39 protein-coding genes (2 of these 39 cut by a window edge) are annotated in these 57671 nt (G+C 58.0%); 26 read left to right on the forward strand and 13 right to left on the reverse strand.

The genetic code is table 11. From position 1 onward, the window contains the following. The 8 genes from AS89_RS16475 to AS89_RS0100275 all read left to right on the forward strand — a co-directional run. On the forward strand, positions 1-456 hold the final stretch of the coding sequence (locus tag AS89_RS16475) for an MFS transporter (protein ID WP_010130195.1). Its footprint begins 1044 nt before the window's first position; the window shows 456 of its 1500 coding nt (coding positions 1045-1500); its start codon lies off the left edge, out of view; its stop codon occupies positions 454-456. A gap of 192 nt (positions 457-648) precedes the next feature. Then, positions 649-2631 (forward strand): alpha/beta hydrolase family protein, encoded by a 1983-nt coding sequence (locus tag AS89_RS16480; protein WP_010130197.1) that lies wholly within the window; start codon positions 649-651, stop codon positions 2629-2631. Positions 2632-2699: 68 nt separating this feature from the next. Next, positions 2700-4079 carry an alanine/glycine:cation symporter family protein gene (locus AS89_RS0100250; RefSeq protein ID WP_010130198.1) on the forward strand — a complete coding sequence of 460 codons (1380 nt, stop codon included), beginning with the start codon at positions 2700-2702 and terminating at the stop codon, positions 4077-4079. A gap of 256 nt (positions 4080-4335) precedes the next feature. Beyond that, on the forward strand, positions 4336-4941 hold the full coding sequence (locus tag AS89_RS16485; protein WP_010130199.1) for a bactofilin family protein: 606 nt from the start codon (positions 4336-4338) through the stop codon (positions 4939-4941). An 80-nt stretch (positions 4942-5021) separates the two neighbouring features. Then, positions 5022-6233 carry a hypothetical protein gene (locus AS89_RS0100260; RefSeq protein ID WP_010130200.1) on the forward strand — a complete coding sequence of 404 codons (1212 nt, stop codon included), beginning with the start codon at positions 5022-5024 and terminating at the stop codon, positions 6231-6233. 66 nt (positions 6234-6299) lie between these two features. Continuing rightward, complete coding sequence (locus tag AS89_RS0100265; RefSeq protein ID WP_010130201.1) at positions 6300-7658, forward strand: hypothetical protein; 1359 nt, start codon at positions 6300-6302, stop codon at positions 7656-7658. After that, on the forward strand, positions 7658-8380 hold the full coding sequence (locus AS89_RS0100270) for an OmpA family protein (RefSeq protein ID WP_010130202.1): 723 nt from the start codon (positions 7658-7660) through the stop codon (positions 8378-8380). Before AS89_RS0100265 ends, AS89_RS0100270 begins: the two co-directional genes overlap by 1 nt. After that, on the forward strand, positions 8380-9468 hold the full coding sequence (locus AS89_RS0100275) for a hypothetical protein (protein WP_010130203.1): 1089 nt from the start codon (positions 8380-8382) through the stop codon (positions 9466-9468). The genes AS89_RS0100270 and AS89_RS0100275 overlap by 1 nt, the downstream gene beginning before the upstream one ends. A 58-nt stretch (positions 9469-9526) precedes the next feature. On the opposite strand, the gene AS89_RS18885 is transcribed toward AS89_RS0100275, so the two are convergent. The 3 genes from AS89_RS18885 to malT form a co-directional block, all read right to left on the reverse strand. Then, positions 9527-10159, reverse strand: coding sequence for a L,D-transpeptidase (locus AS89_RS18885; protein ID WP_010130204.1), 633 nt, complete (start codon positions 10157-10159; stop codon positions 9527-9529). Positions 10160-10718: 559 nt separating this feature from the next. Next, positions 10719-12377 carry an alpha-amylase family glycosyl hydrolase gene (locus AS89_RS0100285; RefSeq protein ID WP_010130205.1) on the reverse strand — a complete coding sequence of 553 codons (1659 nt, stop codon included), beginning with the start codon at positions 12375-12377 and terminating at the stop codon, positions 10719-10721. A gap of 390 nt (positions 12378-12767) precedes the next feature. Next, positions 12768-15494: an HTH-type transcriptional regulator MalT gene (malT, locus tag AS89_RS0100290; RefSeq protein ID WP_033229658.1), complete on the reverse strand. Its 2727-nt coding sequence runs from the start codon at positions 15492-15494 to the stop codon at positions 12768-12770. A 566-nt stretch (positions 15495-16060) separates the two neighbouring features. Here malT and AS89_RS0100295 point away from each other — a divergent pair. The 9 genes from AS89_RS0100295 to AS89_RS0100335 all read left to right on the forward strand — a co-directional run bounded on the left by AS89_RS0100295 (position 16061) and on the right by AS89_RS0100335 (position 23744). Further along, positions 16061-16951, forward strand: a complete 891-nt coding sequence (locus AS89_RS0100295) for a hypothetical protein (protein WP_010130210.1) — start codon at positions 16061-16063, stop codon at positions 16949-16951. Positions 16952-17176: 225 nt separating this feature from the next. Next, positions 17177-17827, forward strand: a complete 651-nt coding sequence (locus AS89_RS0100300; RefSeq protein WP_010130211.1) for an MBL fold metallo-hydrolase — start codon at positions 17177-17179, stop codon at positions 17825-17827. Positions 17828-17887: 60 nt separating this feature from the next. Further along, a complete protein-coding gene (locus AS89_RS0100305; RefSeq protein ID WP_010130212.1) occupies positions 17888-18481 on the forward strand; it encodes a DUF2799 domain-containing protein in 594 nt (197 codons plus the stop codon). A 41-nt stretch (positions 18482-18522) separates the two neighbouring features. Next, positions 18523-18954 (forward strand): hotdog fold thioesterase, encoded by a 432-nt coding sequence (locus AS89_RS0100310; protein WP_010130213.1) that lies wholly within the window; start codon positions 18523-18525, stop codon positions 18952-18954. Positions 18955-18991: 37 nt separating this feature from the next. Then, positions 18992-19696, forward strand: coding sequence for a M48 family metallopeptidase (locus tag AS89_RS0100315; protein WP_010130214.1), 705 nt, complete (start codon positions 18992-18994; stop codon positions 19694-19696). A 110-nt stretch (positions 19697-19806) separates the two neighbouring features. Then, a complete protein-coding gene (locus AS89_RS0100320) occupies positions 19807-20175 on the forward strand; it encodes a DUF2750 domain-containing protein (protein ID WP_010130215.1) in 369 nt (122 codons plus the stop codon). 99 nt (positions 20176-20274) lie between these two features. Next, positions 20275-20661 (forward strand): VOC family protein, encoded by a 387-nt coding sequence (locus AS89_RS0100325; protein WP_010130216.1) that lies wholly within the window; start codon positions 20275-20277, stop codon positions 20659-20661. Between the two features lie 42 nt (positions 20662-20703). Then, positions 20704-21636 carry an SDR family oxidoreductase gene (locus AS89_RS0100330; protein WP_010130217.1) on the forward strand — a complete coding sequence of 311 codons (933 nt, stop codon included), beginning with the start codon at positions 20704-20706 and terminating at the stop codon, positions 21634-21636. Positions 21637-21821: 185 nt separating this feature from the next. After that, entirely contained in the window at positions 21822-23744 is a 1923-nt protein-coding gene (locus tag AS89_RS0100335; protein ID WP_010130218.1) for an SLC13 family permease, read from the forward strand. Between the two features lie 93 nt (positions 23745-23837). Here the strand turns inward: AS89_RS0100335 and AS89_RS0100340 are convergent, their stop codons facing one another. Continuing rightward, the gene (locus AS89_RS0100340; protein WP_237709606.1) at positions 23838-24284 is read right to left on the reverse strand and encodes a CBS domain-containing protein; all 447 of its coding nucleotides are present in this window, start codon (positions 24282-24284) and stop codon (positions 23838-23840) included. A gap of 766 nt (positions 24285-25050) precedes the next feature. On the opposite strand from AS89_RS0100340, the gene AS89_RS0100345 reads away from it, so the two are divergent. Continuing rightward, positions 25051-25527 (forward strand): hypothetical protein, encoded by a 477-nt coding sequence (locus tag AS89_RS0100345; protein ID WP_010130221.1) that lies wholly within the window; start codon positions 25051-25053, stop codon positions 25525-25527. Between the two features lie 244 nt (positions 25528-25771). Next, complete coding sequence (locus AS89_RS0100350; protein ID WP_010130222.1) at positions 25772-27820, forward strand: hypothetical protein; 2049 nt, start codon at positions 25772-25774, stop codon at positions 27818-27820. A 24-nt stretch (positions 27821-27844) separates the two neighbouring features. Here AS89_RS0100350 and AS89_RS0100355 read toward each other — a convergent pair whose 3' ends face one another. The 3 genes from AS89_RS0100355 to selD all read right to left on the reverse strand — a co-directional run bounded on the left by AS89_RS0100355 (position 27845) and on the right by selD (position 34039). Next, the gene (locus AS89_RS0100355) at positions 27845-29956 is read right to left on the reverse strand and encodes a TonB-dependent receptor (protein WP_010130223.1); all 2112 of its coding nucleotides are present in this window, start codon (positions 29954-29956) and stop codon (positions 27845-27847) included. A gap of 75 nt (positions 29957-30031) precedes the next feature. Continuing rightward, positions 30032-31366, reverse strand: a complete 1335-nt coding sequence (locus AS89_RS0100360; protein WP_010130225.1) for an NAD(P)/FAD-dependent oxidoreductase — start codon at positions 31364-31366, stop codon at positions 30032-30034. A gap of 288 nt (positions 31367-31654) precedes the next feature. Beyond that, positions 31655-34039, reverse strand: coding sequence for a selenide, water dikinase SelD (gene selD / locus AS89_RS0100365; protein ID WP_010130226.1), 2385 nt, complete (start codon positions 34037-34039; stop codon positions 31655-31657). Positions 34040-34391: 352 nt separating this feature from the next. On the opposite strand from selD, the gene AS89_RS0100375 reads away from it, so the two are divergent. Then, the gene (locus AS89_RS0100375; RefSeq protein WP_081475633.1) at positions 34392-40019 is read left to right on the forward strand and encodes a DUF748 domain-containing protein; all 5628 of its coding nucleotides are present in this window, start codon (positions 34392-34394) and stop codon (positions 40017-40019) included. 36 nt (positions 40020-40055) lie between these two features. On the opposite strand, the gene AS89_RS0100380 is transcribed toward AS89_RS0100375, so the two are convergent. Further along, positions 40056-41621, reverse strand: coding sequence for a cryptochrome/photolyase family protein (locus AS89_RS0100380; RefSeq protein ID WP_010130229.1), 1566 nt, complete (start codon positions 41619-41621; stop codon positions 40056-40058). Between the two features lie 304 nt (positions 41622-41925). On the opposite strand from AS89_RS0100380, the gene parC reads away from it, so the two are divergent. The 3 genes from parC (at position 41926) to AS89_RS16490 (ending at position 47606) form a co-directional block, all read left to right on the forward strand. After that, complete coding sequence (gene parC, locus AS89_RS0100385; protein ID WP_010130230.1) at positions 41926-44175, forward strand: DNA topoisomerase IV subunit A; 2250 nt, start codon at positions 41926-41928, stop codon at positions 44173-44175. Positions 44176-44467: 292 nt separating this feature from the next. Then, positions 44468-46252 carry an amidohydrolase gene (locus tag AS89_RS0100390; protein WP_158217326.1) on the forward strand — a complete coding sequence of 595 codons (1785 nt, stop codon included), beginning with the start codon at positions 44468-44470 and terminating at the stop codon, positions 46250-46252. Positions 46253-46325: 73 nt separating this feature from the next. Then, positions 46326-47606: a carbohydrate porin gene (locus tag AS89_RS16490; protein WP_010130232.1), complete on the forward strand. Its 1281-nt coding sequence runs from the start codon at positions 46326-46328 to the stop codon at positions 47604-47606. A 166-nt stretch (positions 47607-47772) separates the two neighbouring features. Here the strand turns inward: AS89_RS16490 and AS89_RS0100400 are convergent, their stop codons facing one another. The 3 genes from AS89_RS0100400 to AS89_RS0100410 form a co-directional block, all read right to left on the reverse strand. Next, complete coding sequence (locus AS89_RS0100400; RefSeq protein ID WP_010130233.1) at positions 47773-48198, reverse strand: DUF2147 domain-containing protein; 426 nt, start codon at positions 48196-48198, stop codon at positions 47773-47775. 152 nt (positions 48199-48350) lie between these two features. After that, on the reverse strand, positions 48351-49868 hold the full coding sequence (locus AS89_RS0100405; protein WP_237709607.1) for a protein adenylyltransferase SelO: 1518 nt from the start codon (positions 49866-49868) through the stop codon (positions 48351-48353). Further along, positions 49823-51322, reverse strand: coding sequence for a Ppx/GppA phosphatase family protein (locus tag AS89_RS0100410; protein ID WP_010130235.1), 1500 nt, complete (start codon positions 51320-51322; stop codon positions 49823-49825). Before AS89_RS0100410 ends, AS89_RS0100405 begins: the two co-directional genes overlap by 46 nt. 66 nt (positions 51323-51388) lie before the next feature. On the opposite strand from AS89_RS0100410, the gene ppk1 reads away from it, so the two are divergent. Then, on the forward strand, positions 51389-53545 hold the full coding sequence (ppk1, locus tag AS89_RS0100415; RefSeq protein ID WP_010130237.1) for a polyphosphate kinase 1: 2157 nt from the start codon (positions 51389-51391) through the stop codon (positions 53543-53545). Here the strand turns inward: ppk1 and AS89_RS0100420 are convergent. Beyond that, the gene (locus AS89_RS0100420; RefSeq protein WP_010130238.1) at positions 53542-54051 is read right to left on the reverse strand and encodes a hypothetical protein; all 510 of its coding nucleotides are present in this window, start codon (positions 54049-54051) and stop codon (positions 53542-53544) included. The genes ppk1 and AS89_RS0100420 overlap by 4 nt on opposite strands. Before the next feature lie 108 nt (positions 54052-54159). Next, a complete protein-coding gene (gene aceK / locus AS89_RS0100425) occupies positions 54160-55920 on the reverse strand; it encodes a bifunctional isocitrate dehydrogenase kinase/phosphatase (RefSeq protein ID WP_010130239.1) in 1761 nt (586 codons plus the stop codon). A gap of 67 nt (positions 55921-55987) precedes the next feature. On the opposite strand from aceK, the gene AS89_RS0100430 reads away from it, so the two are divergent. Together AS89_RS0100430 and msrP are read left to right on the forward strand one after the other, a co-directional pair. After that, on the forward strand, positions 55988-56596 hold the full coding sequence (locus AS89_RS0100430; RefSeq protein WP_010130240.1) for a MarC family protein: 609 nt from the start codon (positions 55988-55990) through the stop codon (positions 56594-56596). A 113-nt stretch (positions 56597-56709) separates the two neighbouring features. Beyond that, positions 56710-57671, forward strand: the 5' portion of a protein-coding gene (msrP, locus tag AS89_RS0100435) for a protein-methionine-sulfoxide reductase catalytic subunit MsrP (RefSeq protein WP_010130241.1). 49 nt of this gene lie beyond the right edge of the window; 962 of the gene's 1011 nt are visible here — the first part of the coding sequence; the start codon lies at positions 56710-56712; the stop codon falls past the right edge of the window.

The raw sequence follows: 57671 nt of genomic DNA on the forward strand, positions 1-57671 counted from the left end.
CCGACGTACGCGCTGTCCCTACTGTTGGGTGGCCTGGGTTACATGAGCTTTGTACTGTTCAAAGGTGGCGATGCCACTCAGGTGAACCTGCTGATTACCGAAGTAACCGTACCGAGCGGTGCCGTTGGCCTGATGCTGCCGATGATCGGTGTGGGTATCGCCTGGGCCGCCATCCTGGCCATGCCGTACGCAATCCTGTCTGACTCGCTGCCAGCAGCCAAGACCGGTGTGTACATGGGTATCTTCAACTTCACCATCGCCGCCCCGCAGATTCTGTCTGCTCTGGTTGCCGGCCCGATCCTGGCGACCGTGTTCGACAACCAGGCCATCTACATCATTATGCTGGCCGGTGTGTTTATGGTGTGCGGCGCCATCTCCGTGTTCTTCGTACGCGAGCACGAAGCTGAGCCGGACAACGGCCCCAAAGCGGACAACGGTGAGGCCGCTGCGGCCTGAGACAAAGATATCGATTGCTGATTTAAGCCCCTGTAAAGGGGCTTTTTTTTGCCTGTTCGTTTTGTAGCAGGAGCCGTATCTGGCGCTGTAATGGCGTGTAAGAGCACATTACTCAGGGTTTGCGGTATATTGTTTCGTTGACCTAAGTGTCTGCAAACAGATATTCGAAATAATAATTCAGGAAGAGTCCGGATGAGCTTTCTTCGCGCGCTGTGCACTCCGCTCGTTTCAGCCTGCTTTGGGCTGATTGTCGCTATCACCTTTTCGTTTCAAGCATATGGCAAAGCCAGTGAACTGACGGCAAAAGACTATGGTGCCTTACCGAAGGTAAGTATGTTGGCGGTATCCCCCAGCGGCGAAAAAATAGCATTCCGCATGACGGATGAGACTGGTGCAGACTTTGCGGTAGTGATGTCGCTAACCGAGGGTAAGCGGTTGGGTGCCGTGAATCTGTCCGCGACGACGCCGGATACCATATATTTTGCTAATGAGAATGAATTGATTCTCCAGGCCTCGGACGTGCGCAGGCTCTTTGGATTTCGAGGCAAACTCGATTTGAGTACCGCCTACGCCTTTGACTGGCGCTCGGGTGATGTGCGCCAGCTGCTGATTCCGGGCGACGTTGTTTATCGCGGCCAGTCCGGGCTGGGCCGAATCATTGGCCTGTCGCCGGACAATAAGTTCGCCTATATGCCCGCCTATGTTCCCAAAGACCACCACGACAATAACCCGCGCTACTCACTGGTGCGGGTTGAACTTGAGGATCCCCGGCGCCCGAAGGTGCATTTCAAGGGGCGCCATAGCTCCCGGGATTTCTTCCTTGATCAGAATGGTGAAGTCATCGCCCATGAGTTGTTTGACAATAAGCGCAATGTGCATCGGTTGCTGGCTCGCCAGAACGATGAGTGGGTGGACGTTTATCACAAGGAAACGGACATCCCTACCATCAGCTTTATGGGATTAACCCCCGACCGCGAGTCGGTTATTGCGATCAGTACCAGCAGCGAGAGTGGTCGGGATAATTTCTATGCCCTGTCCCTGAGCTCCGGTGAATTTACCGATTTGGGCTTTGGCCGTGCCGATGCGGATGTGGAGCGAACCTACCAAAGTCTGGATCAGCGCGTTTGGGGCGTGCGTTATTCCGGGCTTACGCCAAGTTATCGGTTCTTTGATGAATCCATCAGCCAGCGTATGGAAGATATCCAGGCCTATTTTGCCGGGCACTCTGTATGGCTGCAGGATTGGACGGACGGGTGGGAGCACCTGATGGTGTATGTAGAAGGGTCTCAGGTTGCCGGTGACTACTATCTGTTCCCAAAAGAAGGGGCGCCGGTAAAGCTTGCTTCGGCGCGCCCGAATATTCGCAGTGATCAGGTCCATCCGATTGCGACGATTAACTTCAAGGCCCGCGATGGCCTGACGATTCCGACCTTGCTCACCCTGCCAAAAAACAAAGTCGGCGACTTGAAGAACCTACCCGCCGTGATCATGCCTCATGGCGGGCCAGCGGAATACGACCGGGTTAGCTTCGACTGGTTGGCTCAGGCGTTGGCCAACCGGGGCTACCTGGTTGTGCAGCCTCAGTTCAGGGGCTCAACTGGTTTTGGCCTTGCGCACTACTTGGCAGGCCAGGGTGAGTGGGGTGCAAAAATGCAGGACGACCTGACCGATGCGGTGGAAATGCTGGTGCGTAAAGGAATCGTCAATGCGGACAAAGTGTGTATTGCCGGAATGAGCTATGGTGGCTATGCCGCGCTTGCCGGTGGTGCTTTTACCCCAAAGAAATACCGCTGCGTGGTTTCCGTGAATGGCGTGAGTGATCTGGAGCAAATGCTGCGCACGGAAAAACGTGACCATGGTCGCCACCATTGGGTAGTCGCCTATTGGGAAAAGCTGATGGCCAATGGCGACGCAGACAAAGATACCCTGCGCGCAGTATCCCCAGCGCGACACTCGGAGCAATTCCAGGCGCCGGTACTTCTGATTCACGGCGAAGATGACGTTATCGTGCCACTGAAGCAGTCCAAAAATATGTACAAACGCCTGAAGCGTGAGAAAAAGCCGGTGGAATTCGTGGAGCTGAAAGACGAAACCCATTATCTGGATACCCCAGAGGGCCGCATGCAGACGGTCGAAAAAATCGTCGCTTTCGTCGACAAGCATCTGCAGCCCTGATTTGAGATTTTAATGCGATTGGGCGAACATCGTCGGTTTGCTGCAAACTGACGAAGTCGCCCAATTTCATGTCCTTCCTCCAATCCCTCGAATCCGCCCTCAATACCTTTGTCGCCTACGCTTGGGGCACGCCGCTGCTGGTGCTGCTGGTGGGTGGTGGCCTGTTTCTGCTGATCAGCTCGCGCGCACGCCCATACCGCCATCTCGGCCACAGTATCGACCTGCTGCGCGGCAAGTACGACGACCCTAACGATCCCGGCCAGGTATCCCACCGCCAGGCGCTGTCCACCGCGCTTTCCGGCACGCTGGGTCTTGGCAACATTGCCGGCGTCGCCATCGCCATCAGTGCCGGAGGCCCCGGGGCGATTTTCTGGATGTGGATCACTGCACTGGTGGGGGTTGCCACCAAGTTCTATACCGCCACCCTGGCGGTGATGTATCGAGGCCGCGATAGCAGTGGTGAGATCCAAGGCGGGCCCATGTATGTGATTCGTGAAGGCTTGGGCAAACGCTGGCGGCCACTGGCGTACCTGTTTGCCATCGCCGGCCTGGCCGGCCTGCTGCCGTCGTTCCAGTCGAACCAGACGGTGCAGTTGCTGCGGGTCTCTTTTGCCGAGCCGCTGGGATGGGTAAGCGCGGACAATAGTTTCCTGTTTGATTTTTCCCTTGGCGTGGCCCTGGCGCTGGCGGCACTGGTGGTGATCTCCGGGCGTATCCAGCGTATTGGTCGGTTTGCGGTGCGCATTGTGCCGGCCATGGTGATCTTTTATCTGGTGTTGACGCTCGGGGTGATTGCCTACTTCTGGCAGGGTATTCCCGCGGCTTTCACGCTGATTTTGAGTGATGCCTTTACCGGTAAAGCGGTTGCCGGCGGTGCACTGGGGGCGGTTATTGCCACCGGGGTGAGCCGCGGTGCCTTTTCCAATGAGGCCGGTATTGGCACCGAATCTTTGGCGCACGGCGCGGCGAAAACCACCGAGCCGGTGCGTGAGGGTGTGGTGGCGATGATCGGCCCGATCGTGGATACGCTGATTGTGTGCACCTGCACCGCACTGGTTATTCTGCTCACCGGTGTGTGGCAGGGGGCAGAGGGCATAGCAGGGGTGTCCCTGACCGCGGATGCGTTTAGCAGTGTCTTTGGTGGCTGGGGCCCGGTACTGCTGCTGATTATGGTCGTACCGCTGGCATTCAGTACCATCGTTACTTTCTGGTACTACGGCATGAAGTGTTTTGTGTTTCTGTTCGGCACACGCTTTCAGGTGGTTTACACGGTGTTGTACATGCTGCTGATTATCCTGGGGGCCGTGCTGTCACTGAACATTGTGAATAGTTTGATTATTGGTATGTACGCCGTGATGGCCATTCCCACCATGTTGTCGACCATTCGCCTGTCCGGGCGTGTGAACAAGGCGGCCCATGATTACTTTGTGAAAACACCGGGTGCTTAATTTTCACGCGTAAACTCGCTGCGTATTCTGTGTCATATTTTTGTGCGCATGCGCACCCGGAATGGGCGCGTTGCGCGCTTTTTACTCGAATGGGTCAATTAGTCGCTTGGCGCGTAAAAAATTATTGTGAAGGTTCTCACAAAGTGAGCCTGTGACCGGTTTTTTGTCTCACTCACTATGGGAACTGTCACCAAAAAACGCTAAAAACGTCGTTCCTTAAAAAAACATAAGCTCTTTACGGTTATTAGGTGGAACAATGGCGAATCCTCTCGACCCCAAGCCGGACGCAAGTCTGGATTCCAACTCTTTTCTTTCTGGAATGAACGAAGGTGGTGCGTCTGAGCGTCCTTTCGCGGACAAACTCGATGCATCCATGGCGAAGGATCGCTCCGTAATCGGTAAAAACATCAAGTTCCGCGGTGAGCTGATTGGCACCGAAGACCTGCACATCGAAGGTACCATCGAAGGCACCGTCATTATGGAAGGTCACGACCTGTCCATTGGTCGTGAAGGCGAAATCAACGCGAATATCCACGCACAGAACATCGTGATCAACGGCACCCTGACCGGCGATGCGCTGGCCGACGAGCTGATTGAAATCCGTAACACCGCGGTAGTGAAAGGCAACCTGATTGCCCCGCGCATCCAGCTGGACGACGGTGGTAAGTTCCGCGGTTCCATGGATATGGTCGACACCGATGACGAGATGAAAGCCCGTCATTCCGAATTCAAAGACAAGCTGGTTCACCCGAACCTGCCGCCGAAGGACGAAGCGCCGAGTGCGCCCGTGGCGAAAAAGTCTTTCGCCCCGAAAGACAGTGCCAAGGATCAGGCCAAGGAAGCGGAGCTGGCTGACAGCTAACCCCCGCGGCAACGCCGCAGGCTCTCCTGCGGCGTTGTGTTTTTTCCTCTGGCTCACGCCCCGAATTCCTGCGATAAACAATGCAACACCGTTCTTTTGGCCTCGCTGCGTTAACGACCGAGATGGTCAAAAGCGGGGACCGAATCCTCGACCTCGGGCCACTCTCGTCCGGTACCACTCAGGCTTTTCTCGGCCTTAACTGCCAGTGCCACATCGAAGATCTGGTGGAATACCTGGCCGATAACCAGCACAGCGACGACCCACTGCAAGCGCTGGAAGATCACCTGCTCCCCAAGCCTGCGAACTTAAAGTTCGATGTCATCCTGTGTTGGGATCTACTCAATTTCCTGGAGCTGGATGTTATCCAGCACCTGATTCGCCTGCTGCAACCGCATTTAAAGCAGGGCACCATCCTGCATACCATGCGCTACACCGGCCGCAACCAACCGAATAAGCCACGGCGTTTCCGCCTGCAGGAAGACTTCTGCTTTGAGTATGTGGACGACTCCAGTTATCCACAGGTGGCATCCAAGGGGCACTCTACGGTGACCCTGTTGAAATGTATGGACCGCTTCAGCCTGTTCAATTCGCTGATGAAGCGCGAGGGCATGGACCAGAACGTTACCGAACATTTCCTTGAATACGACAGCACCACCTCACGCAATCAGGTGCGCAGCGGCGGCGCCTCGGATGTAAGCGCTTACTTCCGCCAGGTACGTGATGACGAGCAGGTAGCGTTTGCCGGCATCGGCAAAACACTTGCCGCACTGCCCGCCAGTGCTACGGTGCTGGATTGCGGCCGCAAGAATGGCCGCAATATCGATGCGCTGAAAAAGAAAGTGGGCTCTCTGTATGTGGAAGACCTGCACGCGTCCCTGGCGTGGCGCAAGAAAATGCACGGCGAAGGCAGTGGCTTCAGTGAGTCCATGTTCAGCTTTGACCCCGGTACCAGGCTGGATGGGGTGTTTTTGTGGGACCTGCTGAACTTCTGCAGCCCGCAGCAAATTGAAGCGCTGGGCGAACTGCTGGCCGGGCGCATGAACCCCGGTGGCCAGCTGCATTTTCTGGTGTACAAGGCCAGCCAGCAGCCAGAGCGCCCGGCAATGTTTGAGGTGCTGGAAGACGAGCGCGTGGCGGTGACGGCGATTGCCGATGGCCGCAGTGCACGCAGTCTTGGCAGCACCGCCGACTTAATGCGCCTGCTGCCAGGTTACCGCCTGTTCAGCCATCACCTTGCTCGCTTGCCCTCTGGGGATTCGGTGCAGGAGTTTGTGTTGCAGTTAAAGGGCTAGATAGTCCTCCCGAGAAACAGAAAATCAAAAAATTAAATCGAGAAGATTTCACACGAGATTGCTTCCATGTCTGAATTTTTGCGCTCTGTCTTTGTTGCCCTGAGTCCGGATGCGGTTACCGAAGGGTTCCTGTCGCTGATGCTGGTGCTGTTTGCGCTGGCGCTGGTGTGCCGCTTTGTGCGCCGCGCAGATGAGTTTGTCGAGCAGGCCCCGGGGCTGCTGACCTCACTGGGTATTCTCGGCACCTTTACCGGGGTGATCATCGGCCTGTTCGAATTCAGTCTGGCAGATATCGACGAAAGTATTGCCACCTTGCTGGATGGTTTGAAAACCGCGTTTATCACCAGCGTATGCGGTATCGGCCTGTCCATTGTGCTGCGCGCACTGACCCGGTTTATCCCGGTACCCGGCGATGTGGCCGAAGTCACCGACCTCGCGGATATTCGCGATGCCCTGCAGCAACTGCAGAGCGAACTGGTACAGGGCCAGGAGCGCCAGCTGCAGCAGAGTGAAAACCAGTTACGCGACTTTTCCACGCAGGTGTCGCAGGTGCTGGTCGAGCAGATGGAACAGGTGGTGGTGCGCTTTAATGAGCGCGTGGAAAACCAGTTCGGCGAGAACATGACCCGCTTCGGGGAAAACTTCGCGCGCTTCGATGCCATGGTGGAAACCCTTACCCGGGAATACAAAGCGCATGAAGAACGCGTGGAGTACTGGTCTGAACACTGCGATACAGCGGTAATGGGGCTGGTGCAGGTCGCGCGCGATCTGCAAACCATTCATAAGCAGCTGGCGGAAGTGCCGCAGTTCTTCGATGGTATGGAGAGCGTCAACGCGCAGGCACGCGAGCAAATGCAGGCGGTTACCGAACAGCTGGACCGCTACCGCGGTGTTGCGGCGCAGATGCAGAACGTATTGCCGCATCTGGGCGAACGTATCGACCAGTTCGTGAAGGGCATCGATGTGGTGCAGCAGGTAATGACCAGCGATATGCAGCAGTCCCTGGTGAGCATCGCCAAGCAGAGCGAACTGCTGGGTGCGCAGATTCAGGCGGTGTCCGGCGCATTCGAAAAAATGTCGAGCCTGGATGCGGACTTTATTCAAGGGTTGGTGCAGGACTCTGTTACCACCCACCGCAATGGCATGCAGGAACTGGCACTGCAGCAAGCGCGTACCCACCAGGAAATGGTGGATGCCCTCAGCCATGTGATTCGCAAGAGCCTCGGCGACGCCGAGAACTCCATCGGCAAGCAATACCAGCTGGTGGAGCGCAAGATGGAAGAGGAAGTGGAAGGTGTTATGTCGGCCATGGGGCAGGCGCTGGCGACCATCAGCGGTCAGTTCACTCGCGATTACCGCCAGCTGGTGGCGCAGATGCAGCGCCTGAACCAGTCGGCGGAGCGCGCCCGTGAGGAAGTCGCCTGATGGCAGCGAGGTCGGGGTTTACCCGCTCGGGGACGGTGAGCCGCGGCGACAGTGAGTCCTCGTGGATCAGTGTGTCCGACCTGATGGCCGGCCTGATGATGGTGTTTCTGTGTATCGCCGTGGCGATGATGCGCTCGGTGATGATCGAGCGGGAAAAAATCCGCACCATTGCCATGTCCTACAAGGAAAACCAGCTGGCGATCTATGAATCCCTGCAGCAGGAATTTGCCCCGGATCTTGCCCGCTGGGGTGCCACCATTGACCGCGACACACTCACGGTTGCCTTCAACAACTCGGATGCCATGTTCAATACCGGGGAGGCTGCGCTCAGTGCCAGCTACCAGATTGTGTTCGAGGAGTTCTTCCCGCGCTATATGAATGTGCTGGTGCCGTTTCAGGATTCGGTGGATGCGGTACGTATCGAGGGCCACACCAGTTCCGGTTGGGGTGAGAGCCGAGACCTGAATGCCATGTACTTCAATAACCTGCGCCTGTCGCAGGATCGTGCGCGCTCGGTACTGCGTTTTGTGTACACCCTGGATGAAGTAACCACTCACCACGGCTGGATGATGCAGAATGTGGCGGCAGTCGGGTATTCTTCCTCTCGTCCGATATACAATCCGGATGGCAGTGAGAATATCGAGCAATCCAAGCGAGTGGCTTTCCGCGTGATCACCAATTCTGAAACCAAGATCCACAGCATCCTTGAGGAGTCGTTCTAATGAAGCGCTTCTCCCGGCACTTTGAGGCACTGACCCAAGCGATTTCTGGTATGGGAGGCACTGGCGATACGGCGGTTGCCGAAGCGCCCGCGGCAGAAGCCGTTGTGTCGGAAGCGGTAACGGGTATACCGGACAGCTCCATTGAGCAGGCGCTGCTCAAGGGAATTGAAGTCACCCTCGCTGACCTGGACCAGACCGAGCATGGCTGGTTGTACCGCGGGCACCCAGTGATGGTGTACGCGGTGGATGTGGCTGCGGTAGATGATCCGCAAGTGCGCAAAGAATTCTTTCATCGTATCCACCTCGCCAGTTGCTGTGGTGCTCTGGAAGTGCCGGATCAGGTGGTGTGGATTGGTACTGCCCGCGAAGCACTGGCGGCACCGGAGCTGGAGAGTGCACCGCACGCCTGTGAATACTGTCTGGCCAAGGTCAACCACCGCGGCTATCGCGGCCTTGGCCCGCGCGACCGCAAGCGGGTGGCCGACGCCTTTAATTTCCACTGGCATGTGAGCCAGTATGCGCAGGAATTTTTCGCCGCAGACACCGCGCATTTCTGGGCGCCGGGCAAGCAGGCGCGCGCACTGGAACAGATCGAACCGAACGCGGCCGACAGCGGTACCTGTGGCTTTTGTGAGTGGCAAGTACCGGCGGACAGTGGCTGGTTTGTGCCGGTCGAACGCGGTACCGAACTGGGTCTTTCCATCGACGCCTGTGTACTGTGCGCGCAACAGCAGGCGATGGGTGTGCTGAGCTTACCGGATGACAGCGCCTTGGCTGCAAGCCAAATACGTTATACAGATCAGGCAGCGGCACACAGCGTGTCCAAAGAGGAAGACGCGCAAGAAGAGCGTAGCTGGGCCCAGGTGCGCCGCCAGTTACCTTTGTCCTGGCATCCGCTGTGTGAGCAGTTGGAGCGCAGTCTTTCGGCACCGGTATTGTTCCAGCGTTTTACCGGGTATGAAGGGGTGGCGGTGCTGGCGTGGCCGGAACATCGCCGGGGCATTGTTGCCAGAGCTGAGGATCGCGAGGCGCTGCCGGAGGGGTGGGATTTCTGGACGATGCAGGATGTGCTCGGCAGTCTCGGCTGATGCATACGCGCAAACAACACATATGAAAAAGGGCAGCGGAAGCTGCCCTTTTTCGTGCTTACTGACGCACCGTAACCTTGGTGCCAATGGGCGCGTTTTCATAAAAAATTTTGGCCATGTGCCAGGGTAGGCGCACGCAACCGTGTGATTCCGGGCGACCGGTAACCTTGCCCGCATGCATGCCTACCGCGCCGTTAAAGCGCATGAAGAAGTCCATGGACGCTCCGCGGAACACAGTGCCTGCCGGGCGCTTATCTTTGCGCACATCCACGCTGGATTTGCGTACATAACCGGCCCGATCCACGTACTGGCCAAACAGGTTGGAGCGGTGATCAATATTTTTTTCCGAGACACGGAAGCTGCCCGTGGGGGTGCGGTAGCCAGCAATCCCCGTGGCAATCGGCGAGATACCTGCGAGCCGGCCGCCCTTGTAGAAGTACGCGCGCTGCTCGCTGATGTCGATGATGATGTGTGGGGCTCCACCAATCACATCCCTGCGCCACCAGGCACTGCCATCGGTCATGGATCTATGTTGCTGGTAGGGGTAGGGGTAGTCGCCGGCCTGCGCCACCGGCGCAAACATCGCAGATGCGGCCAACACCAAGCTGGCACCGACTGCGATTTTCTTGAGAAGGTTTTTGAGCGAAAAGCTTTTCAGTGAAAAGTTCCGTGAGATGGAAGAGCCTTGCATGCATACCTCATCTGCTCTCGCGAGCAATTTGCCGGCCGGCAGTGTGTCGGGCGTGCGGAAAGGCGGCAGCCTTTTTGCGGGGCGAACGCACCCCTGCACGACAGTGCACAATTTCGACCTTTGAATTTCCCCAAAGCGACGCGCCGGTGTGTCCCGGTTTGGCCGCGGGATGAGCCTGCCCTTCGGCCCGCGTGGCGCGGACGTCAGGGCAAGTGAGAGGCATGGTAGGGTCTGGTTTTGGCGCTTTTTACATTGAAATGGAATGAGCAGAGGCGCCGATAGAAATAAAACTTTATAGTCACACGCAAATGCGAGGCAAAAAAAAGCCGGCTAAACAGCCGGCTTCAAAAAATTCCAGAAAACTGGAAATCGTGCTTCGACGAGAGAGCAACTACGTTAACGATCTTATTGAGAGGTACCCCTTTTGAACCTGTATTTCGCGACTGGTTCGCTAAAGGCGGCGTACAGGCGTTAACAGGAACGCCAAATTCTCAATAAGGTCAGTGTTTTTTTCCTTTCCTTCTGTGAGGCTACTTTTCGTTGGCTTGCGTGTTGGGGCTTACTTTTTCAGGAAGACCCGTGCCGCGGCTGTCGGCAGTTCAATCTTGTCGCCGTTCAGTGCACCCGCGAAACCTTCCGGGGTAATGTCTTCGCTACCGGCAAACGCGGCTGGCAGTGCAATTTCAGTCGCTTCCTGACCCAGGTTCAGGGCCACAAAGTAACGCTCTGCGTCGCCTTCGCCGGCGCGCTCGAACACCAGCAGGTCGTCGCCGGTTTCCAGAATGTTCTGGCTGGCAGTGGCCAGGGCGCTCGGCAGGTCCGCGTGCCACTTCAGTAGGGCGCGGAAGCGGTTCAGCATTGCATGCTGGTCGTCTTCCTGCACGGAGGCGGCCAGGTGGTAGTGTTCTTCGGCAACCGGCAGCCAGGGTTTTACCTTGGAGAAGCCGGCATTGATCTCGCCACCGTTAAACCACGGCATCGGGGTACGGCAGCCGTCACGGCCTTTGAATTCCGGCCACAGGTTGATGCCGTACGGGTCTTGCAGGTCTTCGAATGCCACATCGGCTTCCGGCAGGCCAAGTTCTTCGCCCTGGTACAGGCATACGCTGCCGCGCAACATCAATTGCATCAGCAGGAACAGTGGCGCGCGCGCCATGGCGGTTTCGTTGTCGAAACCCTTGTTCCAGCGGGTGAAAGAGCGCGGTACATCGTGGTTGGAAATGGACCAGCAAGGCCAGCCTTCTTCGATTACCTGGCGGTTCTTCTCCAGGGTGTCGCGCAGGAACTGCGCGCTGCAGTCTTCAGACAGCAGGTCGAAGGAGTAGGCCATGTTCAGGCGGTTTTCCGTGGTGTACTCGGCCATAATCTTGTGGGTATTGTCGTCGCCCACTTCGCCCACGGTCATTGCACCCGGGTACTCTTCCAGCAGCTCGCGTACGCGCTGCAGGAATACCAGGTTTTCCGGCTGAGACTTGTCGTGGATGTGCCACTGGTATTCATAGCTGTTCACCGGCGGCAGGCCGTTCTTGTCCAGCTTCACCGGGCGTGCCGGGTTGTCCTGCAGAGACTGGTTGTGGAATGCGTGGTTGATGGCGTCCAGACGGAAACCGTCGACACCGCGGTCCAGCCAGAAGCGCAGATCCGCAAGCAGTTGTTCCTGAACTTCCGGGTTGTGCAGGTTCAGGTCCGGCTGCTCCTTGAGGAAGTTGGTCAGGTAGTACTGGCGACGACGGGTGCACCAGCGCCAGGCGCTGCCACCGAAGTTGGACATCCAGTTGTTAGGCGCACTGCCGTCATCTTTGGCGTCTGCCCACACGTACCAGTCGGCCTTGGCGTTGTCGCGGCTGGCGCGGCTTTCTTCGAACCAGGCGTGCTGGTCGGAGGTGTGGCTCAGGATCTGGTCGATAATCACCTTCAGGCCCAGAGAGTGAGCCTTGTCAATTACCCGGTCGAAGTCGTCCAGATTGCCGAAGATCGGGTCAACATCGCGATAGTCAGACACGTCGTAGCCGAAATCTGCCATCGGCGATTTGAAGAAGGGGGAGATCCAGATGGCATCAACGCCCAGGGACTTCACATAGTCGAGCTTCTCCACGATACCCGGCAGATCGCCGATACCGTCGCCGTTTGCGTCGCAGAAGCTGCGCGGGTAGATCTGGTAAATAACGCCGTTGCGCCACCATTCCCCGTTTGATTTGTCTTTCTGAATACCGCTCATGCCAGAGTCCGTCGATGGATACTTATTAGGTTAGGGTGAGTATGGCGATACCGGAGGCGGCGTACCTCCCCCCTGATCGGGGGGGGAGGGGGAGAATCTGGCGGCTTAAATACCGGTTCTGACCGAAAGGTCGGTCATTTTTGGGGGCGGATCTGGAGGAGGTCCCCACTCAATCACCGCCCCCAGTCTACCCGAAGCTGGTACCAGCGTGACTGCAATAACTGCCAGCGCTGCTGGCACAAAAATATCGCGCTCTTTTCGGTGCAATCCCGCACTTAAACCTGTCCACCAGCAGCTGCAAAAAGCTGCCCAGCGACATCATCATTGGGCGAGAAATGCGGTAAAAGAATTCAATACACTTACTACCGGGGTGCTGGGTAAAAGTAATTTTTATGGCTTGTCCTGCACCGAGCGCAGCAGCTGTTCCGCCAGTGCAATCGCTTGCTGGCGATCTTTCACATCGAGTTTCTGATAGAGGCTTCGGATGTGGGTCTTGATGGTGCTGGGCGCTACCTTGAAGTGCCGCGCGATACGCTCATTGGAAAGGCCTGAGTGGATGGCGTTCAGCACCTGCCACTCGCGCGGTGTAAGCGGTGAGTGGCGCAGGAAGTCGGGCACGGCATCGCTGGCGAGGATTTCGCGCACGATGGTTTCATCGAGTTCGATGCGGATGCCGCCGCCAAGCTCCGGCTGCTGTTGCGCGAGCTTGATGAGCTTCTGTGCCTTTTCGGTCTGGGCTTCGTTTAGCGCCTGCTCACCGGTGTCTTCCAGGGCGGCTTTCAGCAGCACAATCATCGGCTTGCCGATTTGCAGGAAGCTCGCATTCAGTTCGCTGTCGAGCATGATGGTGAGCGCGGCGCGCAGGTGTTCCAGTGCTTTTTCCCGGCGCTCGCGCAGCCAGGCAAGGTGGGCGGCAAGAACATGATTGCGCAGCTGGTCGGTGATTAAACCGCACTCTTCCGCAACCTGTTGCAGGCGGCCCAGCAGGCGGTTGGCATCGGAGTAGCGGTGCAGGGAAATCAGAGCGCGCACATGGTTGCGGCCATAACACTGTTCGAAATGGTTGCTGGGGCGGTCGGCAACCGGATCCGCCTGTTCCTGCCAGGTGGCGATCGCCTCGGTGTTTTCCAGTGCCTGCCACACGCGCATACGCGCCGCGTCGGCGTTGGCAACCCAGTCGCGGTGATACTGCTCGCCGGAGAGCAGGTGCTCGACACGCTCCATCCACTCCAGGCATTCGTCTTTGTCACCGCGCGCCAGGGCTACTTTCAGCAGCAGTGTGTACTCAGGCAGTAGCCAGCGCTCGCCGACTTTGCGGTTAATCTGCATACCGCGGCGGGCGGATTCAGCGGCGCCGTCCAGGTCGCCGGCCTCCCACTGCAGCTGGCCTTTCAAGCGGTAAATAAATTCGGAAATCGGCAGGCCGACCAGGTGGTGCTCTTCGATCAGACGCTGCGCGCGCGCCTGCAGCGCGGCGGCTTTCTTCAGCAGGCCGTTGGCAAAGGCGATTTCGGTTTGCTGGCACAGGGCCCAGGCCGCATTGGGAATATCCTGCTGGGCAAGGGTGGCCTTTTCCACGGCCTCCATGTGGTGCATGGCCTGGTCCAGCTCACCCAGGCAGAAGCTGGTTTCGCCGATGACCAGCTGGGCGGCAATGCGTTCGCTGACCTGGTCTTTGGGCAGCAGGTCCAGAGCCTCCTGCGCATACTCTTTGGCCTTGAGGATCTGTCCGCGGGACACCGACGCCTGTGCGCGCATCGCGGCAAAGGCACCTTCAAAGTCTTCCCATTGTTTGGGATCTTCACGCTGCAGCCAGCTCTCAGCGGCCGCCAGCAGCTTGTTGCAGCGCTCGTAATCGAAGCTGTCACGGGCGAGGCGTGCGGCCAGCAGGGTGAACGAGGCGTGGCGCTTGATCAGGTCTTCACCCAGCCAGTTGAGGCTGTCGTTGAGCACTCGGAACTGGCCTTCGCGCAGGAACTGCTCGCCCTGCTCGGCGAGCAGGCGGTGTACCCGGTCGCGGTCTTCGGCCTTCAGCGCGTGGCGCAGGGCTTCCAACGGTTGCTGCAGTTCCTGCCAGGTATCACTGGCGGTCTGGTGCAACTGGGTAAGCTGGCTGCCGTCAGAGAGCTGGCGCTGCAGGAAGCGGGCGAATACCGGGTGGAAACGAAACCACTGGCGGCTGGAGTCCTGCGCCTGCAGGAACAGGCCGCGACTGGCAGCGGTTTCCAGCTGTTGCTGGCCGCCCGTCTGGCCACTAAGGCGCTCCGCCAGCAAGCCGTTGACGCGGGTGAGGATGGAGGTACGTGCCAGCAGCTGGCGCAACTCCGGCTCCAGGCGTTCCAGTACTTCTTCGGCCAGGTAGTCGAGGATATGGGCGTGGCCCTGTTCCAGTTCGCCCAGATAGCGGTCCACTTCTTCCTGGTCGCGCACGGACAGCGCGAACATTTGAATGGCCGGTGGCCAACCTTCAGAGAGCTGGTGCAGTTGGGCCACGCGGTCGCTGCCCAGGGTGAACGGCAAGCGGCGTGTGAGTAACTGGGTGGTTTCGTCGATGGTAAGCGCCAGGTCTTCGGCCCCCAGCTCCAGTAGTCGGCCCTGCAGGCGCAGCGCGCCCAGGCCCAGCGGCGGCTGGCTGCGACTGGTGATGACGATACCGATACCCGCAGGCGCATGGCGCAGCAGGAAGCGGGTGGCATCGTGGACGATGGGGTTGTCGATCTGGTGGTAGTCGTCGAGCACGATGCGCAGCTCGCTGGGGAGCTGGCGCAGTTCCGCCAGCATCTGGCTGATCACCAGGGAGGGGTCCAGGTTGTGTTGCGCGGCAAGGATCTTGCTCGTTTCCGGCACGCCGTTGCCGGTGGCGCGGTGCACGCTCTCTACCAGATAGCGGCAGAACTGGCCGGGCTCGTTGTCGCCGCCGTCCAGGGAGTACCAGGCAACTGGATTGTCCTGTTCGAGTGCCCAGGAGGTGACCAGGGTGGTCTTGCCGTAACCGGCTGGGGCAGTGACCAGTAATAGTTGGTCACTCTGGCTCTGTTCCAGCAGCGACAGCAGCCGGGGCCTCTGCAGCGTGTGTTCTGGGCAGTCGGGTAGGCTGTACTTGGAGGCTAGGAGCATGGCATTGACCAATCAACGGGACATTGACCGGGGTTCCCACACACCACACCCCGGGAGGCACAATTGTACAGTCTTAGTGTGCCAGCCCGGAATTTCGTTCACCTCCCCCCTGCAGGGGGAGGATGAGCGCATGGGGTGGCAGCGCCAGAGCGTGTTCTGTTGGGGTGCTCTGGCAGCGGGTATCTGCCGGGCAAAGAAAAGCCGGCGCAGGGCCGGCTTGAAGCAAAGATACGATGAGAGAGTCCTATCGCCATGCGTTGACATGCAAACGCGATTTGGGGAACTGTATCCTTTGACGGTGCCCTGGCGTTTCAGTTCCCTTTTATTTTCTCTTCACGCCAAGTTTTGTGAAATTGCGTGTAAAAACGCCGATCAGGGCACAATTCTGGCGCGAATCTTCCCATTGTGACCGTCCAGTGGTAGTTTTTTCTGTTTGTGGTTGTTGCGCCACCGTTCGTTAGGAAAAGAGTGGCGTAAAAACAAACAGCACTCAGGATGCGCGGGCAACCCCGCAGAAGTATTCGTATCCAATAAAAACAAAACCAGAATAATCACGGGGAGCGAATATGGCCGATCTAGTAATCCTTACGGCACCCGGTATGGGGGCGGTAAACGAAGACTTCGCCGAGCCACTGTTCCAGGCGCTCGAGGCGGCACTGGGCGACGACTGGACCCGGATTCATACCGAGACCATCCTGTGCGACGCGCACTTGCAGCCCAATGTCGAGCGCGTGTTCGATGCCATGCAAAAGCGCGATATGGACTACCTGCGCGCGCGCAAGTTTATGCTGGCCGGCCTGGCCGAAGCCTCTGCCCAGTTGGCAGACATACACCAGCGTGGCGGCAACTACGACAAGAGCCAGCAGGCGATCTACCAGACCTTTGAGCGCGCCGCCAAAGCTACCAGCGATAACACCCCGGTTATCCTGCTCACCCACTCCATTGGTTGCAGCAACCTGTCCAACTACCTGTGGGACGCCCAGCGGCCCACTATCAGTCACGGTATCTGGCGCGACGGCGGCCCCAAGGGTGTGCACAAAGGGTCTGCCAAAGACCTGTTCCTGCGTGGCAAGACGCTCACGCACTGGTACACCCTGGGCGCCAGCAACCCCTTGTGGACCGCCGGCATGGCCCGCGACCAGATCCAGGCCGTCACCTCGGAGACCCGCGGCTACAACTTCCGCTGGAAAAACTTCTACCACCCGGACGACTTGTTCGGCTGGCCCCTCAAACCCCTCAGCCCCTCTTATAACCAGGCCGTTTACCGCGACTTTGAAACCCGCCCGCTGTCCGACTGGACCGCTGCCAGCTGGGGGCCACAACTGGTGTCCCATGACGGCTACTGGGAGAGCCAGTTGGTACACAAGAATCTGGTCGAAGATGTGAGAGAGGTATTGAAGAAGTCCTCAACACGCCGCCCGAGCCCGCTAAAAAGAACATCGGAAGCGGTGATTTAGCCGCAAACGCCTGAATCGAAGGCGCCGGTAGCGGGTGCTCCCTCGCAAGACCTTCCGCGAGAGGGACCTCGCGGAAGAGCCCCCATGGATGGGTTCACGGCGTGTCTTGCGAGGGAGGACCGGCTGCCGGTGCTGCCACCGGTGTAGAACCAGAGTCCCAACCTACCTTAGCCGGACGAGACCGCGGGCGTTATACTCGCCACCGAAGATAAAACAGGTACCCCCATGGCTCTGCAATTTCACTCGGTCCCCGTCACCCCGTTTCAGCAAAACTGTACCCTGCTGTGGTGCGACCAAAGCAAGCGCGCCGCCGTGGTTGACCCGGGTGGTGACATTGACCGCATCCTCGCCGCCGTCGAAGAGCGTGGCCTCAAACTGGAAAAAATCCTCCTGACCCACGGCCACCTCGATCACGTCGGCGGCACCGCGCCATTGTCGCGTCAGCTCGAACTCCCCGTTGAAGGCCCTCAGGAAGCCGACCAGTTCTGGATCGAAAAAATTGTCGCCCAGGCCCAGGCCTATGGCTTCCCGCCGGTAGAAACCTTTACCCCGGATCGCTGGCTCAAGGATGGTGACACCGTCACCGTTGCCGACGAAGTGCTCGAAGTCGTGCACTGCCCCGGACACACCCCTGGGCACGTCATTTTCTTCCACCGCGACAGCGGCCTCGCCCTGGTGGGCGACGTCCTCTTCGCCGGTTCCATCGGCCGCACCGACTTCCCCATGAGCAACCATCAGGACCTGATCGACTCCATCACCAAAAAGCTCTGGCCCCTGGGCGATGCGGTGAAGTTCATCCCCGGCCACGGTCCCATGTCCACATTTGGTCAGGAGCGCCAGACCAACCCATTTGTCGCCGACAAACGGTTCGGCTGATTCAGCACCGGTTCACCGAGCGCGGTTTTGAATGGCCAGGTATTAATGGCGGAACCCCTTATGACCACCCCAATAAAAAGCTGGAAGCTGATCGCCCTGATTGCCTTGCCCGCATGGATTCTGCTCGGCAGTGGCTGCGCGGTAATCTCTGAAAGTGAGTGCCAGGCTGGGCTCTGGTACGAGCGCGGCCTCGAGGATGGCGCGCGTGGTAGAAGTCAGGCAACCGTGTACAAAATTGCGCAGAAGTGCCATGAGTACGGAGTGCGCACCGATACCAATGCCTGGATGCAAGGCCATGAAGCGGGGGTGGAGCAATACTGCACGCCGGAAAACGGCTTTGTGGTGGGGCGTCGCGGACGCGATTATGAAGGCGTGTGCACCGGCCCCACTGCTGACCTGTTCCTCGTCAACTACGAGCGTGGCCTCGCGGTGTATCAGGCGGAGCAACAGTACAATGCGCTGGTTGACCGCTACGAAGATGCCGAACGAGAGATATATCGTATCGAAGAGGCCCTGGAAAAGGCTGAGACCAAAGAAGAGGCCCGCGCCCTGCGTAGCCAGCGCCGCAGCCTGCGGCGGGAGATGCGCCACCTGGAAGGTGAGATGATGCGCTTTGGCGGCTTTGGTGCTTTCAATCCGCTGCTGTTTTACTGATATTTCTCACGCTAATTGAAGAAATATCGAGAGGTGATGATATGGCGATCTGGCACGGCGACATTGACCTGGATGCTGCAAACCAATCCATGGCAAACAGTATGCCGACCTACCTGGGAATGCAGCTCACCGAGCTCGGCGATGACTTTATTGTGGGCACCATGCCCGTCGACGAGCGCACCCGCCAGCCGTTCGGTATCCTGCACGGCGGCGCCAGCGTCGCCCTGGCGGAAACGCTCGGTTCCATGGCCGCAAACATGGTGGTGGATACCGAGAAATTTTACTGTGTTGGCCAGGAGATCAATGCCAATCACCTGCGCCCTGTGGCCGACGGCGAGGTAACCGGCAAGGCAACCGCAGTGCACATTGGCCGCACCAGCCAGGTGTGGGAAATCCGCATTCACGACGCACGCGGTAAGCTCAATTGTATTTCCCGCATCACCATGGCCGTGGTGCCGATTCCGGCGCGCTAATTTTTCTGTTCCAAATTTTCTAATTTAAGTAAATCGTGTGACCGGGGACCTGTTTACCTTCGAGGATATTTCCTACCGCCTTTCACGTTCGCCACGGCGCAAGCGGTTGGGGTTAGTGGTGACGGAGAAAGGTGCGGAAGTGCGGATTCCGCAGCGCTGTGCCGAGCGCCATGGCCACCAGTTCCTGCGCGACAATATTGCCTGGGTGCGCGACCAGTTGCGTGGCCTCGCACATCGCCAGGCGCAGGTTCCTGAACATCACTTCGCGTTCGGAGCGAAGTTTCCCTGGCTGGGTAAAACCCTGGAGCTGGACCGCGCGGCCTGTGCCGCCGATGCCGGCATACGCGATGGCTACATCCAGCTGTATAGCCGCATCAAACAGCCCGATGAGGGGCAGCTCCAGTCCGCGTTGCAGAAGCTGTATCAGCGCGAGGCGCTGGCGCTATTAACCGGCAAGTCGCAGCAGTTTGCCGGCTTGCTCGGGCTGCAATTCTCGTCGGTAAAAGTGCGGCGCACACGCAGTAAGTGGGGACACTGCACCATCCGCGGTGAGCTTCAGTACAACTGGTTGGTGTGCCTGGCGCCGGAGCCCGTGGTGGACTACCTGGTGATCCACGAGGTCTGTCATTTGCGGCATCACAATCACGGGCGCGAATTCTGGGCTTTGGTGGCCAGCCTATGTCCTGACTACAAACAGCTGCGACGCTGGCTCAAGGAAAATGGGCATCGCTTGCAGCTCTAAGTGCTTTCCATAGTGGGGCTTTCGCACAAGAATCGCATCCCAGCGCAAGTTTCTACTTATCCACCCCATTCTGGCGTAAACTGCCAGCATCATTTTTAAGGCTAGCCGGTATGGAATTGGAACCTCTCGGAGACGACTTTGAGGAAAACTGCGCCCGCTTTTTGCCGGAAGCGGTAGAGCAGGGCTGCGTATGGGCACTGGAAGGTGAAGAGGGCTTTGCCCTGTGTGAATCGGAGCGTCGTGCCGATACCGACGTCATGCCGTTCTGGTCGCAGCGGGAATATGCCGAGGCGCATGTCGCCGATGACTGGTCCAGCTACCAAGTTGTCCCGATCGATCTCGAAGAGTTTATGGATGACTGGCTGGAAGGCATGCACCAGGATGTGCTGCTGGTAGGTATCAACTGGAACGACGATATGGAAGGGGAAGAGATCGAACCCCTCGACCTGCTCGAACAGCTGGAACAGGAGCTGCAATAGCGTCTCTTCCTGGCCGAAAAACAAACAAGAATAAGCCGGCGACAATGGTCCCTTGAGACGCCTGGACGCCGGAAACAAATCGCCCGAGGGAGGTCTTAGGTGAGTCAGTTTTCTGGGGTACAAAGTGTTATCTACGGCGTTACCGACCTGCAGGAAGCCAAGGCCTGGTATACCACCCTGCTTGAAACCGAGCCGTATTTTGATGCGGAATGCTACGTGGGTTTCAATGTCGGTGGCTTTGAGCTGGGGCTCGACCCCAGCGCGCGCAATGTGATCAGCCGCGCGGATGGCGTAGTGGCCTACTGGGGTGTCACGGACATCGCGGCACAGGTTGAGCGCATGAGCGAGCTGGGCGCCCGCCTGCATGGGGAAATTGTTGATGTTGGTGAGGGTATCCTGATGGCCAGCTTCCTCGACCCGTTCGGCAATGTATTTGGCCTGATCCAGAACCCCTACTTCAAGCAGTCCCCGGAAACTGCCAACTGAGCCCAGCCAACTGAGACAGAGCGCACTATTGGAGCAGTACACGTGAGCAAGCTACCCGCCAACCGCTTCCGCCCTTCCGATCAGGGTTTTGCCGCCGAGAGCCTGGCGCAGATCGGTCGCGGCTACGTGGTGCCAGATCGGGTAGCGCTGATTACCGGCTGCTCCAGCGGCATCGGCCGCGAGCTGGCGTTGGCTCTGCACGCGCGGGGCACCATTGTGATTGCCACCGCGCGCCGTGCCGAAAGCTTGCTGGAACTGGCGGATGTGGGGATTGCTACGGAATCCCTCGACGTTAACAGCCAGGCGGATATCAACCGTGTGGTGCACGCCATCAAGACGGCCTACGGACGCCTGGATATCCTGGTCAACAATGCCGGTTACGGGCAGATGGGCCCGCTGCTGGAGCTGGACACTCGTGCGCTGGAAGCCCAGTTTCACACTAATGTATTCGCCCCCATGGCCCTGGCGCGCGCCTGTGCGCCGCTGCTCAAATCGCACCGCAGTGGGGTGATTTGTAATATTGGGTCTGTCTCCGGGGTGATGCCGACGCCGTTCTCCGGCGCCTACTGTGCGTCCAAGTCTGCCCTGCACACCCTGTCCGATGTACTGCGCCTGGAACTGAAGCCGTTTGGTATCCGTGTGGTTACCGTACAGCCCGGCGCTATTGCTTCCGAATTTGGCCGTCATGCCGAGACTTCCCTGCGCGGGTTGCTGGCACCGGATTCCTGGTACAAGCGCAGTGAAGACCATGTGCGTGCGCGCGCTGTGGAATCCCAGCAGAATGCCACTCTGGCCCGAGACCTCGCCAAACGCCTGGCCGCGGAGCTGTTGCGCAAGCGCCCGGGGTCGATCCTGCGCATTGGCAACAAGAGCCGGCTGTTGCCGTGGATGGCCCGCTGGCTGCCGCGCTGGCTGCGCGACCGTATCCTGTCCAAGCGCTTTGGCCTCAAACGCTTGCAGCTGTCTAACCAGTAGGACGGCAGCCTTGGGACTGCACCGGTAGGACTGACTCCCTGCTTTCATGTCTGTGGTTTCGTTTGCCGACGTTTTTTTCCCACGTTTTCCCAGGTTTATCGATACGCATGGTGCTTTTCCACTATGTTTGTGGATAGCCCAATGAATTTCTTCGGGCCGAATCAGAAGCGGAATCTTCTTCCTCTATGGCCCTCGACCAGATTACGATTCTTGGCATTATTGTCGTCACCATCGGCCTGTTTATCTGGGGCCACTGGCGTCACGACATGGTGGCGCTGGCATCCTTGTTGGCCTGTGTGTTCACCGGCTTGATCGAACCCGAAGATGCCTTTTCCGGCTTCGGCCATCCGGCGGTGGTGACGGTGGCCTGTGTGTTGATCCTGAGCCGCGGCCTGCAAAGCACCGGTGCAATGGATGCATTGGCGCAAAATGTGGTGCCGAAGCGCGGCGGCATTACCATGGCCATCGCCACGCTGACCGCTCTGGGGGCAGCGATGTCCGGGTTTATGAACAACGTCGGCGCCATGGCCCTGTTGATGCCGGTTGCCACCGACCTTGCCGACCGCCACCAGTTGCCCCCGGGCAAGGTTCTGATGCCATTGTCGTTTGGCACCATCCTTGGCGGCATGACCACCCTGATCGGCACTCCCCCGAATTTGATCGTTTCTGGCTTCCGTGCCAATACCGGCGCCGGCGGCTACGGCATGTTCGACTTTACCCCGGTGGGGGTGGTGGTGGCGCTGGTGGGCATCGCGTTTGTCGCGCTGATTGGCTGGCGACTGGTGCCGGCGCGTACCCAGGCGGGGGCCAACACATTCGATACCGGTACCTACCTCACCGAAGCGCTGGTGGGGGACAAGAGCGCTGCCATTGGCAAGTCCCTCGCCGAACTGGTGAAAATGATTGGCGACGACGACGCCCAGGTGATCGGGTTGGTGCACAACAATGCACGGGTATCCACCGCCATGCCCGGCCTGCGTGTGCGGGCTGGCGACCTGTTGTTGATTGAGGCGGAGCCCGCATCCCTGTCGTCGGTGCTGTCCAGTCTGGGGCTCAGTTTGGCCGCGGACACGCCGCCGGTTGAGGCGGCCAAAGCCCCTTCCTCCGCGGCGCAAGAAGCATCGGCCGCCGATGCGGCACAAGACACCATTGCTGAATCTGCCGATATGCTGGACGGCGAGCCAGAGCCGGGCAAGGAAAGCAAAAAGGAAACCAGGAAAGACAGTGACGACAAGCGCACCAGAGATAAAGATGACCTGGTGATGCGCGAGCTGGTGGTGTTGCCGGACTCTTACCTGATTGGTCGCAGTGCTGAACATTTACGCCTCGCGGGGCGCTATGAAACGAACCTGCTGGCGCTGTCGCGCCAGGGGCGCCGTTCCGTGAAACGCCTACGCTCCACGCCACTGATGAGTGGCGACACATTATTGATGATGGGCAGTGAGGAGAACCTGGCTCGCTTTGCCAACGAACAACGCTGCGTGCCTCTCGCGCAACGCGATATCAGTATGCCGAATAAGGAAAAGGCATACGTGGCACTCGTAGCCATGGCATTGGCGGTAGCGGGTGCCGCATTCGGCCTGCTGCCCGCCGCCATTTCGTTTGCCACCTGTGTGCTCGCGTTTATGGCGCTGAAAGTGGTGCCATTGCGCAATGCCTACGAAGCCGTGGACGGTTCCGTGGTGGTCTTGTTGGGCGCATTAATCGCCGTGGCGCAGGTTATGGATTCCACGGGCGCCGCCGATGTGGTGGCAAAAACCATGCTGGAAAACCTGGCGCAGGAGAATCCGCTGTACGCGCTTGTCTTGATTTTGGTGGTCACCATGACACTGTCGGACTTTATGAACAATGCTGCTACCGCGGCGGTGATGTGCGCGATTGCGCTCAGTGCCGCGGAGCAGCTACATGTGAACCCCGACAGTTTTTTGATGGCGGTGGCGATTGGTGCGTCCTGTGCCTTCCTCACCCCGGTGGGGCATCAGAACAACACACTGATCCTGAGCCCTGGCGGGTTTAAATTTAGCGATTACTGGCCGATGGGATTGCCGCTGGAAATACTGGTCATTCTGGTCGCGGTGCCCACCCTGTTGTGGGTGTGGCCGTTATAGCGGGTCGTGAAGCTGGTCTCGAACCTGGTCTTGGAGCTGGTCCTGAAGCCGGTCTTTGAGCCAGTTATGGCGTCTGCCCTAAAGAGGGGCCTGTCACGCAATGTCGTCACCGGGCTCCTGCGTCAGGTCCGTCAGGTATTCACTGCAGAATCGCAGGGCATCCGTCACCGTGACGATACCCGCGAGCTCACCCTCTTTCATCACCAGCACCGAGCCGATCCCGGTGTCCGCCATGGCCAGTAGAATCCTGTCCAGCGGATCGTGGATATCGGCGATGTATGGGCGCCGGGCACACAGGTCACGCACGTAAAGCTGCTGTTCTTCCAGACGGTGCCCCGGGGACTGGACGCGATCGATATCGCCGCGGGAGATAATGGTTTCCAGATCTCCGTCACGGGTGACCGGGAGGTGATGTACCTGGTGTTCCTCCATCAGTGATTCGGCGGCCTCGATGGGGGAGTCGATATCGATGTGATAGGGGAAGGGTGTCATCAGTGCCGCAAGTGTGGGCATATGGTGGATATCCCTTATTTTACGCATGTGCTCGATCCCCTTGTTTTATCCCCTGGTGGCGAAAGTCCTCATCCTCAGCAAAAGAATAGAACAGTGGTTTGGCAGTCTGGAGACAAATGTGCGGCCGGCGTGCTTAGCAACTGCTTGGTAATATCCCAGTATCGATATCGACGGAATCGATGAACGCAAAAGCATATACAAACAAGTGGGTAATAGTTGGCTATTGAATATCAAACCAGTATTATGCGCAGCCCTCGCTGGGAGCGCCGCTGGAGGTTTGTGGTGCCGTCTGCGAAGAGTCAGCGAGGAATAGTTTCCTAAGTGCACTTGAAATATCGGAAATCGGTATTATTTTTGTCTTGTTCGGGTTTACGATTTAGTAATGCTGTCTACCTGATTAGTTATTCTAATTCTGTAATTCAGATAATTAGACGTAAGTCGGTTATTATTCCCAAGGCTAATTTGTACCGGTTGTTCGCTGTGGTTTCCAGCAATCCTGATTGTCAGTCGTTACTGGGTCAAACCGCCCAAGATCCGTGATACCTGTGGCATACCAACTGCAATTTGGTGTGTCTTGTTTATGTGTAAAGGCTGCATATTCGCAAATACAGGACAGATCGCCGCATTAATGGGGAATATATCAGCGCGGAATAGGGGGGGTTACCCCGTAATTTCGTACTCTTCGTTATTTGCTGTTTCAATTCAAAGCGGCTTGCCGCATCCAAGTACAAAATAAAACGCGTCATCTAGTTAGAAGACGTTTATGCACAATATATATCGAGGCTCTATATATATGTTTCAAGATTACGATCAGATCGAACAACAAATCGCTGCACACCAGGCCAAAATTGAGGAGCTGCAGGAGCAGATGGCTCAGGCCGAGCGTAAAAAACAGGGCGTTATCGCCTTTGATAAAGCGCTGGTAAACCTGGCGGCCGAATACAATATGAAGGAAGAGGAGTTCTTCCCGGCGCGTGGCGAAATGATCGTAGATTGGCTGGTCGCTCAACTCAGTGACGATGACGCGCCGGAATATGTGCGCTCCCTGAAGGCGCGTGTTGCCCGTGCCCTAAAGCGCGATGGTGAAACGCCGCGCCGTGCGGGTCGCAAGCCCGCGACCAATAAGCCGGCGGAGCCAAAGCTGGAAACTGGCCACTATCGCAATCCCTACACCAACGCCACCATCGAGAAGAAAAAGCGTAATCCGAAGCAGTTGAACCAGTGGGTTGCCGAACACGGACTGGAGAAGGTGCAGTCCTGGAAAATTTGATTTTCCTTTCCGCGCCTGCATGAAAAAGCCCTCGCTAGCTGCCGCTGCCGGGGGCTTTTTTTCGTGCGCCTGACGTACATTTTTTTACGCAGGCGGCATGCTCATCCTGAGGTCGAAGGATATCGGCCATTTTGCGTCAAAAGGTGCTTTACCGCGTAGTGCGAGCGGCCGTGACAGGGGATATCGGCAATACTTTTTCTGATGCGAACGGAGTTTTTAGTTGTAGTTCGACAAGGAGTGCCCAGTGCCATTCAGGCTCGCTTTACCGGGTGTCGATTTTCGCCGCTGGCTGCTGTTAGCGGGAATCCCCTTAATTCTATGTATCTGCGTTGCCGGCTGTCGTTCCGACAACGATGATAACAGTGCCCCTCGCCCCGGCGAAGCACCACGCGCGGCCACCACCAGTGCCACCAATACCCCCGCTACGATCAGTGCTGGCACCGCGAATACCGGTGAGGAAAAAACCGGTGTGTTTGTCGGTGACATCAAGGGGCTGTTTTACGAGACGCCGAGCTTCTCCGGCCTGACCGATGACGAGGGGCGCTTCCGTTACCGCCAGGGAGAGCGCATTCGATTCTCACTGGGTGGTGTCGAACTGGGTGCGGCACTCGCCCGGCCCAGAATGAGTCCGTTTAATCTCGCCGGTACACTTCCCCTCACCGAGGAGTGGGAATTCCGGGTGGCGCTGGAGGACCACCAGCGGGTAGATGCGCTGGATCTGGCGTCCAATATGATGCTGTTCTTTCTGATCCTCGACCGCGATCAGGACCCGAGTAACGGTATTGACCTGACGGACTGGGACACGGAGCTGCGCGGCTACAGCGTCAATTTCGATTTTGACCTCTATGCCTTCCCCTATCGCCGCGGACTCGATTCTCTCCCGGCAATCAAAAGCCAGTTTGAAATCCGCTACCAGCTGCCGCTGGATGCACCCCTGCTGTACCTCTACGATGCCCTGGGTCTTTTGATCCCGACTTTGGTGTTGTTGGATGAAACCCGCGATTTCAATGACGACGACATCATCGAACAGCGTATCCAGTGGCGCTATAACGATTTGGGGTTGCCGCGGGATATACGCTATTCGCTGTTCCCGGACGATCTGGACCGTTGGCGCGAGCGTTTGGAATATACCTATGACGACCTCGGCCGCGCAGTGTTCGTGTTGCGTGAAACTGATCTCGAAGAAAACGGGATTGTAAATTTCTTCTATACCTCCGAGCGCTTCTACGGTGACCACGGCTTGCTGGTGGAAATCATCGAGCAGGATGGGCGTGTGCTGCCTGAGGAGCAACGCCGTTTCGTGTTTGGCTACGACGCAGGCAGTAATCTCGATTTGTATGTATTTGAGCAGGATTTCACCGTCAGCGGGGAAGTGGATGCGATTTTCGCCATAGAGAGCCTGTACGACGAAGATGGCTTGCTGCGTTTACGGCTGGAAGAATCGGACCGCAATGCTGATGGTCTGGTGCAGCGCCGCCTGCGTTTCGAATATTTCTATAACGATATCGGCCAGCCATTCGAAGTCTTGGAAACCGAAGATGACGGTGTGGAATTCCGCGCAGACGGCGTGATCGATCGGCGACGACAGGTGCTGTATGTCTATGGCGCTGGCGCCCGGTTGCTGAGGGAAACGGTGCGCTTCGACGATAACGATGATGGCCAGGTGGACCGTATCAACACCTACGAGTTCCTGTATGAGAGCAATGGGCGATTGCGCGAGGAGAGCTGGGCCTTCGACCTGGATGCCGACGGTGTGGTGGAATCCCGCCGTACCTTCACCTACCGCTATTCCACTGATGACCTGTTGTTACGCGTGGAAATGGACTTGGATAATGATGACAACGGATTTCCCGAAGCGACCACCGTTACCAACTATCGCTATAACACCCGCGGCCAGCTGCGTGAAACCGAAATCGCGACCTTTAATGGCAATGACGAACAACAGAGCCTGCTGACTACCACTCGGATCTATGGTGCCCGCGGTGAGTTGGTCGACTGGTACCGCGAAGGCGAGGGCGTGACCGGGGTCACCAATACACCGACGCGACTGCGCTTTCGTTACCGGCAGATCGACGATGGCCTGCGCTACCTGATTGATTACTACCGCTACCGGCAGCCACAATTCACCGAGGTGGGTAACCCGGCAATCGACGTGCCGTGCATCGATTATCGCTTTGCCGAGGGTGAGGTGCGCTGCGGACTCAGCTGGCCAATGCAGTGGAAACTGTTCTGGGAAGAAACCTGGAAGGCGCCGGGTATCAACCGCGGTGGGCCTGTGGTGATCAGGCCCTGAGACCAGGCGCGCTTCATGGCCCGATTAAAAACGGAATTCTACGTCCGCATAAACGCTGCGTGGCTCGCCGATAAAATAGCGGTCACCACCGCCCAGGCTGGAGTAGTCGGCGCGCTCTGCATAATCCACATCCGCCAAATTCTCGATGCGCAAACCAACCGATGTGCGGTTGCCCAGGGCTTGCTGGGCACGCAGGTGCAATAGCCGGTGACCGCCGTAGCGGTGGGCGTTGCCAATATCGGTAAAGTAGCCGCCGGTGTACTGCCACTGCAGGGCGATCTGCGTGGCGTCAGTCGGCTGCCATGCCAAATTGAGGTTATGTATGGCGCGCGGCGCGGTATCGATGTCGTTACCATCACTGGCGATAGGGCCTGCTCCCGGTGCGCTCAGATCATTGGTGTACAGGTGGCGGGCAAAGGTGCCACTGGCTGCCAGTCGCCAAGCCTCGCTGAAGCGCCAGTCCAGTTCGTATTCCAGACCGTAGTGGCGGCTCTCGCCATCGCTCAGGTTGAGGCGGTCTGATGACTGGAACACCACGTCCGACTTTTCCATGTAAAACCCGGTGAGGCTGTAGCCCAGTGTGTCATCGGTGAAGCGGAAACTGGCTTCCAGGCTGTCGATGGATTCTGAATCCAGGTCGGCGCGGGTCTGGCCATTCTGCAGGCGATACAACTCGGTTGCCTGTGGCGCGCGGAAACCGCTCGCCAGGCGCAAGACACCGGTAAACTGTTCGCTCAGCTGACGGGTGAGGCTAGCGTTTAGGGACAGGTTGGCAAAGTCATCCTGGCGGTCGTCCGGGCGGGAATAGCGGCAGCCAATGGCGCCGGTAAATCCGCTGTTGCAGATATCGCCGTTGTCCTGGGTATCCCCACCAATCATCTGGTTGTTGTAGTCGTAGCGCAGGTATTCACCGCGCGCGCCAATACTGCCGGTGGTGCGCTCGCCGAATTGCCAGTCCGCCTGGGAAAAAATCGCCGCGACGGCTGCGGACACCGAGTAGTCATAGTGCTTACCGGCGGGAAACACCGAGAAGCCACCTTGCTGAGTCTGCTTGAGCCAGCCGTCGGTAAATTCGAGGTCCACGCCACTGGTCAGCGTCAGCGCCGGATCAATCTGTTGGCGCAGTGCAGTTTGTACCCCGAGTCCTTGCTGGCCGTTTTCCTCCAGCGGAGTGCCAGGCAGAAAGTGCATCAGAAATGCCATGTCGGTGTAGCGGGCGTAAGGCGAGATTTGCAAGACATCGCCATTACTCAGGGTGCGCTGCAGCTTTAGCTGCGCCCGTGCCGCCCGGCTGTCGCGGAAGGCCTCGGGATAGGGGTTTTCCCGCTTGCGCGCGTCGTCTCTGTAAGCATCTTTGCCTACCACGTAGCCCGCGGTTTCCTGGTTCAGGTTGCTCAGGTTGAGCAGTGCGGTGATGGACCAGTTCTGCCACTGCCGGTCATTGCGCAGTTGCAGTTTCTGCTGGTCATAGCCGGAGTCTTCCTTGTAACCGCGGTCGCGCGCGCCGGTAAAATCGACACGCGTGCCGCCCTGGTCGTCGCCCTGGCTGTGCGTCAGCTGCACACGCTGGTAGTCGTTGGCGCCAGCCTCGATTCCTATTGAGGATTCACGCCCCTGCACCGGGGCCGCACTCAGCACGTTGATCACCCCGTGCTGCGCGTCGGAGCCGTACAGCACGGTACCGGGGCCGCGCAGTACTTCGATGCGGCCAGCCTGTTCGAAATGCGTGTCAAACAGCTGGTTGACGTTACAGAAGCCGGTGCCGCGTACCGGAATACCGTCCTGGGTGATTGCAAAAGCGCCACAACTGCCGGCACCGGTGAGTACCGGGGAGCGCAGGCCGATCAGGCTTTCCTGGCCATTGCCGCGATTGATATTCACTCCCGGTACCGAGGACAGGGCCTGGCTGGGATGCACCGCGCCGATCGCGGCAAGGGTTTCCCCGCTGACGATACTGACGGAAGGCGCTTGAGAAACCAGGGGCTGCGGGGTCCGCGCTGCGGTCACGGAAACCTGTTCCAGCGCGGTGGCTGGATCTTCGCCCAGTGCCTGGGCAGAGCCCGCCAGGACCGCGAGGGCCAGAACAGACAGTGTCGGGTTGCTGAGGGTGGGGGAAATCCGTGGTGGAGTGGTCATTACTGCGCGTGCCGCCGCTACCTAGCGAAATTTCTGCCATGGTACCGGCAGCGGCGAGCTCAGCAAAGAGGCGCGCTAGTGCATCTTGAGCCGCGGGCTTACGAAGCGGTTGGCCTGGCCGATGACGTACAGCAGCATGGCCTTGGGCCAGCCGTGTATTGCCGCCAGGTGCATGCGATACAGGGAGCGGTAGGCAACGCCCGCCAATCTGCCTTCAATGGTGAGGCTGCCCTTCACCAGCCCGCCCATCAGGTTGCCGACGGCGTCGAACTTGGACAGGGAAACCAGCGAACCGCGATCTTTGTAAATGAAGGGTTGCAAAGTTGCCTCTTCGCCGTCGGCATCGCTACTGCTATCCGCTTCCACCAGTCGGATCAGGTTTTCGCTGAGTGTCTTTGACATTTGTTGGGCGGACTGCGCACGTGGCGGCACTTTTACACCATGCCCGTCGACACAGCCGGCACAATCACCTAGGGCAAAGATCGCCGGGTCGGTGACACTGCGCAGGGTCGCTGCGACTTCTATCTGGTTCTGTCGGTTGAGTTGCAGGTCGTCCAGGTGCTGCAGGAAGTCCGGAGCTTTAACCCCAGCGGCCCACACGCGCATGGCTGCGGGAATTTCTTCTCCGTCCTTTGTCACAAAGCCAGAGCTGGTTGCTTCCGCGACCTGGGTACTGGTGAGTACTCGTACGCCAATCTTGGTGAGTTCCTTTTCCGAGCTGTTACCCAGACGCGGCGGTAGTGCCGGTAGCAGGTGCGGGCCGGCCTCAATCAGGGTTACCTTGAGGTCGCCATTTTTGATACGACTGTAATGGCCCATCTCCTGTACCGAGTCCACCAGCTCCGCCGCCAGCTCCACGCCGGTGGCGCCGCCGCCGACAATGGCAATCTGCACCGACGCTACCACCTGACTGTCGAGTAGCAGGAATTGATCGAGCAGGCGACTGTGAAACTTTTGCGCCTGCGCAGCACTGTCGAGAAACTGGCAGTGTTTGCGCACACCTGGTGTATGGAAATCGTTGCTTTGGCTGCCGAGGGCGATTACCAGGTAGTCGTAGTCGAGTTTGCGTGCCGGCACCAGCGGTGCGCCATCGGCATTGTGCACTTCCGCCAGCTCCACCGTTTTGTTTTTTCGGTCGAGCGCTTTCAGGCTGCCCAGCTCGAACTGATAGCCATGGGCACGGGCATGCACCTGATAGTTGAGGGCGTCGAGGCTTGAATCCAGCGCGCCAGTGGCAACCTGGTGCAGCAGTGGTTTCCAGATATGGGTGCGGTTTTTATCCACCAGCGTTATTTGTGCCGCCGGCGATTTTTTGCGGCGACCAAAACGACCGAAAGAGAAGTGGCGTCCAAGACTGGTGGCGAGCTGCAGTCCCCCGGCGCCGCCGCCAATAATGACGATTTTTTTCATAACAGAGTTTCCTGTAGAGCGTATGTATTTTGGCTCTTCGCAGCGCTCTGTGTGACCCGATTTATAATATTTTTACTGCACCGGCGCGCCCCGTGTGCACGATCGACAGGTGCATGGTCGAATAGAAAAGTCGCGACACATCTATCCAACCAGATACCAGCAGTATCCCTGTACGATTTGTGTTTGGCAATCAATGATTGGTTACACCAGAAATGGTCTCGGGTGAAAGGAAATTCCAGCCGTGGCGCTGGTGCAGGCGGGCGTATGCCCGCGCATGCAGAGTGGGATTTACAGCGTTACGGCAGCGTGATTGGTTGCGAGCTGTTTCCAGTCACTGCCTTTTGCCAAATAGATGGGTTGGCTGATGGCGTGTGGGTGCGGGCCACTCTCCATGCCCAGCGTGTCCACAAAGCCGATAACGGCAGCGTGCCGCCACCCCGCTGCGTGCAGTGCAGAAATACATTGATCCGCATGTTGCGCTGGCACAGCACCCAGCAGGCCACCACAAATTTGCGGATCTACCAGCATGGGTAGATGTGGTTTTCCTTGCCAGAAACCGGGGTTTTGTATCGCCCGGTAATTGCGTGCATTGTGTTGATGCAGGTAGGACAGTACCGCGTGTTCAGCGCAGTAGGTGGCGCCGGTTAAAAATGGCAGTGCATCGGCGAGAATACTCACGCCCAGGCTCGCGGCCTGTGCCGGGTGCATTGCATCACCAAGCGGCTGCGCGTGCCAGCGCAGTATTTCTACTACTTGCCCGAGCAGGCCCGCGCGATGCACGGGCGTCATGACACGCACGCGATTGCGCACAAAAATATTTGCTGCAGTCAGATTGCTTTGCAACATGGTATCCAGTGCCTGCTGCAGCCAGCGCGCCCGGGCCTTGCCCTGTGCTTGGGCAGCAAACAGTGCGCCGTTGCCCAGTGGTTTGGTGAGAATCAGGCAGTCGCCAGCGTGCACACGGCCGCGCCCTGTCAACAAACTGCGATTGCCACTGCCGTTGAGCGTCAGGCCGATTTGCGCCGCCGGGCCTTCGAGGAGCTGTCCCCCGGCAAGGGTACAGTCATACTGATTGAGTTCGCGCGCAGCGCCGTCGAGTATCAGTTGTAAATCGCGGCTGGCGAGGGCGGCGGAGGCATTGGGTAACTGGGTTGGCAGCGTGACCAGTGCCTGGGCGGAAACGGGCTGAGCCTGCAGGGCGAACAGTGGCGAGAGGCTGTGTTGTGCTGCGAGGCGGCCAAATAGCCACGGGTCTTGTACCGGCGCACACAGCTGCTCGGCGTGTTGCACCAGCAATTTGTCATCGGGCACCTCGAGTGCGCTGGTGGTGGGCGTTAACGCGCTGCTGCGCGCGCACGCAAGAGCGTCTTCTTCACGGGTCTCTTTTGTGGTGGATTGGTTGGTGGTGGATTGCTTGGTGGCGGATTGCGCGAGCCGCGCCAGTGCCTGATCAAACAGGTCGCTCCCCAGTGCGCCATCCCCGAGCGTATTTTCGTCGACGGCACGGTGCACACTTGCAGCGCGACTGCGGACAAAACGGGATAGCGGTAAGTGATTGATCTGATCCACGAAGTGGCGATCGGCACGGTCTTTGGCATGCCAGAATAGTGTGCTCGCCGCCGCCAGGCCCCGGTAAGCCGTGATCGCCTGCTGATCGCCACAGCTCAAGCGCTGCAGGAAGCGGCCCCGTGGGCGATAGCTTTTCAGTGATGCATCTTGCAGTGCTGCGCGCACATTGTGAAACAGGGTTGGCCCCTGCTGGCGCGCCGCCTGCGAGGATTTGGGCTGAGCAGCACTGGTCCCGGCCACATCCCCGGCAGCGAAAATGTGCGGGTGGCTGATGGAGCGCAGGTAGTCGTCCACCTGGACAAACCCGCGCTGATCAATGGCCAGGCCCGCTTGTGCCAGCCACGGCGGTGCCGAGGACTCGGTACACAGCAAGACCTTATCGAGGGCGATAAATCGCCCTTCATCGCTGTAGATTCCACGCGCGGTGATTTCTGTTACGCGCCAGTTGCTGTGCACCTGAATTTTTAAGCGCGCCATTTCCCGCGCGGCCAGGCGGCGCGCCAGCAACGGAAAATCGGCGGGAATTTTCTTTCCGGACTGCACCAGGTGCAATTCCACGCGGCCGCTATAGAGCGGCTCCTCCAGTGCGCAGGCGATCGCCATCGCCAATTCGCAGCCTCCTGCACCACCACCGATGATACCGAGCTTCAATGGCTGGTGTTTGCGATGTATCTGCTGCCTGAGCTGCTCCCAGTAGCGATAGAACTGCCCGATCGGCTTGACCGGCACCGCAAGCTCCGAACCGGGAATGTCATGACACGGCGACGCCCCCACCGCTAGGGAAAGGAAATCAAACGCCAGGTCCGGACGGCCCAGTAACGACACCCGATTTTCCAGTGGATCAATATTGTGCGCGCACGCGTGAATGAAGCGTGCCCCGGCGGCCTGGCAAAGCCGCGGCAGGTCTATGTGGATATCGCTATGGCTGTAATGTCCGGCAATCAGGCCGGGCACCATGGGGGAATAGGGGCTTTGCACCTGGGGCGAGACAAGTGTCAGGCGCACGCCGGGCAGCGGTTGCTTCGCCCACTGCTGCAAAAGCACAAGGTGGCTGTGACCGCCGCCAATCAGTACCAGATCCTGACAGTGAGTTTGCTTGTGCATATTTCCGGCGCGTCCCTGTTGCTTCCTGCGTGCTCGGTCACACATTGGCCTGTGTGCGCTGACCTGCAACCATTTGTGCCAATTTGGTTGAAATATAAACAGTGTAACGGGCGTTGGCGGAATAGCACGTTTTGTGGACTTTGCCGCGAAGCATTGGCCGCCGGATTTTTTGCGACACGCAGATCTGGCGTGTTACACGCAGAATAAAGTGGCAATAAATGCTTTTTTGGTTGCCCTGCGCGACATCCGCACGTGCCTGCCTGGTCTTTAATGTAAGGAGCCCGCAACTCCTCACCAGCATTCGCCAATAAATGGTGGGCATTGCGCTGAATTCTTTTTGCGCTGAGATTTGATGTCCAAAGCAACGTCCAGTTCACCACCCGTACCGCCGGCGCGGCAGCCTGCACGCAGAGGTCTACACCGACTGCTGTGGTCGCTGGTGATTTTGCTGGTGGTCATCGCAGTGTTGAATCTTTTTGTCTCCATTGTTATTCCCGGCATGGTGCAGCGTTGGCTGCATGACCGGGGACTGGAAGCGCGCATTGATTATGTGAACGTATCGCTGCCGCGGCTCCAAGCGCACCTGCGCAATGTAGAAATGCGCAATGAGTTTGAGCGTGGTTTTCGCGTTCGCGAAATGTCTCTTGGGCTCAGTTGGTGGCACCTGCTGCGCGGCAAAATCCGTGTGCGACAGATGGAGTTGCACGGCGCCTATATGGATTTGGAATCCCACCCGGGGAAAATACATGGGCGCGTGTGGGAGATCGGTGGCTGGTGGCTCGATGAGGGGCCCAAACGACCAAAAAACTGGCGCCTGGAATGGGCCGATGCCACCGTGCACGACAGCGTAGTCTGCTATCTCCACCGCCCCCAGTGGACCAGCCCGACCTGTTTCCGCATTGGCAAGCTGGTGCTGAAGGAATTTTTTGTCAGCGCTTTTCGCGAGGCACAGGAGCCGCTGAATTTCGATATTGGCGCTGACGAGCTGGAGCTGGATAACCTGCTGGCGTGGGACGAGCGCGACGGCATGGTTTCCCAGTACAGCCTTGGTTACCAGCCCCCCACCGAGGGTGGGACGCAGCGGCCGGCTGCAGAGGAAAACCCGATCGTTGCACTGGTGCACTTGCATACCCAAGACGTGCATTTTGACCGGCCCGGCAATCATTTCACCATGGCGGATACCCACGCGCGCAAGTTTGCCGGCTGTTCACCTGCGCGCTGGGCCGAGGCGGTGCCGGCGCTGAATCAGATCAGCGGGCATTGCGGTAGCGCGCGACGACTAGACCTCGCGGAACGTGGACAGTTTTCATTTGGCAAACAGGGTGAAATATCCTGGCACCGACTGAGTGGGGAAGAGGTTCGCCTGCGCTATCAAAACCGCCAGCTGCCGAATTGGCGCGCCGAAACCATCACCATCAACAACTTCGACTTTGATCGTCCGGACAAAACGCTGGTATGGCAAAGTGGTAGTGCGCAGCGCTTCTCCTGGTGCCCGAGTGCCTGGCGCAACGCCGACCAGCATTACTGTGTGACCGCGGGAACTCTGGATCTGCCCCAGGCCACGCGCTTTGCCTGGCGCGACAGCTTTGGAATGGAAATTAATGACGGGGTGCTGTCTGGCGGTGAAATCGAGGACCTGGTCGGTACCGCCCCCCATCCGCAGCCACTGAAAATCAACGAGCTGCAGGTTGGCGTCTTGCAGTACCGCAACAAAACCCGTCGCCTTGGCCTGAGTGATACGTCTTTGGATGCGGCTGACGGCTGCTTGCCGGGGGTGCTGTGGGATACCCCCGACCAGTGCGTGAATCTCTCGCAGCTTGCTATTGGCGAAGACTTCTCCATGCAGTTCCCGCGCAAGCACGCGCGCAACGGCTGGCCTGCGCAAGCATGGGCCTTGGAGAGCGGGCCGTTTTCGCTGGCGCATGTGCAGTTCGAGCAAAGACGGCAGGCCGTCACGCAGGCAGCGGCCCAGCCGCGCCTGGGGGAGCGCGCCGAGTTAACCCAGTTGGCGTGGGCGCGGTTGCGGATTGCACCGGCTGACAGGGAGATCCTCGCCGACGATTTTTCACTGCAGTCGTTTGCCGGATGTGCACCCAATGGCTTGTTGCCGGACCGCCTGTCGCCGTTATGCACACGCCTGGTGGGGCTAGATGGAGCGGGTAGTTTTGTATTCCGCGCCGACTCGGCGGCCGGCGACGCAGATAACAAGAATGTCCCTGGGCAGCGTCAGGGCGAAGATGCCAGCCCCAGTTCGCCTTATGCCATTCTCGGGAAGCTGTCCCTGGATGAGCTGGTGCTCGACGACCATTTGGCGGCAACCAGTGACCAGCAGACGGGGCTGGTGCTGTCCCAGTTGCGCGTAGGACCAGGCTTGTTCAAACGAGGTAATGAATTGCTTGCGCCGGGTGAGTACTTTGCCGCCGGCGAGGAGTACTGGTGGGGAAACGAAGACAGCGTCTTTACCGCGACAGAAGTAATTGCCGATGACGAGGGTAGTGAAAAAGGCATAGTGCGAAGTACACCCCCGGCGAGCGGGAGTTCGACGCCGGGTCAGCCAGCCGCGACCAGTGAAGCCGCCGCTATCGGCAAAAACCTGCGCGCCATTAGCACGCAGGTGGAACTGGACGCGCTGGCGTTGGCAAGCCTACAGGGCTGCCTGCCCAAATCCTGGCAGCTGCTGGTCGCCGGGGAAAATAGCCAGGACGATGTAAAGGGCAGCGCGCCAGTTGGGCAGCGGACCCCGAGCTGTTTTGATATTCGCAATCTGCAGCAACAGCAGCCCCTGCATCTCGCCGTCGAACGTCGCACACGCATTTCCCGCGACAAGCAACCTGAAGGTAGTGCCTTCCGTTTCAAACTGGATGCGGCGGCACTCAACCTGGATCATGCGATTGTCACCAGCGCGACGGGGGAATCGCTCCTGACTCTGGCCAGCCTGGCGCTGCCGCTGGCGGAAATTCGGCTGCAATCCCAGCCAGCCATGGCGCACTTCAAGCTGCCCGGGGCATCGCTTGCCGGTGCGGCCTTTTGCCTGGTGGCAGAGCGGTGTGTCGAGCTACAGGCGCTGGGCACCGGCGACACCTTCACGCTGAAATATTGGGGCGACCGCTTTTTTGCCGACCTGAACCAGCTTGCCCTGGAGCGTTTTTCGTTAGGCGGACACAGCGGTGAATTCACCGCGGACATCCGCGACCTGTCCAGCCTCTCCATGCGTGTGGACCTGCCTGCGGTCGCCTTCGCGCGGGCAGACTGGGAGTTCGATGCCCTGCAGGCATCGAGTATCAATATTTGTTGGCCCGACAAATCCGCTGTCGAGCGGGCTGCCGAGCGGGCTGCCAAGCGGGGGTTGCCCCAGTGTGTACGCAGTCGCGATCTCACATCCCGTGGCGACGGAATCAGCATTGGGCAGGTGGCGCTGTACGGCAGCCAAACCGGTCCACCACAGCTGGAACTGGCGCAGTTGTCGATTGCCAATGTCGGTTTTGTGCAGATGGGCGGGCGACGTTCTCTGGCACTTAACCTGACGGATGTGCGCCTAAATGCACTGCGCGGTTGCGGGCCGAAAGACTGGCTGGCGGCATCGCCGTCTGGTGGAGATCGCAGCACCTTGTGGGCCGGCTGCCTCGACTGGGGCGTGATCGCCCTGACCGGTGACAACCTGATTGCACTCACTGGCGCGGCGGGCGCAAGTAGCGGAAACGAGCGGTTGCGACTGGGGCCACTGCAGGCAAACCAATTGCGTGTGCTGCCGGCATTAAATCGGCCACCTTCGCTGGAGCTGGGGTATTTGCAATGGCGCGCGTTGGCATGGTCCGGTGGCGGGCGACTGAGGGTGGCGGACCTCGACGCACAGGGCGGGGCTGGTTGCCTGCCATTAGGGAGTGGCAAAGGTGCCAGCGCGAAAACCTGTATCCGCGTGGGTCGGTTGCAAATCCCCGGTGAGCAGACGCTGGTACTGGGCGAAGCAGATACCGCGTTGCGCAGTAGTGGGCATATCACCGTCAATGATTTCGTGTTGCTGCAGGGCGGGAGTCGGCGCCTGGGGTTCGATTATCTGGATGTCGACGGACTGGTTGTGTCCGCGGGTACTTTGGCGGTTGCCGAGGGGGAAATTACCGGCTTGAGCGGCTGCCTGCCGGAAATGCGTATTGGCGAAAAGCCTTTGGCGCCCTGCTTCGATGTGGGCACGATTACTCTGCACAGCGGTCACCGGATGTCACTGAGCGACTTGCGCAATCCGCAGTCCATGCGAAATCTGCGCCATGTATCCGTGGACGGCTTGCGCATCACGCAGGCGGGGTTTCCCGCGGGCCTGGCATCACCGCTATTGGCGGTGCAATCTCTGGAGGCGGATTTCCTGGGATTTGGCGAAGGGCAGTTAGTCAGTGAAAACCTGCGCCTCGGTGGGGTCGGTGGTTGCCTGCCAGAGGGGTATGTTCCCGGTGTGCGTTATTGCCTGGAGTTGCAGGACCTGAATGCGTCTGGCCGGTTCGACTTTGCTGCGCGCGCGCTGGTGCTGGATCGGGTGCAACTGCATCGTGCGGGCATCAATGACACCGGCGGAGTGCGGTTGCTGGAACTGGAGTTCGCCGAGGCACGCCAAGTTACCTACACCAAAAACCGCATGGGCTTCCTGTCTCTGGAAGTAGCCAACAGCAAGCTGTTCCAGCGCAGCCCGCGCGCGCCAGAATTTGTGAACTTCCAGTGGAATACGCAGATCCAGCACCTGAGTGTCGCCCGCTTTGAGTATGAATCCGCAGAGAAGCACCTGGCGATTGACAGCATCAATGTGCTGAGGCCCAGGAGTATTTTGGCGCGCGGCATTGAGGGCGACCTGGGTGCCTGGGAGCGCTTTCGCAACCGTACTCCCGAGGCGGATCGTTACCAGTACCAGCGCGGTGATATCGCCCGCAAGGCCAACCGTTTTCGTTACCGGATACGCGAAGTGTACGTCGACCAGGGGGCTTTTTTGTGGCTCGATGAAAGTGAGCGCTATCACGCAAAACTACCCATCCGGCACATCAATGTGTTGTTGCGTGGCGCGAGTAACTATTACCAAGATGCTGCGGCGACCCTGATATTGCGGGCCAGCCCCGGTGGTTTCAGTGAAATGCACCTGGCAGGCCATATCAATTTGCGCGAGAACAACCATTGGGATGGTGGCCTTCTGGGGTATGTTGAGGGCGCCAATTTGATCCCGGCAACACCGTATATTGCGCGCCTGCTTGGCTACAAGATTTTGCAGGGGCAGCTGGATGCCGTGCTCAATCTATCAGTGCAAGATAACAAACTCGATGCACTGGCCAACATGGGATTGGAAAAAATAAAAATACGTCGGGTAAAAGATACTGACCACCTCGAAGTGAAAAGAAGTTTTATCCCACTCAGTTTTGCCCTGGCCTTGCTCAAAGACGGTAACGGTGATGTGCAGATCAAAATGCCGGTCACCGGAGATCTATACGATCCCGACTTTAACTTTCAGTTTGTCTTTAGTGAGGTATTGCAGCGGGCGATTCTCGAATCGTTGTTTGCCTACTTTACCCCAATCGGTTTTTACAGCCTTGCCAAGCTGGCCTGGGATCGCTTCCGTGCGGAACGTTTTGACGACTTGTTGTTTGCGCCCGGCAGCGACCAGCTGAGTGGCGAAGCGCAGGCCGAGTTGAGCGGCATGGTCGAAACCTTGCGGGATAACCCGAAAGCGCGGCCGGGTATCTGTGGCGTGGCGACGACCCAGGACTTGCGGATGATGTTCCCCCATGAGGCACAGGCGATGGCCGCCGCCCGCGAAACCGCCCGTGAGTTCTTCCGCGATCCGCCCCGCGGTATGCGCGAAGAGCTACTGCAGCTGTCGAACCGCCGCAGCCGCAACGTCCAGCTGTTCCTGATCGAGGCCGGGCTCAGTCAGCAGGATTTCATCCAGTGTGCACCCGACTATATTGGTACGGACAGCAGCGATCCGCGCGTAGAATTTTCGAACTAGTTGCGACGCGGGTCACTTTGGCAGCCGGCGCAAGCGTTAGAATTTATCCGGGTCTTGGATGATTGCCCTGGCGCGTTTGCGCAGGGCTTTACGGTCTGAGTCGGACATCTTGTCCAGTTGATGAAACATCATCGACATGCGCGGATTGTGGGCCAGGAGTTCGCGTTTCTCCTCGATAAAATGCCAGTACAGGCTGTTGAAGGGGCAGGCATCATCGCTGGTGCGCTCTTTTACATTGTACCGGCACGAGTCGCAGTAATTGCTCATCTTGTGGATATAGCTACCGCTACTGACGTAGGGCTTGGTGGCAACCAGTCCGCCATCGGCAAATTGGCTCATGCCCCGTGTGTTGGGCATTTCCACCCACTCGATGGCATCGATATAAATGCCGAGATACCACGCATCTACCTCATCCGGGTGTACCTGCGCGAGCAGGGCGAAGTTACCGGTCACCATCAGGCGCTGGATATGATGGGCATAGGCGTTGTCGAGGCTGTTGCGGATGGCGTGGTGCAGGCAATGCATGTCCGTGTCACCGCTCCAGTAGAAATCGGGTAGCGCTTTTTGGTTCTGCAGGCGGTTGCAGCGGCGGTAGCCGGGCATGGATTTCCAGTAGATGCCGCGCATATACTCCCGCCAGCCAAGAATCTGCCGTACAAAACCCTCAATCTGACTAATGTCGATCTCAGATTTGTGCGCACGCCAGTGCTCGATGGCTTTATCGATCACTTCCTGTGGATGCAATAACTTACTGTTGAGCGCGAAGCTGAGGCGGCTGTGGAATAAATACACCTCGCGATCGTGCATGGCATCCTGATAGTCGCCAAAGTGCGGTAACAGTTCGCTGCAGAAATGGCGCAGCACAGCCAGTGCATCTTCCCGTGAAGTAGGCCAACTGAATTGCTTCGGGTCGATGGTACCAATGGTGGCAACATCGCCCTTTTCCAGACGTGATACGGTTTTGGCTACATTCTTGCGAAAGCCGCGTTCGTGGGGGATTTCTGGTTTTCCGTTCCACTTTTTGCGGTTGCTCTGGTCGAAATTCCACTGCCCGCCCTCGGGTTCACCCGCGCTGGTAAGCAAAATATCGTGCTGCTTGCGCATATGGCGATAGAAACTCTCCATCAGCAGGCTTTTCTTGCCCTCGAAGAATTCGCTCAGCGTGTTGCGCTCGGTGAGGAAGTGTTCGCTATCACATGCTTCGGTGGTAATGCTCAGATCATCGGCGAGCTGTTGCAGTTGCTGGTCGAGCCGGTATTCGTCCGGCAGTTGGTACTGAAAACAGGCAAACTCATGCTTCGCGACGAGCGCGGCGATATTGGTACCAAGTTTCTGTGTGTTGTCTGGGTGGTCCAGGGTGTAGTGGATCACATTTTTACCGCGCGCCTTGAGCCATGCGGCAAATTCGGCCATAGCCTCAAAGAAGGCCACCACCTTCTGGATATGGTGCCTGGCATAGTCCGTTTCCTGGCGCATTTCGGCGATGAAGTACCAGGTGTCGGCATCGTCATCGCGGTACCAGGAATGGTTGTGATTGAGCTGGTCGCCGAGAATCAGTCGGAGTTTCTTCACCCGCGCACCTTTGTGTGTTTTATCGATCATGGATATTTAGTTGCGTAACGCAGGCCAGCGCAGCATCTCTCCGGGCCGTACTTCTATGCACTCAACCTGAGGTCAGGATAGTTGTCGTTTTACTTTAGTACGAAGATCGCCGGGTTTGGATGCCCCGGGGGCAGGGCGTGCCGCAGTCCATGGCCGCGTTACCGCTGGTAGCGGACGCGCCACACAGGTCACGAAAAGGGCTCTGGCGACCAGCCCCAGCCTCGTTTGAACCGCTCGTCTGTGTCGGCCATAATCCCCCTCTTATATATACCTGTCCCCAACAGAATAACGAGACTCTCGCAGTATGACCGAGCCCTCAGTCTTTGATGCTTCCGAGCGCCAGCACCTGGCGGACTACACGGAGAAGGCGTACCTGGACTACTCCATGTACGTGATTCTGGACCGCGCCCTGCCGAATATCGGTGATGGTTTGAAGCCGGTACAGCGCCGTATTGTCTACGCCATGAGCGAGCTGGGCCTGAAAGCCAGCGCCAAATACAAGAAATCTGCCCGAACCGTGGGTGACGTGATCGGTAAGTACCACCCGCACGGGGACAGCGCCGTATACGAAGCCATGGTGCTGATGGCGCAGCCGTTCAGCTACCGCTATCCGCTGGTGGATGGCCAGGGTAACTGGGGCTCCCCGGACGATCCCAAGTCGTTCGCCGCGATGCGTTACACCGAATCGCGCATGGGCAAGTACTCCGAGGTACTGCTGTCCGAGCTGGGGCAGGGCACCGTGGACTGGCAGCCGAACTTTGACGGCACCATGGACGAGCCGGCGGTGTTGCCGGCACGGGTACCGAATATCCTGTTGAACGGCACTACAGGTATTGCGGTGGGTATGGCTACCGACATCCCACCGCACAACCTGCGTGAGGTGGTTAATGCCACCGTGCACATGCTGGAAAACCCCAAGGCCACGGTGAGTGACCTGTGCGAGTTTATCCACGGCCCGGATATGCCCACCGAGGCGGAAATCATTTCGCCGCGCGCGGATATCCACAAGATGTACGAGACCGGCAAGGGCTCGGTGAAAATGCGCGCGGTATGGACCAAGGAAGACGGCGATATCGTGATTACCGCGCTGCCGCACCAGGCCAGTGGCTCCAAGGTGCTGGAGCAGATCGCTGCGCAGATGCAGGCGAAAAAACTGCCGATGGTGGGCGACCTGCGCGACGAGTCGGACCACGAAAATCCGACCCGCCTGGTGATTGTGCCCAAGTCCAACCGCGTGGATCTGGAGCAGGTGATGAACCACCTGTTTGCCACCACCGACCTGGAAAAGAGCTACCGGGTAAACCTGAACATGATCGGCATTGACGGTCGCCCGCAGGTTAAATCCCTCGACAAGATCCTGTCCGAGTGGTTGAGCTTCCGTACCGTTACAACAAGACGCCGCCTGCAGTTCCGCCTGGAAAAGGTCGAGAAGCGTCTGCACCTGTTGGATGGCTTGTTGATCGCCTTCCTGAATATCGACGAGGTGATCGAGATTATCCGCACCCACGAGGAACCGAAGCAGGAGCTGATGCGCCGCTTCGAGCTGTCTGAGGTACAGGCGGAATACGTACTCGATACCAAGTTGCGCCAGTTGGCGCGCCTCGAGGAAATGAAGATCCGCGGCGAGCAGGCGGAGCTCGAGAAAGAGCGCGATATGCTGACCAAGACCCTGGACAGCGCGCGTCGCCTCAAGACCCTGATCAAGAAAGAATTGCTCGAAGCCGCCAAAGAGTTTGGTGACGACCGCCGCTCGCCCATCGTCGAGCGCGCCGAAGCCAAGGCCTTCAGCGAAACCGAACTGCTGTCTTCTGACCCGATTACCGTGGTGCTGTCGGCCAAGGGCTGGATTCGCCAGGCCAAGGGCCACGAAATCGACCCGGAGTCCCTCAGCTACAAGGCCGGCGATGGCTTCCGCTTTGCCGCTCGCGGCAAGAGTAACCAGCCGGCGCTGTTGCTCGACAGCAGCGGGCGCAGTTACGCCATTGCCGCGCACACCTTGCCGTCTGCACGGGGCCAGGGTGAGCCGGTCTCCGGGCGCATTAACCCGCCCTCCGGTGCTACCTTTGAAGGCCTGTTGATGGGCGCGGACGATCAGAAAGTCCTGCTGGCGAGCAATGCGGGTTATGGCTTTATCGCCAAGTACGCCGACCTGCAATCGCGCAACAAGGCCGGTAAGGCCATGCTGACCCTGCCCAAGGGCGCCAGCGTATTGCCGCCGCAGGAAATCGAAAATCCCGACGAGGCGCTGCTCGCGGCAGTGACCAGTGAAGGGCGCATGCTGGTGTTCCCGGTATCCGAGCTGCCGGAGCTATCCAAAGGCAAGGGTAACAAGATCATCAACATCCCCGCCGCGCGCGCCGCCAGTGGTGAAGAAACGCTGGTGGGAATTGCGGTGCTGGAAGGCAAGGATCAGCTGTTGATTCACGCCGGAAAGCGTCACACCCGCATCAAGATCTCCGAGCTTGAGCACTATCAGGGTGAGCGCGGCCGCCGCGGTAATAAACTGCCGCGCGGTTTCCAGAAAGTGGATAAGGTGGAAGTGGTGGAAAAGTGAGCCTTGGCGCACTGGTTTGCCGGTGTGAAAACTTCTGCCTGAATTAGTGGAAACAAAAAGCCCTGCCCCAACCGGTGGGGCTTTTTTGTGCCTGCACGCGTCACTCTCTCTCCCTCTCCCTCTCCCTCCCTAAAAGTCTTCCTCTATAGTTAAAAAACTTCAGGTCGAGACAAGATCGTGAAGGAAATTTCGACGTCTACACGGTATGTGTTGGCTTCTGTCTGTATACCCAATGTCACAGGCTACTCGCACCGATAAGCCGGTGACTGTTAACCTCAGGTGTGCCACTGTCATGAGACCCAAGATACGCCAAAGTCGCTCTAGCTATTTTATTACAGCCGCTTTAATGGGCTGGTTTCTTTTATTTAGTGCTTTCGTAAATGCTACGCCAGGGCATGCTGATATTGTCTTCTCTAACGGAAAAGTCTACACGATGAATGCGGCTGAGCCCTGGGCCAGTGCGGTAGCCATTACTGGCAATAAAATCAGCTATGTAGGCGATGCAAAGGGTGCTGCCAAATTTGTCGGTGATAAAACCAAGCAAATCGACCTGAAGGGTAAAATGTTGCTGCCAGGCTTTTTTAGTGCCCATGAGCATTTGATTGCATCGGGTTGGATGGGGCTCGGCGCAAAGTTAGGTGACGCCAAATCAAAATCTGACTACCTGGAAATAATTTCGCAGTACGCGAAAGCCAATCCTGATGAAAAGTTTATCCGCGGATCCGGCTGGAATCCCGCGCTGATGGATGAACCGCCAACGGCCAAGGATCTCGACGCAATTGTCCCCGATCGTCCAGTGATGCTGATTGATTACACCATGCATGATATGTGGATGAACAGTAAGGCCATGGAGATGGGGGGCGTTAATAAAGATACCCCGGATCCCATTCCCGGGCTGATCGAATGGGTGCGTGATGAAAATGGCAACCCCACAGGGAATGCAAAAGAGTTTGCATGGATGGAGGCCTTTGTCGAGTCTGGTGCCTGGCAAGCAGACGAGATGATTGAGGAAAGTCAGCGCAATCTATATGACTTGGCAGCGAGCCATGGCTGCACGGGTTATATAAACCAGGGCTTAGCCACACCGAATATCAAGAACCTTGCGAAGCACTTCGATGACTACAAAATCGCGCTAAAACTACTGGATGAGCAGCGGAAGCAGGAAGCACTCAAACTCCGCACCTTTATGCAAATTCTCTACAAGACAGATACACAATCGGTTGATCAGTTGCTAGAAAATGTCAGTAATTTGAAAGGCATGTATGACTCAGATCTGATTCGAGTAACTGGAATCAAAATACACCCTGAGGGCGTGCACACGAGCCACGCGTCCGTCATGATTGAGCCTTTCTCTGACAAGCCCGAAAAGAAGGTGAAACGCGGTGTGTCGGCGCAACGTACAGATGAAGTCATTAAAGCAGCAAATAAAGCGGGTTTTGATGTTTCTGTACATGTGGACGGCTCTCAGACGGTGCGTGACACCATCGATTCCTTCCTTGCCTCGAAGAAAGATGGCAATGTCGATGCGCGCAACTCCCTGCAGCATTTCACTGTTGTACACCCGGATGACATGCAGCGCGTGCTGGAAAATAAAATTCCAGTAAATATCACGCCCATCTGGGCCACAACCTGGGCTGGTGGGATGGAGGCAACGCGCGCGGCCATCGGGGAAGAGAGAACCCTCAAGTATTTTCAGCAGATAAGGACTGCTATTGACGGCGGTACCAATGTAAGTATCGCTGCCGATGTGCCCAGTACCAGTCCCGAGAATATGGGTGCACTGAGCCAATGTGAGGCGGCCGTCACCCGACGGGATCCGTCGAACCCCAGTGACCAGCGTGTATTCCCGCCAATGAGCCAGGCAATCACGCTTGAGCAATGCCTGTACGCGGCGACGATGGGTGGCGCCTATGAGGCACGCATGGAAGACAAGGTAGGTAGTATCGAAGTCGGTAAGTATGCGGATCTTGTCATCTTGGAAAAGAATGTTTTTGATGTAAAACCCTCCGATATCGCCGATACCAAAGTAGTGGGTACCATGATGGACGGCCGGTTCACATTTCGTGATGGGCTCTAGGCGCTTTTCCTTGCTTCCACGGAGCTTGATACCTGCGAAACCGGTCCGTATAAGGAATTGGTTAAGACATGGGGTGATCGCATTCGTATTGATGGGATGCGTTACTGCTCCCCTTGGGTTCGCACAACCGAACGAGCGGGCGGTCGACAGCACCGCCTATTGCGCGCGTCCTGCGCTATTTGATTGCCCCGGCGGCAAACGGCAGGCTGCGCGTGAAGATGGGGTAGACCTCGACCTGTGGTTGACCCAGTTCTCCCAGGGGATCACCGCGGGGGATGGGCAAAAGAGTTGGCAGTATGGGGGCAAGGGCGACCTGATCGTCAATGTGGATCTGGCCAAGGCGGGGTTGTGGCGCGGCTTTTCACTCAACGCACATCAGGAATGGCTATACGGGGAGGATGCCAACGACCCGGAGAGTGGGGCGCTGTTTCCGTTCAATACCGCAATGGCCTTTCCCAGGCTCGGTGGGAGTGATCAGGAGCTGGCACTGACGCTTTCGCAGCGTTTCGGCGAGCGTGGGGGAATTTCCATTGGTAAATTCAATATGCTCGACGCTGCGGCCAAGAAGCCACTTATTGGCGGGGGTGGCCTCGATACCTTTTTGAATACCGCACTTGCGGCACCGATTACCGGGGTTACGCCACCATACTTGTTTGGGGTAATTGGCAAACTGAAAGCCGAGCATGCGGGATTTACCCTGATGGTCTATGACCCACGCAATGCCCAGGATTATGACGTTATCCGTCACCCGTTTCGCGATGGCACCACCACCAGCCTCTCGGTAACCTTTCCCGTGACTTTATCCGGCCAAAAAGGGTTTTATGGCGTCCGTGGTGTTTACAGTTCGAAGCAAGGGTTGGATCTCGCCACTGTTCCAGCGCTGATCGATCTTCCAGAGGCCGCTGAATCGATCCTGACCAAGGATGGATACTGGTACCTCAGCGCACGGGTACAGCAAACCCTCTATCACTACCCGGAAAATCCGGATATCGGCTGGGGATTGTTTGCGGAAGGAGCCATTTCTGATGGGAATCCCAACCCCTTGAAGTGGCACTTTATCGTCGGCCTTGCCGGGCAGGGGCTGTTCCCGAGCCGTACCCAGGATCGCTGGGGTATTGGCTATTTTAAATATGGCCTGAGTGACGACCTAGTCCGCGGGCTGGCGACAATTGGTGCATCCATGCCCTTCGACCCGACATTTTTCATAGAAGATGAGGAGGGGGTAGAAGTCTTCTATAACCTGTTTGTGACGCCCTGGGTGCGTATCACCGCGGATGTGCAGCGGGTGCATCCCCATGAGATCAGTCGTGGTAATGCTACGGTTGGTGCGGTACGGATGCAGCTGCGCTTCTAGTTAATTAACGCTGTGAGAAAGGACCCGTGATGCCTGGAGGGTTGATCGTATTCGGCGTCACACCCAGCTATCTACACACACAAAAAGGAGGGCGTAGGCCCTCCTTTTTGTGCGCTTTCTTTCGTTTTCTTTCGCGCTACCCGATCTTACTAATTAGCTGCGCAAATTAGTTTGCCGGATACCAGGTCTGAGTACGGTAGAAGAAACCCAGGTAGCCACGCACCATCAGGTTGCCGCCTTCTTCCCACATCTTGCAGTCGTAAACCTTGCCTTTGGTGGGGTCGAGAATCTGGCCGCCCTCGTACACATCACCTTTCTTCACCATATTGGTGATGATGTCCATGCCGACAACTTGTTTACCTTTGTTGGCACCGGGGCAGGCTTCGCACACGGTATCGTCCGGCTTCATCAGCAGGTCCACCACGCGACCGTAGTACTTGCCGCCCTTCTCGTAGATTTCCACGATGGACTTGGCTTGTCCGGTTTCATCGTCAATGGTTTTCCAGCGTCCCACCACATCGGCAACAGCCAGCTGGGTAGTGAGCAGCAGGGCGGTGAATACGGCGCTCATGGCCAGGAAATGTTTTTTCATAAGAGCTTCCATCGCAAGTAATCAGAGCTGACCATAACATGTTTTCAGGTCACGCTCCGCATTGGGAACTTTACCGTGTTGTAGAGAGTGTAGAAGCTATCGACTGGCTCGCAGTGACCACACGCATGGCGACTGGCATGGGGTTATTCCTGTCATGAGGAACAGCTGATGGGCAGGTGTTTACCGGAGTCCGGTGGTGGGGCCGCCCAGTCTTCGTGCGCAGTGTGTTCATCAAACGGCGACTGCAGCAGGGTGAACAGGGTTGCCAGGGGCGCGTAGTCTCCCGCCTCGGCGGCTTCGATCACCCGCTGGGCAAGATAGTTGCGCAGCACAAACTTGGGGTTGGTGCGCAGCATAGCGTGGCTGCGCTCCGTTGCTGATCGTTGCTCCTTTTGCAGGCGCTGGTCGTAACGGGACAGCCAGTCGTCCAGCGCCTGGTGTTGCACCGGCGCGACCAGAGCGTGCAGGCTCTCTGCCGGGCGCTCACCGCAATAGTGGCTGAGGGTGCGGAAGAACAGCGAATAATCCACCTGACCCGCCTCGAGAATCTGTAGCAGATCGGCACACAACTGCTGGTCACCATCGTCCTCGCGGGCGAGCCCCAGTTTGCGGCGCATGTGTCCGGCGAAGAAATCGATCAGCAGGGGCTGGTACTGGCCCAGGCAATCTTTCAGGGTTTCGGTATCCAGCAAACTAGAAAATGCGTGGGCCAGTGCATTCAGGTTCCACAGCACCACACCGGGCTGTGCATCAAACGCGTAGCGCCCGGTATGGTCGGAATGGTTGCAGATAAATCCGGGCTCGTAATCGTCGAGAAAACCGTAGGGGCCGAAATCAAAGGTATCGCCGATAATCGACATATTGTCGGTATTCAATACCCCGTGGGCGAAGCCTATGGACTGCCAGCCGGCCACCAGCTCTGCACTGCGCCGCACGGTAAAGCGCAGCAATGCCTCCGCCTGTTGCTGCACCGGAAGGCCATTCACTTCCGGTAAAAACTGTGCACACACATGTTCCACCAGCTTGTGCTGTGCCTCGAGTTGGCGGGTGTAGAACAGGTACTCGAAATGGCCGAAGCGGATGTGACTCTCGGCCACCCGGATCAGAGCCGCGCCGGTTTCCATTTTTTCCCGTGCCACCGGCTCACTGCTGGCAACGATACTCAGCGCGCGGGTACTGCGGATACCCAGTGCGGTGAGCGCCTCGCCGGCGAGATATTCGCGAATGGTGGAGCGCAAAACCGCGCGACCGTCGCCAAACCGCGAGTAGGGCGTCTGTCCCGCGCCCTTTAAATGCAGGTCCCAGCGTTGCCCCTGATGTTCTACCTCACCCAGCAGCAGCGCACGGCCGTCGCCGAGATCGGGGTTGTAACTGCCAAACTGGTGGCCGGTGTATTTCATCGCAAACGGCACACTGCCCGGAAACAGCTTGGCGCCGCTGGTAAGCGCCGCCCAAGCGGGATCCTCGGTGCTTGCCGGGGGTAATCCCAGCAGTGCGATTACCGAGGGGTTTACATGGATAGTGCGTGGGCTTTGCAGCGGCGTGGGTGATGTGGGGGTGCCAAAGACCGGCCCCAGATCGGCGTAGTTGTGCTGCAGCTCGAGTGTGCTTGCGTTGTTGGTGCTCACGAGGAAATCATTTTCACTTTTATCGATTTTTCTTCCCAGCACTCGACCTCCATAGACAGAAGATCCTCAATGGCTGGATTTGCGTACAACCAGTCTTCAGGGGCCTGCAGGCGATAGCCGGGGCCATCTGCGGTGAGCTGGAGGCCATCGATGGCGCGGTCCACATGATCCCGGTGCACGATACAGGCGAGGCGCAGGCACAACAATAAATCATTGTTGGGGTGGAATCCGTAGTGCTCACGCACGGCCTTGATATCGCCGCGCTGGTTGCGCACCAGATAGGCCAGGTTTTCCTGTTCGCTTTTACCGAACCCGGCCATGTCCGCGTGCTCGATCATGTAGGCGCTGAGTTTGCGAAAACTGCTGTGGGACAGCGCCAGGCCGAGTTCATGCAGGTCCGCAGCCCAGTGCAGTAGGCGCCGCTGGCTGACCTGAGCGTGAGGGTTGAGCTGGCTGAGAAATTGCAGCGCGGTATTGGCGACGCGCTTTGCCTGGTCGCGGTCAATTTCGCCGCGTTCCATCAGGTTGTCGACGGTATCCCCGCGGCGGTCACCGCCGTGGGCGCGACCCGCCAGGTCGTAAACGATGCCTTCGCGAATAGCGTAGGGCGATATATGCATTTCCCGGATGTTCAGCTCGCGGAATATGCCGTGCAGTATGGCGAGGCCTGCGGCAAACACGGGACGTCGCTGAGGGTCGAGATTAGGCAGGTCGATTTTTTCGACGGTTTTGCACTTGGCCACTTTATCCGCCAGCGCGTCGATATCCTCGCGCAAGATGGGCAGCAGCTCGCCATCGTTTAACATGCGCGAAACCGATTTGACGGTGCCGGACGCGCCCATCACCAGGGCATCGTCGGCGATATGCTGCAGCTCCTGCAGTTCCGCCTGAGCGGCACGGCGCGCACGGATGAAATTGTTGTGCTTGCCACTATCGATTTTGCCATCGCTGAAAAAACGGCGGTTGAAGGCCACGCAGCCCATATTGACGCTTTGCAGTTGGCGCGGGACTTCCATGCCGCGCACCAGCTCGGTGGAGCCGCCGCCGATATCGACCACGCAGCGCAAACAGGGTGGCCCCTCGGCAGCGGCCATAACACCGGCGTAGATAAGGCGCGCTTCTTCGATACCGGAGATTATTTCGATGGGAGCGCCGAGGATCGCTTCGGCCTCCTCGAGGAATCCATCGGCGCGGGTACTCGCCGCACGCAGTGTGTTCGTGCCCACTACGCGTACTTTGTCCTGCGGCAGGTCCTGGATTACCGGCGCGAAACGCCTCAGCGCTTCCAGGGCGCGCTCCGCCACTGCCGGATCGAGACTGCGGTCGGCGCCCAAGCCCTCTGCCAGGCGCACCATGGCCCGATCGGTATGCAGCCGCACCATACGCAGATCGCGAAATTCAGCGAGCAGCAAGTGGAAGCTATTGGAGCCAAGGTCCAGGGCTGCGAAGCGCTCGTGGGTGACGTCTTGGTTGGCGGCGTCGGCGGGGTCAATCATGGTTATGGTTGTCAAATGGTTGCAATAAAAATGTAGCAAACTGTCGGCCAATGAACTATGGCTTCAATGGACGGTACCGTTTTGGAACCCAATAATTTTACGCTGTCGTCGGGCGTGGCGACCGACAGCCAGTCCAGTGTGGATACGCCTTCCACGGCAACTGCAGTAACGAGTATGGCAAACGACACCCCTTTATATCCCAAAGAGCTCAGTTGGCTTTCCTTCAATGCGCGTGTGCTGCAGGAGGTAGAGGATGAAAGCGTGCCAATGATTGAGCGGGTGCGTTTCCTTGGCATCTTCTCCAACAATCTGGACGAATTCTACCGGGTTCGTGTAGCGGATGTCCGGCGTCTGGCCACTTTTACCAAGGGCAGCAAAAAGAAAGAGCGCTTTTCCGCACTGCTAACCAGTATCAATGAGATGGCGGCACGGTTGCATGCCCGCTTTGGCAATGCCTACAGCAAGGTACTGGAGGACCTCGGCAAGAACAATATTCACCTGATCAGTGAGCGCCAGCTCACACCCAAGCAACGCGAGTATGTGGAAGAGTATTTCCATCGCGAAGTGTTGCCAGAGCTGGAACCCTTCTTTATTGATGACCGCGACACCATGCCGCTGCTGAACGAGGCGAGCATTTACTTCGGCATTTACCTGGAACTGGAAGACGGCAGCCTGCGCTTTGCCGCGCTGGAAATTCCCACCGATATCCTGCCGCGCTTTATTGCGATTCCCCACCGCGAGAACATACACGAGAAGGTTTATATCGTTCTGGATAATGTGATTCGCGCCTGCCTGGTGGAGGTGTTTCGCTATGTGTTACCGATCGAAAAGGCGGCAGCCTTTACCTTTAAGATCAGCCGCGATGCCGAACTGGAGCTGGGTGAGCATGTCACCCAGCATATCCTCGATCGCGTGGCGAAATCCCTCAAGAAGCGCAAGCAGGCGGAGCCGGTGCGGCTGGTGTACGACTCCACCATGCCGGAGGTGCTGCTGCAGCTAATCAAGAAGAAACTGAAGATGGGGCGCTACGACAGCTATACACCCGGCGGGCGCTATCACAATTCAAAAGACTTTATGAGCTTTCCGGCGGATACCAAGCAGCATACCTATCGGGCGATCAAGCCACTGCCCACCTTGCCGGATAGTGCCAATATTTTTGACTGGCTGAATGAGCGGGATCGCCTGTGCTACTACCCCTACCATGACTTTCGCGTGATCACCAAGCTGCTGGCATCGGCGGCCATTGACCCCAAGGTGCGGGAAATCCGCATCAACCTGTACCGCGTGGCAAAAAACTCGCGAGTAGTCGCGGCACTGATCAATGCGGTGCGCAACCAGAAGCAGGTGACCGCGGTGGTGGAGCTGCAGGCGCGCTTTGACGAGCAGGCCAATATCCACTGGTCCAACGAGTTGAGTGATGCGGGGGTGGAAGTCATCTACGGCGTGCCCGGGCTCAAGGTGCACTGCAAGCTGATATCCATTGTGCGTGAGGAAAACGGTACGGATCGCTACTACAGCCACTTCGGCACCGGCAACTTCAACGAAAGCACGGCACGGTTTTACTGCGATTTCAGCCTGCTAACCAGTGATATGCAAATGGGGCAGGACGCCTACCATGTGTTCGACTTTATCAAGCAGCCGCATCTACGTCCGGAGTACCACCACATCTGGAGCTCCCCCCACAGCAATCGGCCGAATATCCTCGCGGCGATTGATCGGGAAATTGCCGCGGCAGAGGCGGGCATGCCGGCGGAGATATTCATCAAGTGCAACAACCTGGTGGATCATGAAGTGGTGGACTACCTGTACCGCGCGAATCTGGCCGGGGTACGGGTGCGCATCATTGTCCGCAGCATGTGCGCGCTGCAGTGTGAGCAGAAGGGCTTATCGGACAATATCCAGGTGATTAGCCTGGTGGATAAATATCTCGAGCATGCGCGGGTGTACGCCTTTCACAACGGTGGCGACCCGCAAGTGTATCTCTCGTCGGCGGATTTGATGACTCGCAACCTGGATCACCGGGTAGAGGTGACCTTCCCGTTACTGGCGGCGGAACATCGCGAAACGGTGATGAATATTCTGGAGCTGCAGTGGCAGGACAATCAGAAGGCGCGGGTGCTGGATGCGGAGCAGACCAATAGCCGTATCGCCAATCGCAACAGCAAGCGCAATGTGCGCTCGCAGGATGCCATTTATCGCTACCTCAAGAACCGTGAGGTTTAGTTCTTGCTGAAGCCGGTGAGTTGGCCGTTGCTGAAGGAAAAGCGGTAGCGCTCACCGACCTTGAGTTTGTTGCGGCAGGATGAGCTGATGGTGATGCGCGGGAACTGGGGGGTGACCACCCAGGTAGAAAAGTCATCGCCGGGTCCGCGTCCGATCAGCCAGTAGTGGTCGCCAGTGTTGCAATCGCTGAGGTTTTCACAGCTCTGGAAACCCCACACATAGGCGCGTACATCAAACTTGCGGGGCAGGTTACTGGCGCGCTGGAAGGGAAGGTGCGGGTCGTTGGTCGCGACGTAGAGGTCGTTGAAGGAGAGCAACTTGTGGCCTTTGGCGCGGGTACTGCAGCTGGCGACATGGTTGATCACTTCCGGAGCGGCGTCCTGCGACTTGGCATCGGCGGGCTTTGGCTTGCCATTCATCTCGCTGGGGAGATAGCCGCAACCGGTCAACGCCAGGCTCCACAACGCCACACCCGCGCACAGTGCGCTACCGCTAAAATACCGCACTTCCTACCTCCTCGGTATCAATCCGCTTCTCTAACTATAGCCGCTGTTAGCGGGCTTTTTTCCCCTGTGCGTGAACGCGATAAGACCAGTAGTACCACGACTTTCAAGTCAGTGGTTCGATTTACGCGAAGGGCGCTTGAAGCGGATCTTGCGGCGGTACGGGAAGGTGCTCTCCACACGTCCGGCGCGGATGCGCTCCTGTAAACCCTGCCAGTAGCGATAGTCGTAGAGGTCGCTGTGCTGATCCTCGAAGGCCTTTCGCGCTACCGGGTTGCCAGAGAAGAACAGGCGGAATTCCTCGGGAAATACATCGGCCTCGGCAACGGTGTACCAGGGCCGGTCCGCCAGTTCCTGCTCGGTGGTCTGGGGTTCGGGAATCTTGCGGAAGTTGCACTCTGTGAGGGGGCACAGCTCGTCGTAATCGTAAAACACCACGCGCCCGTGTCGGGTTACACCAAAGTTCTTCAGCAGCATGTCGCCGGGGAAGATGTTCGCCGCCGCCAGCTGCTTGATGGCATTGCCGTATTCCTCCATGGCTTCAATGGTCTGCTGGTCATCCGCATCGTCGAGATACAGGTTGAGTGGCTCCATGCGCCGCTCCACATACAGGTGCTTGATGATGATCCACTTGTCATCCACTTGCAGTTTCGACGGCGCCAGCTTCTGCAGCTCCGCCAGTAGCTCCTCGCTGAAACGGTTGCGGTAAAAAATAAAGTTGGTGTATTCCTGGGTATCCGCCATGCGTCCCACACGGTCCGCACGCGATACAAACTTGTATTTTTCTTTGACGATGGCTTCGGTCACCGTCTTCGGGTTATCGAATTTGTCTTTGATTACCTTGAAGACTACCGGGTAGGACGGCAGCGTGAATACGCTCATCACCATACCCTTGATACCCGGGGCGATCACAAACTTATCGTTGCTCACCTTCATGTGGGCGATTACATGGCGGTAGAACTCGGTTTTGCCATGCTTGTGGAAGCCAATGGAGTTGTACAGCTCCGACTTTTCCTTGAGCGGCATGATGGTGGACAGGAAGCGCACGAACCGCGATGGAATCGGCGCATCCACCATAAAGTAGGAACGGGTGAAACTGAAAATGATACTGGTGGAGTCGTTGTCGTAGATCAGGGTGTCGACAAAGATGCCTCCACGGCCGTTGTTCAGGCATGGCAGTATCAGTGGGATCACCTCACCGGCAAACATCAGCCGGCCAACCAGGTAGGCGGCCTTGTTGCGGTAGAACACCGATTCCAGCATGTCTACGCGCAACCGGTGTTCATCGTCCAGTGACTCGAGTTTTCCCGCCAGGGGCCCGGTCCGCAGAGCATCGCAGATGTTGCGCAGGTCACGTTCGGTATTCTCCCAGGGAATGGAAAAGCTGTAATCCGCCAGAATGTCCTCGATCATTGCATCGAGGCCATGTTGGCCGTTGTAGCTGATGTAAATGCTGTAGTCGCGCAGGGGCTTTTCATCCGGTGCACGCGAGGATTTCACAAAGATATGGCTGTCGTGGATATGCGCGTGCTGGAACTGGCTGCAGAACACCGAGTTAAAGAAGGTCTCGGCGATCTCATAATTGTTGTTGTTGGCGATGAGCTGGCTGTAGGTGGCTTTGGCTTGGCCCCAGAGTTCCAGTTGCGTGGTGTCTTTGCTGGTGACCGAGTGCACCAGCTTGAGCACCTGGTTGACCTTGGTCTTGTACAGGTCGATGCGTTCTTTGTTGGTTTCGTGGACCGCGTCCCATGCCGCGGTTTCAAACCGGGCTTTTGCCCCGAGGGTCATATTCTGGAAATCCGCGAAATAGGCGTCAAACCCATTGAGGATGGTTTTGGCGATACGGCGCGCGGTCGGGGAATGGTTTGTCATGCACTAAACTCTGTTGGAAGCCTCTCCCATATTTTTCCGATACTAGCACGGGCATGCAGGAGATCACTTGGACGATTGGCTCAGTAGCTTTGTCTTTTTCTTTGCCGTGATCGACCCGGTGGGCACCCTGCCGGTGTTTATTGCCGTGACCAGTCGTCACAGCGAATGGCAGCGCCGCAAGATTGCCCTGATTGCGGTGGCGGTTGCCACAGGCATCCTGCTGTTCTTCCTGCTGGCCGGCCAGTACCTGCTGGAGGCCATCGGGGTGCCGCTATCTGCGTTCCAGGTCTCCGGCGGGATCGTGCTGTTCCTGTTCGCCCTCACCATGATCTTTGGCGAGAGCAAGCCCGAGCAGGAGGTGGACATCATCCGCGAGGGGCATGAAACCGCGATATTTCCCCTGGCAGTCCCTTCCATTGCCTCCCCTGGTGCCATGTTGGCGGCGGTAGTGCTGACCGACAATCACCGTTTCGACCCGATTCATCAGGTGAATACCGCCAGTGCGATGCTGGCGGTACTGGGTATTGTGCTGCTGCTGTTGCTGACTGCAAACTGGATCTATCGCTGGATCGGCGATGCCGGCGCGAGTATTGTCAGTCGCATAATGGGGCTTATTCTTGCGTCGGTGGCAACCACCAATGTACTGCTGGGTATCCAGCAATTCTTTCTGAGCTGATCGGGCCTGTATTGCGTATACGGTCACTGAATCTGCCGCGCAATGTAAGAATTCTTCCGTGTCCGCGACAGAACAACAGCAACCCCCTGAATTGCCAACCCGAGGATGCCACCGTGCTGATCAAGAAGCCCGCCCCCAGTGACTTGAGCGAAGCCCAAACCACGTCGGAATCGGCCTATGTATCCCGCCGTAGTGTGATTAAAGGGCTGGCTGCCAGTGGCGTACTGGCCACCGCCGGTGTGGGGGAGAAAGCCATGGGACTGGACCTGTTTGGCCGCAAGGACGAGCCCAAGCAGGCGCCGCGCAAACCGTTGAAGTTCACCCCGCAACAACCCGTCCCCGACCTGGTGCTCACGCCAGAGGAGAAGGTGGGTAATTACAACAATTTCTATGAGTTTGGCACCGGCAAAACCGACCCGGCGAAGAACAGTCAGGGATTGCGCACCGAGCCCTGGACACTGCAGGTGGATGGTGAAGTTGAAAAGCCGGCAACGGTGGATGTGTGGCAGTTGATGAATGAGATTGGCCTGGAGGAGCGTATTTACCGTATGCGCTGTGTGGAGGCCTGGTCCATGGTGATTCCCTGGGTGGGGTTCGAACTGGGCAAGTTCCTGAAGCGTTTCCAGCCCACCAGTCGCGCCAAATTTGTCGCCTTTGAAACACTGTACGACCCGGAACAAATGCCGGGACAGCGCAATCGCTTTATCGGTGGCGGCGTCGACTATCCGTACGTAGAGGGGCTGCGCATGGACGAGGCCATGCACCCGCTCACCATTCTCTCCGTTGGCCTGTACGGTAAAACCCTCCCTCCACAGAACGGTGCTCCGATCCGCTTGGTAGTACCGTGGAAATATGGCTTCAAGGGCATCAAGTCGATCGTCAAAATCAAACTGGTGGAGGAGATGCCGCCCACTAGCTGGAACAAGATGCTGCCGCAGGAGTACGGCTTCTATGCCAACGTGAACCCGGAAGTAGACCATCCGCGCTGGTCCCAGGCCAGCGAGCGGTTTATTGGTGAGGGCGGCCTGTTTGCGGTGAAGCGCCAGCCCACATTGCCGTTTAATGGCTATGCGGA

It is taken from the genome of Microbulbifer agarilyticus S89, assembly GCF_000220505.1.
Taxonomy (GTDB): domain Bacteria; phylum Pseudomonadota; class Gammaproteobacteria; order Pseudomonadales; family Cellvibrionaceae; genus Microbulbifer; species Microbulbifer agarilyticus_B.

Coding starts and splice junctions, on each gene's coding strand:
- AS89_RS0100410 (WP_010130235.1), bottom strand. CDS start 51,322: ATGATTGACCCCGCCGACGCCGCCAACCAAGACGTCACCCACGAGCGC.
- AS89_RS0100380 (WP_010130229.1), bottom strand. CDS start 41,621: ATGATCGATAAAACACACAAAGGTGCGCGGGTGAAGAAACTCCGACTG.
- AS89_RS0100265 (WP_010130201.1), top strand. CDS start 6,300: ATGTCTGAATTTTTGCGCTCTGTCTTTGTTGCCCTGAGTCCGGATGCG.
- AS89_RS16480 (WP_010130197.1), top strand. CDS start 649: ATGAGCTTTCTTCGCGCGCTGTGCACTCCGCTCGTTTCAGCCTGCTTT.
- AS89_RS0100320 (WP_010130215.1), top strand. CDS start 19,807: ATGGAATTGGAACCTCTCGGAGACGACTTTGAGGAAAACTGCGCCCGC.
- AS89_RS0100295 (WP_010130210.1), top strand. CDS start 16,061: ATGGCCGATCTAGTAATCCTTACGGCACCCGGTATGGGGGCGGTAAAC.
- AS89_RS0100275 (WP_010130203.1), top strand. CDS start 8,380: ATGAAGCGCTTCTCCCGGCACTTTGAGGCACTGACCCAAGCGATTTCT.
- selD (WP_010130226.1), bottom strand. CDS start 34,039: ATGCACAAGCAAACTCACTGTCAGGATCTGGTACTGATTGGCGGCGGT.
- AS89_RS0100260 (WP_010130200.1), top strand. CDS start 5,022: ATGCAACACCGTTCTTTTGGCCTCGCTGCGTTAACGACCGAGATGGTC.
- ppk1 (WP_010130237.1), top strand. CDS start 51,389: ATGGACGGTACCGTTTTGGAACCCAATAATTTTACGCTGTCGTCGGGC.
- AS89_RS0100340 (WP_237709606.1), bottom strand. CDS start 24,284: ATGCGTAAAATAAGGGATATCCACCATATGCCCACACTTGCGGCACTG.
- AS89_RS18885 (WP_010130204.1), bottom strand. CDS start 10,159: ATGCAAGGCTCTTCCATCTCACGGAACTTTTCACTGAAAAGCTTTTCG.
- AS89_RS0100345 (WP_010130221.1), top strand. CDS start 25,051: ATGTTTCAAGATTACGATCAGATCGAACAACAAATCGCTGCACACCAG.
- AS89_RS0100285 (WP_010130205.1), bottom strand. CDS start 12,377: ATGAGCGGTATTCAGAAAGACAAATCAAACGGGGAATGGTGGCGCAAC.
- AS89_RS0100300 (WP_010130211.1), top strand. CDS start 17,177: ATGGCTCTGCAATTTCACTCGGTCCCCGTCACCCCGTTTCAGCAAAAC.
- AS89_RS0100375 (WP_081475633.1), top strand. CDS start 34,392: ATGTCCAAAGCAACGTCCAGTTCACCACCCGTACCGCCGGCGCGGCAG.
- AS89_RS0100400 (WP_010130233.1), bottom strand. CDS start 48,198: ATGAAAAAACATTTCCTGGCCATGAGCGCCGTATTCACCGCCCTGCTG.
- AS89_RS0100335 (WP_010130218.1), top strand. CDS start 21,822: ATGGCCCTCGACCAGATTACGATTCTTGGCATTATTGTCGTCACCATC.
- AS89_RS0100305 (WP_010130212.1), top strand. CDS start 17,888: ATGACCACCCCAATAAAAAGCTGGAAGCTGATCGCCCTGATTGCCTTG.
- AS89_RS0100355 (WP_010130223.1), bottom strand. CDS start 29,956: ATGACCACTCCACCACGGATTTCCCCCACCCTCAGCAACCCGACACTG.
- malT (WP_033229658.1), bottom strand. CDS start 15,494: ATGCTCCTAGCCTCCAAGTACAGCCTACCCGACTGCCCAGAACACACG.
- AS89_RS16485 (WP_010130199.1), top strand. CDS start 4,336: ATGGCGAATCCTCTCGACCCCAAGCCGGACGCAAGTCTGGATTCCAAC.
- aceK (WP_010130239.1), bottom strand. CDS start 55,920: ATGACAAACCATTCCCCGACCGCGCGCCGTATCGCCAAAACCATCCTC.
- parC (WP_010130230.1), top strand. CDS start 41,926: ATGACCGAGCCCTCAGTCTTTGATGCTTCCGAGCGCCAGCACCTGGCG.
- AS89_RS0100250 (WP_010130198.1), top strand. CDS start 2,700: ATGTCCTTCCTCCAATCCCTCGAATCCGCCCTCAATACCTTTGTCGCC.
- AS89_RS0100360 (WP_010130225.1), bottom strand. CDS start 31,366: ATGAAAAAAATCGTCATTATTGGCGGCGGCGCCGGGGGACTGCAGCTC.
- AS89_RS0100390 (WP_158217326.1), top strand. CDS start 44,468: ATGAGACCCAAGATACGCCAAAGTCGCTCTAGCTATTTTATTACAGCC.
- AS89_RS0100270 (WP_010130202.1), top strand. CDS start 7,658: ATGGCAGCGAGGTCGGGGTTTACCCGCTCGGGGACGGTGAGCCGCGGC.
- AS89_RS0100310 (WP_010130213.1), top strand. CDS start 18,523: ATGGCGATCTGGCACGGCGACATTGACCTGGATGCTGCAAACCAATCC.